The organism is Paenibacillus sp. FSL R5-192 (assembly GCF_000517845.1).
GTDB classification, from domain to species: Bacteria; Bacillota; Bacilli; order Paenibacillales; family Paenibacillaceae; genus Paenibacillus; species Paenibacillus amylolyticus.
On sequence record NZ_ASPR01000015.1, the window covers coordinates 173014 to 230684 of the forward strand.

Here is a 57671-nt window from a genome sequence, read left to right on the forward strand (position 1 = left end):
CACCTGGTGTAGTGATTGGCATTGGTGGTTCCATACTTGTCGTGTGTCAGGCTGGCGGTATGTCACTTCAATCCGGCTTAATTGTAGCCATGGGTTTCCATCTCTTGTTGATCGTCACGAGTATCATTGCCAGTACTCGGATCTCACCACGCAGATGAATAAGAAAGTGGGTGTACAGACCATTGCTCACTGAGGATCCGAATAAACTATTTACAGCTTATCGCATCATCGGAACGAAATGGACGATCCATATTTTATGTGCTCTGTCTCAAGGCCCGAAGAGATTCGGTGAAATATTCGATAACATTCCTTCCATTTCCGAAATGATCCTCTCCAGACGTTTAAAGGGTCTTCAACATGATCATTTGGTCAAAAGAACAATACGGACACGCCCTACACAAATTATTTATGAACTTACGCCAAAAGGAGCTGCTCTTGCAGCATTCATACCCTGTCTAATGGACTGGGATACCAAATTTCAAAATGATACCACCGGGAGGAATAAAGATGATCATTGAGGTCAGTGATACAGCATCGGACAAAATCGTTGAGATCTTATCAAGTGCGGATATCCAAAATGCCTTTCTTAGAGTAGGCGTTGATGAAGGGGGATGCAGTGGTTTGTCTTATACTCTTATCGTGGATGAACAGCAGGCAGAAGAAGACATTGTGTTAAATAAAAAGCAATTTAAAATATTGGTTCACGCAAACAGTATTCCATATATTGATGGTCTTGAGATTGACTATGAAGAGAGCGGAATGTTAGGTGGATTCACCATGAATAATCCAAATGCCAAAGTTTCGTGTGGATGCGGGGCCAGTTTCAGAATGGCCAATTATCGTGGCGAAGTGAAAAAATGTGACTGAACTGAAGGAAGGAGTGCAGAGCAATGATCTCATTTGTAATATCTGACCAAGCAATCGATTCATTTAAGAATGAATGGGAATTGGAAGAGGACCAATATGTAAGGATTTACGCAAAATATGTCGGAGGAGGCTCCGATGCTTTTACAATTGGCATAAATGCGAGTGCTACACCGGTCGATCCCGCATTGGTTCAATCCATTGGAGGATTTCATTTCTTTGTTGAAAAAACAGATGCCTGGATCCTGGAGGATGAACTTCTCCAAATTGACTGTAATGAACATGGCATATTTTCAAGCAAAATCTCCTATTGAACATGGGGAACCCTATTCTAGACCATAATCTTACTTTTTAAACATTTAACTTTACAAAGTATAACACTTCATGTATATTCAGGAAGTAAAAAGGTTTATTTTACCATAATACCCATCAAATTATGGAGGTGTGGAAGACAAACAACAATCAGATTGGGATTTTTGATGCTCAGTACAGGGCGCCTACAATTGGGATTATGCTGGTTCTGGCAACCGTAGCTTTTGAAGGACTGGCTATCACAACGATTGCCGCGAAAATGGCACAAAGTTTAGAGGGTATTCATTTATACGGTTGGATTTTTAGCGCATTTTTGTTATCTCAGCTTATTGGAACTTTGGTTATGGGTCAGCAGATTGACAAGCGCGGCGTTTTTACATCCATGCTGATATCTTTTAGTGTTTTTGTGTTAGGAACTGTGGTCTCCGCTATTTCTTTCGATATGCACATGCTTATTGCCGGAAGAGCCCTTCAAGGTTTTGGAGCGGGGGCCCTGATCACATGTGTTTATACCTGTGTGACGTTACATTATCCAGATACACTTCGTACTCAAATCCTGGCCGCATTCTCTATGGCATTTGTCCTACCAACCTTAATCGGACCTTATGCAGCAGGCCTTATTGCTTCCTACATCTCGTGGCGATATGTTTTCTGGATCGTTCTACCCTTGATTGGAATAGCGTTGAGTCTCACATTCCGTTCTTTCCGTAATTTGCAGCTTCAGCAAGATCTGTCAGGTCCAGCGCGAGCAACTGACTCAAAGATTATGTATGCGATTCTGCTTGCGGTTGGAACGGGGCTGTTACTCACAGGACTTGGTATGATAACCGATTGGAAAGGCATAGTACTCACTTTGGCTGGATTAGTCGTCATGATCCAACCAATGCGTAAATTGCTGCCTGTGGGCACTTTTTCGGTAAAAAAAGGATTGCCTGCTACTTTGGTATCGAGGGGTCTATATGTTGCTTGTTATTTTACAACGGAAAGTTTTGTGATCTTGGCACTAACCGAAGTGAAGGGGTTATCAGCTGACCTTGCTGGCCTCATCGTAGCAGCAGGTTCTCTGAGCTGGTCCGCCGCAGCGTGGTTACAAGCCAAGCTTGATGCACGAGATCAAGGTCGGGCCCGAAAGGGTAGGGTCATGACGGGCATTGGGATTATGATCGTTGGAACTGCGCTTGTGATCCTGGCTCTTATTTTGACGGACGGTGGGATTATACTCATCCTTCTCTCACAAATGATTACAGGGTTCGGTGTTGGATTGGCCAACCCTACAACAGCAGCCATTGCTTTACAACATGCCTTGCCCAGGAAAGAGGGAGAAATGTCCGCGAATCTGCAATTTGTGGATTCCTTCTACATGGGCGTAAGCATTGGAGTTGGTGGCGCTCTGATTGCCTTGTCCGAAACGTTACAGTGGGGCATATCGACAGGTGTTTTGATCGTGTTAACACTGCAATTATTATGGGTCTTGTTAAGTTTCTTGGCATCACTACGAATTACCAAACTCGTTCATCAAGAACATCATCCAATCAACCAAGTGAAGGATAACATCTCCATGTAACGGATGACGACCGCGTCGTTAAATACATCACGAAGAACGGGGGGACTAATTGCATTGGGAGGTGGGTAAGATGGCACGTGTATTAGTAGTCATTACTCCAGCTGAAGGACATGTGAATCCATCGTTAGGATTAGTTACTCAGTTGATAGACAATGGTGAGGAAGTCATCTATGTGTGCACGGAGGAGTATCGTTCCCGAATTGAACAAACCGGTGCCCAGATCATTACCTATCCGTTTCCACAAGATGCCTTCTCTCATGATCCGGTGTTGAAACCCCAGGAATACAAGCATTCTTATCAGTTCATTTATATGATGGTAAGCGGTATTATCCGGAGGATCATCCCCAATGTGCTACAGGTGATCGAGGATCAAAAGTTCGATTATATGATCTTTGATTCCCTGATGGGATGGGGAGGGACTATTCTTGCAGAAAAACTGGGAATTCCTGCGGTGTGCTCGATTGCGTCCTTTGCTTTTGTGGAGCCTCTGGGATCTAGCTCAGTTCTGAATGAGACGGAGACGAAGGAGCTTTATGAGGCTACGATGAAGATCACAACGGAGTTAGCTGAAGAGCTTCAAGTGAGTATTCCAGCTATGGAAGAGATTCCGGCACATACAGGTCAGTTAAAGCTCGTGTACACCAGCCGTTATTTTCAGCCGCAGGCAGAAAAGCTGGATGATCGTTTTATTTTCACGGGTCCTTCGATCATAACACGCCAAGATGCTCCGACCTTCTCGTTTGAGTTGCTTCGTGAACGGTACCCGCAAACCGTGTACATTGCTATGGGTACGATTTTAAATAAAAATTTGGATTTCTATCAGCTTTGTTTTGAAGCATTAGGGGATCTACCCGTGAATGTTGTTTTATCTTCAGGAAAATACACGGATATGGAGCCGCTGGCTGATCAAATACCACCTAATTTTATCGTCAAGCCATACATTGCCCAGTTGGACATGCTGCAGCATACCGATGTTTTTATTACACACGCTGGAATGAACAGCACAAGTGAGGCGTTATATTATAACGTTCCAATGGTGATGATTCCATTAACATCGGATCAGCCTCTTGTCGCCAATCGGGTACAGGAGCTCGGCGCGGGTATTACTTTAAATAAACATAACCTCAGTGCAACTAATTTGAGAGAGGCATTAACAGAAGTGCTACACAATTCACTTTATAGACGGCAGGCTTACCTCATTGGTGAATCTCTAAGGCAGGCTGGCGGTTACAAGCGAGCTGCCGAAATGATCATGAGTCATATGGGTTCAGGCCGGGGGAGTTACACAATTTAAATAGTTTTCCATTCAAAGTCGCTTAATAAGCGGCTTTTTTTGGTTTTAATAGTCTTAAGACTTGACCTACAGTTAACTCTATGTCTTATACTCGATTAGGCTTGCAAATTATATAAGGAATTGGATATTTTATTTATTATGGCGAAGAGCACGAATTGGAATGTTTTTGGACTGGCAATACTACTAGGTTTATTTTCTACATTAGGTCCATTTACGATTGATATGTATTTACCGGCTTTTCCGGAGATTGCACAAAATATGAATACAACGGCATCACTTGTACAATTTAGCCTTACTGCTTGTTTATTAGGACTCGGTGTAGGACAACTTGTTATGGGTCCTTTGAGTGACGCGTACGGTAGACGTAGACCATTGTTGATCTGTATGGCAGCCTATATTATTTGTTCCTTGGCATGTGCTTTTGCTCCGAATATCGGACTATTAATTTTGTTTCGTTTCACGCAAGGATTTGCAGCTTCAGCTGGAATTGTCATTTCCCGTGCGATAGCCAGAGATCTATACAGTGGACATGAACTCACTAAATTTTTCTCTTTGCTGTTGCTTGTAGGGAATTTGGGGCCTCTGGCAGCACCCATCGCGGGAAGTGGGGTTCTTTCATTCACAACCTGGATTGGCGTGTTTATCTGCCTTTCATTCTTGGGAATTTTCTTATTAATCATGACAAAGTGGAGCTTAAAAGAAACACATCCCGTCGAAAGACGTATAGTTCCTGACTTCAAACAGCAATTGGGTAATTACAGAATGCTTCTGCGTGACCGTAAGTTTGTAGGCTACATGCTGGCACAGGGAATTATGACAGCAGGGGTCTTTGCTTATGTGGCGGGAACACCATTTATTTACCAAAATATATATGGCGTCACACCCACTGTATTTGCTATATTATTTGCTTCGAACGGCATCAGCTTGATCATCGGATCTCAAATCGTGGGTCGACTAGCTAAACGTATCCCTGAGCAGACGCTGCTATTATCGGGACTATGGCTTGCTATAATAGCAAGTGTGGCTGCTTTGGTCGTAACCCTGGCTCATGGTCCACTTTTCGCATTGGTGATTCCATTGTTCTTCTTCGTATGCTCGATCGGCATTACGTCTACAGCGGCATTCCCACTTGCCATGGAGAGTCAAGCTAAGATGGCCGGAAGTGCAGCAGCACTGCTCGGCGTTGTTCCTTTTCTTCTGGGTGCACTGGTTGCTCCTCTGGTCGGCATCGCGGGTGAGGACACTGCCGTCCCGTTAGGACTCACGTTATTAATGACCAGTATCATTGCGATTGTTACTTATTTCCTACTCGTTAAAAACGTCCCGCAGCATACACCTAATCATGCCCAGTCTAATGCTGACTTCTAGTATAGAAGGAACAGCTCGCCAAGCATTGGCGTGAGACATGAATGAATATGATTCCATTACAAGTCGCTAACACAGCGGCTTTTTTTGGTTTTCCGTACTGAATCCTCAGCCTGAATTCAGGTAAGGCATTGTTAGATAATGGAGAGACTAGGTAGGAGGGGGATGCTCACTGCTTCATTTGATATAAGCTTAATCTATCTTGTACAGCATTCAGGACTTCTTCCGGAATCTCCTTCACCTTGATATCTTCTCCTAGAAAAAGCAACCAATTGGTGATTTCGGTTAACTCTTCTGAGTTATGAACATTCATAAATGCCTTTAGGAGAGCCGTAGTCTGGTATGGATTTGTATAGGCAATGGAAAACTTTAAAGGATGGTATTTTTTGAATTGCGCAATCGCCTTTGGACCAAGTTCCAGGACAAGGTTGATAACTTCTTCCTGTGTATTTCGTTTGAATTGTTCTACAATCTTTTTTGTACTCAGTCTTTTTTTCGCCGGGTATGCTTCGACATGGATGAGGTTGTCAACGGATACGATTCGTCTTTTTTCTTCCTCCAAGTCAAAACCTTCAATGATCCAATGGCCTTTTTGATGATGAAGGTGCAAGAGAACGATGGGATAGGACTTTGTTTTCTTCTCTTCTTGCACAGTAACTAACAAATAACGTTCTATAAGAAGAATTTGGATGAGTTTCTCCAAAGTAGGGTGAGGCAGGTCTGATAGATCAAGCAAGTCTGGATTATGGGGATTGGTTCCTTCAAAAAGCAATATTTGATTCAAATGTACAAGGTCATCTTGCTGATTTTCTGAGATAAGGCCCAATAATTTTTCAGCCAAAGATTGACGACTCTTCAGATAAGGAAGCTGTTGATTTCTTGTCGCCATAAAAGCAATGAATAACGCTTTGATTTCATTATCGGTAAACCGTACCGTGGGCAGGAGGGAGTTGTTCATGACAAAATAACCCCCGTCCCGCCCAACTTCAGCGACAAGTGGCATTCCCATGGCTTCAATTTCTCTGATATCTCGAATGGCTGTTGAACGAGAAATATTAAATTCTCGCATGATTTCAGAGATAGTAAAGTGGGCACGGTTATTGATATAACGCGTGATGGTATTAATGCGTTCAACTTTTTTCATTGGGCCCCCTAAACAGTATCATATTCTGACATGATTTAAGGTTATTATAAACCTATCAAGTGAAAACACAAATCAATTGAAAATTTAAAGAGGACGGTGTAAACCATGAGTAATTATCATTTCGAAGAAAAAGAGAGCTTTATCGTATTAGGTATTGGAACGGATCTTAAGAGCGACTATACAGACTATGTTGGCATCAGCAAGGAGAAGGCGGATTTTTGGTCCACGGTGAAAGAGGATGGAAGCCTGGACAAACTAAAGTCTCTGGCAACAAACGACTACATTTTTGCCGTAAACGAAGCAGTGAATAACCAGATGATGCATTATGCTGGTGTCATGACAGAACAATCTCTGCCAGAAGCAACGAGAGTAATCCAATTTCCTAAGGGAGAATACCTGGTTGTGAAGGGCGAAGCTGAAACGGCTGATGCGCTCAATAATATGCTTACTGGCATTGCCTTTGGTCAAGCCCTCCCCGTAGAAAAAGATTATGCCTATGTTGGCGGTCCGAATACTACAGTTGAAATGGGAGAGAAAAACGGTTTGGTATATGGTGAAATGTGGATTCCTGTTGTAAGGAACTAACGAGCAGGGGAGTTTGGATAGTCGGTCGTATATCGTTTAAAGTCACGAACATAGTACTATTAAAAGCCGCTAATGTAGCGGTTTTTTTGTTGTTCATTAGGAGCATAATCATACATGAAAACAGCAGATCACTAATAAAATAAATGAAAGGAAGAATTATGGAAGGGAGCAGTCTGAGTGAATACTCGTCTCGCTGAAACAACTATTTGTGGGGAGTTCCATATAAATTCAGCAACCATAACAGAGGTTTTAACCCTGTGGTCAGCATCTTCAACCTTAAACGTACATGGTACAGTAAGTATTTATAATCATAAACAAAGTAATTCATCTGTATTTTTGAACATAATACATAATGAAGGAACGTGTTCGCTTCCTGTTCTACCGGGTAACACCTGTGCTTTTAGCTGTGCCGGAATGCATCATATTGAAGTGGAGATTGAAAAGAGCTTAAACAATATTGCAAGCGGTACATTTGGAATAGATATATACTATCAGGTTCTAAATGGAGAAGAGGATGAGGAATAGATGGAAACAAAGTTGGATTAGCCCGAACCACTACTATCTCCCCACATATATTTATAGAAAGAGTATTTTTAAGGAGGTTCATTAATGGCTCAAATTGGTAATTGTAATAATACGGTTTCTCCAGCGGTGGTAAACGATGCCGTATGTACTACGATAAGTTTGTCAGATACGGGAGGGACACCAACAATTATATACGAAAATTCCTCAACGTTTCTGATAAACGGAACTATTCTAATTGAGAATAACGGAGTGGGGGCTTCACCCACCGCTGCTTTGCTTATTGACGGTGTTCAAATTCCTGGTTTTGTCGTAGCCCCAGGTAGCAGTAGATCTTATACTGCACCAACAATTAATTCTATAAGTCTCATTGGAGCCGGTGCGGGAACAACAAGTATCAAAATTGCGTTCTCTTTGAATTACAGATTCTAAGTATAGGATATTCAATGTGAAAGAATCCCTTCTTTTATAGGAAGTGGATTCTTTTTTAGTTCAATGTCTAGTGATTATCATTTAATAGATTTAGTATTCCTCAAGTATGTTATCATATTCTTTGTGATGACGGCTTCATTCGAGAATAGCTAAGTAATAAGCACTTTTTATTATTTACATAAAGTCAATGGAAGGCAGGAGATATAACAGTATGGTCACGCTGATACTTTCACTCGTTATGATTATAAACATATTACTCTCAGCGGTATTTTTGTTTTTTGAAAGGAGAGACATTGGTTATACTTGGGCCTGGCTCATGATATTTTACTTCATTCCTATTTTAGGTTTTATCGTTTATCTCTTTCTGGGACGTAACCTCAAAAAGAAAAATTTCTACGGACTCTCAGCTGAAGAGAGAAACTCCCTAAAGTTAATTGTCGAGAACCAGTTAGTGACATTGAAGGAGCAACGTAAGGAAAACAACCCCCTGCTCATGAAATATGCTGACCTGATTCAATTGAATCTCACATCATCCAATGCAATCCTAACCAATGACAATGAGATATTCATCTTCGATGATGGACAAGAGAAATTTGATTCTTTATTTGCTGATATCAAGGATGCCAAGAAAGAGATTAACATCCAATATTACATTATTCAACCGGATTCCTTAGGGAAGAAATTACGAGATGAATTAACCATAAAAGCTAAAGAAGGCGTAAAAGTGCGAGTTCTCTATGACGAAATTGGTTCAAAGAAACTTTCATTGAAGTTTTTCAGAGAACTGATCTCTGCCGGTGGAGAAGTAGAGGTCTTTTTCCCGTCACTGATTAGGCCATTAAATTTCCGTATGAATAATCGAAATCATCGAAAACTTTGTATTATTGATGGGGAGATTGCTTATATTGGCGGATTTAATCTGGGGAATGAGTATCTAGGCATGGATAAAAAGTTTGGATACTGGCGTGATACACATTTTAAAATGCACGGAGATGCCGTTAATCATATTCAAGGAAGGTTTATTTTGGATTGGAAACACGCCAGCAAATCCCATCAAGTAAGTTACGAACAATTCTCCTTCAACACAGCAAAGCTTGATGGTTCAAGTCCAGTTCAGATTGTGTCTAGTGGTCCTAACTCACAGGTGGAACACCTGAAGAATATGTACATCAAGCTTATAGTAAATGCCAAAAAGAGTCTGTATATTCAAACGCCTTACTTTATTCCTGACAGCACTTTTATGGATGCATGTAAAATCGCACTCCTATCCGGGGTGGATCTGCGCATTATGATTCCCAATAAGCCCGATCACCCGTTTGTATATTGGGCGACTTGGGCGTATGCTGGTGAATTATTGGACTATGGAGCCAAGATTCTGTTATATGATAATGGATTCTTACACGCAAAGACCATTGTAGTAGACGAAGAAGTCGCTTCAGTAGGGACGATGAATATTGATTCCCGGAGCTTTAGGTTGAATTTTGAGGTGAATGCAATTGTATATGACGAGCGAGTTGCGAAACAACTTCAAGAATTGTTTCATCAAGATAGCCAGTTAAGTACAGAACTTACTTCTGATCGTTATAGAAATAGGTCCCTTATTATAAAATTTAAAGAAGGAATATCACGTCTTCTTTCACCTATTTTATAGCTCAGCTTCGCTGCCGATGTTATACTCAACCAGGCACGATAAAACTTTTCACTGAAGTGCTTCTTAACGACTAGAGTATTAGCAAATCCTTCTTTTTAAGTCAACAGTCAAAAGCTCTCTCCCAAATGGAAGAGAGCTTTCCCAATTGCACGACAGCATGTTATTAATTTAAAACGCCACTGCCGACTATTGTAACCTTTACTTCCGGGTGAAAACGAACTTGGGCATATTCTTTATTCCAGTTTAGGCTTTTCCATAAGTCCGGGTAATGGGCAATTAAATGTCTGCCAATACCGAAGGAATCACAACCACTTTGCTGAAGTGTCTTGATAATTTGTTCTGCGTCCTGAGTCATGTCATCGGATAACTGGCTGTTCAGACGTTCAATCGTGTCCTTTTCCTGAAGATGATTCATTGCATACTCAACGATCGTTACTGGAAGTTCGATACGGAGGTTCACATCAATTTGGCTATCACTTGCCACCTTTACCGCAAGTTTGCGCTTAATTTGTGCGATATTCGCTTCATAAGTGACATAGTTCCGTGGGTTGTTGGAAGGCCCTGGGTGAACTTTTTTGACAAAGCGCGCCGCTTTATTCCATTTACCACTCATAATAATGTATAGGGGAGCCTGTTCGGTATTGAGACTGCCACTGAACCTTTGCCCATGAAACAGGGCGATTCCCCGAGCATCAATCTCCTCTCCATCCTTATATAGATAAGGCAGTGTAAAATCCTGTCCCGGATCCAGCATGGGAGGGAGAAGGGTCTCTAACGTCATTTCCGGAAAAATACATAATTCCTCCAGACTCTTAATTTTTTTGGTAATAAAATCACCAATTAATATGCTGCCAACTTTTTTTTGGTGTAACAGATCTCCGGCATCGCCATCCACAATCGCAATTTTCACATGTGAGGTTGGGTAATCGGGTTCCCGATATAAGACGTCCAGGTAGGGATAGATATCATTTTGTGCGAGTTTGTTGCCGTATAAGATCATCCCATATTTGAAAAACCGGATATCACCAGTCACTTTAGCACGAATTCTATCTGTACTTTGACGGACGGATCTCCCGGTGCCTGAGTGGACTTCATTACCGCTGCTCCCTTGTTGACTCTCAGAATCATCGACAATTTCAAGCGTCTGTTTAATTTCACCCTCTGAGGTGATGTCAAACGCCGAAGCATTAGCCAGTCTTGCATCTTTTAAACTATCCTGATCCCAACATCCCGTCATCACCATGAGCAGGGTCAGCAGGATGAGGATTTTCCCCCGTTTACTCATATCATCTTCTCTTTTCGTTTCATTATATAAGATAGAACCAACAGGAGCAGAGGCAGGATCATGAGAAAAAAGTATGCCGATCTGTTGGCTATCGTACTAATTAACTCAAGTTTTTCCTTCTGTTGTGGCAGATACGCAATTATGCAAGAAGCAAGAACGACATAAGGCACCGCTTTTTTATGGTGTTTTTGTTTGAAGAGATAACTTATACCATAAGATGCTGTATAGTAATAGCCACATATGGCCCCGAAAATTGAAATTAACCAGATAGGGAGGAACAGGAAATCGGCCCGATCCATTGTCCCGAGTGGGATAGAGCGGAGCAGATAAATAACCGGTTCAGGCATTAAGTCAAGTTGCTGGGGGCTGAACGCCGTTGAACAAATGAACACGGTGAATGCATACAACACCACAACTACAGCACTTGCTAAAGCAACAGACTTGAGTTTGCCACCGCTGCTACCTTCAACCATAGGAAACACAACGAGAAAAAACTCGAATCCAAACATAGCCATTAATGTTTCGGTTGATCCACTAATGATATTGGGCCATCCTGCTTCGGTTAAAGGCAAAAGATATAACAGATTGACTTCCTTGAGTCCATAACTGATCAATACCATCATGGGCAAGACCAAAAAGGAGATGAGTACCAGTACTCGGGCAATGATTCGTAATTTTTGCCGAACCAAATAGATACTGCTGAACAAGAAGAGGGCTAATATAGCCCATCGAGGCGTATCCTGCAGCATCCAGCGGTTAATCACACTGTAGGCGTTCACCAGAACAGAAGTACCCATTAACAGGAAATATCCAACGTAGGCAATGATCAGCAACTTGCCAATCCATTTCCCCGTGATCAGCGTTACAATGTCATAAATGGATGAACTCGGGAATCTTCGCATCAAAAGCCAGCACAACAATATGACAAGTTGGATCAGGAACCCTCCAAGGAATACAGAGATCCACCCACCGCCTTTAGAGAGAAGGTGTATACGGTAAGGGAGGGACAAGATATCTACACCAATTTCAAATTTCAAAATGAGCAAGAATAATTGTCCCCGAGTAATTGTTGTTTCCTTATTCACGTTTTTTCCAACTCCTAGAGAACTTCTGCTGATTCAGCCGCTGCGGGCGGGCATCATGAGGACGCCCGCGAAGCGCCCAGATGGGAAATCGAATCCATACATCCTTCATGTCGGCTAATCTGAAAGGGGCCACTGGAGCAAAATAAGGCGATCCGAAGTTTTCCATCTTACAGAGGTGAATGGTTAGAATCACCAGACCAAATGCGATGCCGATATATCCAAAAAGCGCCGCTCCAATCATCATTGGAAAGCGGAGAATACGGACTGCCGAACTCATCTCATGCGAAGGCACCAAAAACGACGAGATAGCGGTTAGTGAAACCACAATAATCATTGTATAGGATACAAGCCCCGCACGAACGATAGCATCTCCGATAACCAAACCGCCAACGATGCCGATGGTCTGGCCCACTCGGCTGGGAAGTCGGACCCCGGCTTCTCTTAATACTTCAAAGATCAGTTCAAGCAACATTGCCTCTACAAGTGCAGGAAAGGGGATGTTCTGCAATGATTTCTTGATTGTGTGCGCCAGTTCGATCGGTAAAATAGCGGAGTGAAAAGAGATGGTTGCAATATAAACAGCAGGTAATGTAAAAGCAATGACAAAACTCATCATGCGAATTAAACGTAAAAAGGAACTGACAATCCAGCGACCATGATAATCATCCGGACTTTGATAAAAAGCAAAAAACGTAACTGGAGCGATAAGAGCTGAAGGACTTCCTTCCGCAAGTATGGCGACACGTCCTTCCATCAAGTTGGCAATAACCCGGTCAGGCCTTTCTGTATTGAGCTGCTGGGGAAACAGAGAGAAGGGGTTATCCTCCATAAACTCTTCAATAAAACCTGGAGCGAGCACCATATCTGAAGATATGGACGTGATTCGCTCTTTTACTTCGTTCACTAACTCCGGATTGGCCAAGTCCTGGAGATATACAACTGCAATTTTGGTATGTGTCTTCTCGCCGACGTTAAAATATCGAACGATTAAGGATGGACTAATAATTTGTCTACGGATCAGATTCAAATTAACCGAAAGCTGCTCTACGAATCCATTGTGCGGCCCTCGAATAACGCCTTCATTCTCCGGTTCGGTTGTGCTTCGGACATACATTTTCTCGGTAGAAAGAATGTAAAACTCCGGGTACCCATCGATTATGTAAAGACATTTCCCTTGAATAAGTGAATCTATTCCACGTTGCAGATCCGTATCTTTTCGACTTTCGAAAGTGGTGAACGATGGGTAGATTTCCGAATGAGCTTGGCCATTCAGTGCTGTTAAGACATGTGTTTGAATGATCTCCTGATCTACAAGTGAATCGATATAGAGAAGCACACTCTGTACACCATTAAGTAGAAGCTGTTGTTGTTTCAAATCGTCAGTACAGTAGAGGGACTGTTCCACATAAGAAATATTCATTTTTAATACAGAGAAAGCCTGATTGGTTGGGGTCATTGATCCACCTCTTTATAAAATGCGACATGAATTATCTTGTGCAAAATCAAGACTATTATGCAACAGGCGCTTCTTATTCAAAGAACTTATAACCAAACATTGAAAAAATAGTTGCACATAAATCCATAATTTACAATTCAATTAGAAACTTTTTCCTAAATCTAGCGTCTAATACTATGACTTTTTGAGGGGTTATACATTACTAGAGAGTAGAAGGAGCCAAAGACAACACATGAATATGAAGAAGAAATTATCCATTTTTACCGCTTTAGCCGTTTTTCAAGCATTTGCAGTCGGTTCTGTGAGTGCGCAATCAGCACCGCAAGGTGACACCGCGTCAGTAAACACAGCCAATGTAGAATCAGTTGAGGTGTTACAGCAAGAGCAGCCGATTGCAGAGCGTGAAGTGAAGACGGAGAGCAATAACAAATCTATCAATACTCCGCCCACTGAAGCCAAGGACACTCAAACCTCAACCGGCACTGAGGCAACACCTAAAACAGATAGCGAGAAACCTGCATTGGATGGGGGAGAGACCCCTGCAAACGAAACGGGTACAAAAACTGTAGTTCAAGAGGAAACCCCTGAGAAGGTTGAAACGCCAGCTACGCCTGCTCAGATAGAGCAACCATCCGTTGATGGGACGTCTCCTGCAGTAGCAGGTGGAAATCTGACGTTGTACATGAATAGCAACAAAATGGAGCAGGATGGAAAAACGTATCTTGCTGGACAGCCAATGGCTGTAAAAAACGGTGTATCCTATGTTGCAATCCGTGCGCTGGTTGACCGTGTGGGATATGGCGTCAAATATGATAACAAAACCAAGGAAACCATCATTATTAGTGGTGAAGATGAACTCCGATTCAAAACTAACAGCAAGGACTATACGGTAAATGGAGAGACCAGAACGATGAAAGGCCCTGCTTATCAGCAAAAAAGTACATTCATGGTGCCGTTAACTTCCATTACTCAAGCTCTGAACATCACCTATAAAGTGAATCAGTCGGCTAAAACGGTTGTGTTGAATCTTAATACAAAACCTGTTGCAAGCTTTACCATTTCCCAAAAGGAAATTTTTGCGGGTGATCAAGTAGACTACGTGACTTCTTCCAGTTCACCTAATGGAATGGATATCGTTGACGAACGCTGGACTGGTCGCCAGGATTCATTTGATCAAGCAGGTACATATACGATTTCATATCAAGTACAGGATTCCAATGGTCAATGGAGCGATCCCTATTCAACTACGATTGAAGTTTTGGCTCCTAATCTTCCTCCTGTAGCCATGTTCGCCACGGATAAAGAAGAGTATAAAATGGGCGAAAAAATAACATACACAGACCAAAGTACAGATGATGAAAATAATATTGTTAAAGCGGCGTGGGAGAACAATTCACTTGCGTTCTTTGAACCGGGTCCAAAAACCGTGACTCTTACGGTAACTGACAATCACGGTGCTACGAACACGTACTCCAAAGTCATCACCATAACCAATGAGACCTTATATTCATTTACCGATTTTAATTTACTCTTCACGCCGGTAGGACAGAAATTCACCTTTAACGGCGGCGAAGTGACTACGATGGAGAAAGTGCCTTATACTTACATGGATGAGCCAAGTTTGCTGATCCGCAGTAACAGTCCGGAAACTGTGAATACGGAAGGCATTGTATATAAAGAATCATCTTCGGGGCAGACCCGTTTCATGATTCACCACGTGAACAATACAGGCAAAAGAGTAAAAATGTATGTGATTGCAACCAATAACAATCCGAATCCGGCAGTATTTGAACAACAGAATATGGGCTTTGCCGGACCTACACCGTATGCTACCGTAGCTGGGAAATTGTCTATTGATAAATGGTTCAAGTCGATTCAGACTGGAGCGGATCAAAAGAAAGAGTACCTTCAACCTGGGGAAAGCAAACTGATTTTGACCGAACTTAATAAAACGCCGATGAAAGAAGGACAAGTCATCTCTCTCTATTCGGACGCTTATAGCGATTATTCCTTAGACTATAACGTTATCCTGGTGGAAGAAAATAAAGATCCGTTCGAGGCTCTGCCATTGCTACCTGTGCTTGATCGTGACGGAGTGCACAACCGTGGTACGTACCCGAATGCGACTCGCGTTATAAAGTACGATGAGCACGTGGGAATCAAACCTGCCCGTCTGCCACTTGGTGACAATTCAAGCGATCCCAATCTGGTAGGAACAGATCCGATGGCATACACAGACGCATCCAATGCGGGTAATTTTGGCGTATTGTACAAAATCACGCTGACCAATGTTGCACCGCGTACGCTTATCTCCTTTAACCCTCGTGGAGGGAAGTACTCCGGAGTAGCTCTAGTGAACAATCAGTTGGTATCGATTGCCGAAGGTAACGTTGCGGTTGCCAATTCAAGTGAACAAAGCGTGCTTTACCGCACCGGTTCAACTGGAGAGAGCGTGACCATTCTATTCTCTGCCGCACCAGGAAGCAACCTGCCGGTCAATCTGCTCTTTACACCACTCCCATCGGAGAAGTAATGTAGGTTTCTCTTATAACGAATGGTTTGGTGGCACTTTAATCATCGACAAAAAAGACTCCATATGGAGTCTTTTCTTTTCACAACTTATTTCTACTAAGGAGGAATCAAATTCCGATGAATGTAGTCGTCAAGTTGATACGTGAATTCAAAGAGCGAGATAACCGGCGTTTGTTGAAGGATTATCGAGACAAAGTGGAGCTTATCAGGAAACGGAACTTGGAAGTTTGGGATGATCAGCACCTGCAAGCGGAATCTCTTCGGCTGCAAGAAGAAGCAAGATCAGGCAAGCCTTTGGATGATCTGCTTGTTGATGCTTATGCTCTAGTCTGCGAGGTTGCGAAGAGAACACTCGGATTACAGCCTTATGATGTCCAGATTATGGCTGCTATCGCTTTGCACGAGAGATTTTTGATCGAGCAGCATACCGGTGAAGGAAAAACACTCTCTGCCGTTATGCCTGTTTATCTCAACGCTTTGACAGGCAAAGGCGTTCATGTGCTTACTTTTAACGACTACTTGGCAAATCGAGATGCGGCGTGGATGGGCCCGATCTATCGCTTCCTCGGGTTAACGGTAAGCTCGGTTCAATCGGGCATGAGCCTATTCGAGAAACGGGAAGCTTACGCCAAGGACATAACCTATGTTACAGCTAAAGAAGCAGGGTTCGATTATTTGCGCGACACAATAGCATTCAATGAAGCTGATACCGTGCATCGTCCTTTCCATTACGTCATCGTTGACGAAGCAGATTCGCTGCTTCTTGATGAAGCGCGGGTGCCACTAGTCATTAGTGGCGATTCGAGTGCTTCCAAAAGTGATGGCGTTCTTTTCGCAGAAGTGGCCCGGCAGCTGCAGCCAGGAGAGCATTACGATTTTGACGAGTTCCAGCGGAACGTTTACTTGAATGAAGCGGGTGCTGCAAAAGCAGAGTTGCTGCTGGGATGTGGCAATTTGTACGATAGCCATAACAGTCATTGGTTAACGTCATTGAATTGTGCGCTGCATGTGGAATCGTTATTAAAAAAAGACGTTGATTACATCGTCAGGGACGGTGTAATCGAGCTAATCGAAGAACACACCGGACGTGTGGCCGAGGACAGGTATTTGCCGGACGGGCTGCAAGCTGCGCTGGTGGCAAAAGAAGGGTTGCAGTGGAAGGCAGGTGGGAGAATTCTCGGCATGATCACTATTCAACATTTTATTAGCCTGTATTCGGGAATTTGCGGAATGACGGCTACGGCGCATGCTTCAGCAATGGAATTTGAGGATATCTATGCGCTGCAAGTCGTGCAAATACCGCCAAACCAGCCAAACATACGGATCGACCACAAACACCGAATTTACACCCATAAAGAAGCCAAATATAAGGCGCTTGTACAAGAAATCTCTTCCGTCCATAGGGTAGGACGCCCCATTCTTATTGGTACGTCAAGCGTCGAGGAATCTGATATGCTGGCGGAGGCGCTTGCCGCTGCTAGCGTACCTTGTCAGGTTCTGAATGCCAAAAACGATGCAAAAGAAGCCGAAATCATCGCTAAAGCGGGAGAAATAGGCGCGGTAACGGTATCTACGAATATGGCAGGGCGCGGCGTCGACATTCGTCTCGGTGGCGGTAATCCCGCACAAGCAGAAGTGGTTGCCAAACTGGGCGGATTATACGTGATAGGTACATATGTGAACGAAAGCATGCGGATTGACGACCAGTTGCGCGGACGTTGCGGCCGCCAAGGTGACCCTGGGTCTTCCGTATTTTATATTAGCCTGGAGGACGAGTTGATGCTTCGCTTTGGCATTCATAGACTGTTTCGCGCCCCAAATCAGGACGAGGTTCTTGATGATCCGGCGCTCCGTAGCAAAATCGAGCATATTCAGCGCGTTATTATAGGTCAAAACTTCGATATTCAGCGGGAATTGAACTGTTATTCGGATATGGTGGAGGATCAGAGGCGAATTCTATATGAAGAACGGTTCGGAATTTTGAAAGCTGAGAGACTGATGAGTCCATCGGAGCGGCGTGTACGGCTTTTTTATATCGACGAGTTCTGGGCTGACCATCTGGCATACGTTTCTTACATTCGTGAAAGCATTCATCTCGAGAGCATTACCAGTCGTAACCCAATCGACGAGTTTCATACGCAAATCACCCAAGCATTCGAGCAAATTCCGGCTAAAATAGATCATGAGTCGGCAAATATGCTTAGAAAACTTGGAGGTTCGAATGATCCCGAGAAATGGGAACAGTTCGGTCTGAAGAGTCCTATTTCGACTCGAACCTATATGATCAACGATCAATACAGCCAAGATAAGCGCAGCTCATGGACCGGAACGACGGTATTTGCTTTTTGGGGCAGTAAGATTTTGAAGCTATTACTGAAGCCAGTATATAGGATGTCAAAATAGTGATGGGAGCGTGACGATCGATGAACAATAGAGAACGGTTTTCGAGCCGGGTCGATTCGTATTTGAAATACCGCCCGAGTTATCCAAAAGAGGCTATTGACTATTTGTACGACGTCGTTGGTTTACATGTGAACAGTAATATAGCAGACATCGGTTCAGGTACTGGCATCATTTCAAAACTACTTCTGGAACGCGGAAGCCATGTAATCGCGGTGGAGCCAAATCAGGCAATGCGGGAAGCCGCCGAGCAAATGTTAGAAAGTAATCCGAAATTTCAGAGTACATCAGGTTCTGCAGAATCTACAGGATTACCTGATCAGTCGGTTGATTTTATTGTCTGCGCTCAGGCATTTCACTGGTTTGATCGCTCCGCAGCCCAAATCGAGTTTCGCAGAATTCTACAGCCGGGTGGGAAAGTAATACTCATCTGGAATTCACGTCTTACTAACGGTACTCCATTTCGTGAAGAGTACAATCAACTGCTCCATACATATGGAACCGACTACGGAAAAGTTAATCATAAAAATATTTCTCAGGCGATATTGCTCTCTTTTTTCAAGGAAGGTTCAATGAATGAAATGCGATTCAAAATGAGTCAGGAGTTCGATTTCGAGGGATTGAAAGGCCGGTTGTTATCATCTTCTTACAGCCCTGTACCCGGGCATGCAAATTACGATCCAATGATGACAGAACTACGGAATTTATTTGATAAAAATAATCAAGAGGGTATTGTTGAATTCGATTATGAAACTGAGATTTTTTGGGGAGAAGTATAAATACGCCATTTGAAAGTCGCTATTATAGCGGCTTTTTTTTATTTTAGTAGAACAAGTTCTTGTCTCACCTGCCGGGATTAGCTGTTGGAACGAGCCAGGCACACTTCCTTAAAATCTTATAAGAAATTCTTGATATTTCAGAAATTTATCCGATAGGTGGGTGCTATTATACAAATACAAACAAAGACGAGGTGATGAAATGCAAGCAAAGTTGGCAGCGGACGCCATTCCCATCTCCAAAAAGCGAAAGACATGGATAAGGACGATACAAAAGCACAAAGTGATGTATGCTCTCTTATTACCAGCCTTAATTTACTTTGCGGTATTCAAATACATTCCTATGGCGGGAATTATGATTGCTTTTAAAAACTACAACCTGGCTTTGGGACTATGGGACAGCCCATGGGTGGGATTCAAAAATTTTACCGATTTTATGAACGGCGTTTATTTCTGGGACATCATGAAAAATACGATTGTTATATCTCTGTATAAGCTATTGTTCGGTTTCTCCGCGCCCATTGTACTTGCTTTACTCCTCAATGAAGTGTACAGCCAATGGTTTAAGAAAATCGTACAGACGATCACTTATTTGCCTCATTTTCTATCATGGGTCATTGTGTATGGAATTATGGTAGCCTTACTAGCCCCAGGCGACGGTCTCTTTAACATGATTTTGAAAGATTTTGGTGTTGAACCCATCTCGTTTCTAACGGAACCTGCCTGGGGCAGAATGCTGATCATCTTATCTGAAGTATGGAAGGATATTGGATGGGGGGCGATTTTGTACCTTGCCGCCTTGGCAGGAATCGATCCAAGCTTATATGAAGCGGCTCGAATGGATGGCGCATCCAAATGGAGACAGCTCTGGCATATCACGTTACCCGGTATTCGAGGAGTCATTATTCTGATGCTGATTCTTAAATTAAGCCATATTCTGGATGCGGGTTTTGACCAAATATTCATGTTTGCCAACACCTTTAACCAGGAGAAGATCGATATTATCGACACATGGGTATACCGGGAAGGGTTGGAGCGTCTTAAGATTGGCTTGGCTACTGCTGTAGGATTGTTTAAAGCTGTCATCGGATTTGCTTTAGTGTTGGCAGCGAATAAGCTCGCCAAAAAATTCGATGGGCAAATCTGGTGAGGTGGTCTTTAGAATGATCCATATGACAATCGGGGAAAAAGTCTGGCAAACCGTCGTTTATGTAGTTCTTATTATATTATCCCTACTGTGCGTGCTGCCCTTTCTATATGTGGTTGCTGTCTCCGTAACACCAGAATCGGAAGTATTAAGAAGAGGGATTGTGATTATACCAGAATCCTTTACCTTTCTGGCCTATAAAGAAGTATTCATTTCTCATGGGATCTGGCAGGCGTATAAAATTACGTTGTTCCGAACGATTGTAGGGACTGCGTTAAACGTGTTTTTTACGGTAATCGCGGCCTACCCGTTATCCAAAAAATATTTGCCCGGAAGAAGTCCATTTTTACTCTTCATTGTGTTTACCATGATGTTCAGTGGGGGATTAATTCCGACTTATTTACTAATCCGCTCTTTGGGATTGTTAAACAGTCCTTGGGTATTGATCATTCCAAATCTCATTAGTGCATTTAATCTGGTGATCATCAAAGGTTTTTTTGAACAATTACCTGGTGAAATTGAGGAATCAGCGAGGGTAGACGGTGCCAGTGAACTTCAGACGTTATGGCGGATCATTTTACCCCTGTCCTTACCCGTCCTGTCCACCATTTCCTTATTTTACGCAGTCGGGCATTGGAACAGTTATTTTGATGCTATTGTATATATCAATGATTCCAACTACATGCCACTTCAAGTGATTTTGCGCAACATTCTGCTTAACGTTGCAACTCAAAGCGCTGATTCGCTCGCCAATTCCGGGGCTGTCAGTACGTTCGCTGTGCAGATGGCTACAGTTGTTGTAACTACAGTCCCGATATTGATCGTTTATCCATTTTTGCAAAAGCATTTTACCAAAGGTGTACTCCTGGGATCCGTTAAAGGATAAAAGGTGTTCCAACCTAACTTATTACGGGGAAACCGTGATAATATACAAGCAAAGGAGAGGTCAATATGCAGCGTAAAAAGATTTCATTTGCTATTCTATCGGCAATCTTAGGACTTGGAACGCTTTTGTCAGGATGTGGGGGGAATGAAGAAGTTACATCGACAACTTCGAGTAATTCGCAAGGCCAGTCTGGCCAGTTTGCAACCAAAATGAAAATCTCAATGTTTAACCAAGGCACTTTTAATGCTGCTGCTCCGGTACCTCCACGTGATGAAGATATTCAACGCCAAATGTTGGAAGAAGAGATGAACATCGACTTGGAGATGATGATTCCTCAGGCTGGGCAAGCAACAACCAAACTGAATACACTCATTGCAGGCGGGGATATTCCAGACTTGATCTTCTTGAAAAGTCGTGCTGATCTTGCGCAATATTACGACCAAGGAGTTCTTGCGGATTTAACACCGTATATGGACCAATTCCCTGAACTACAGAAACGGTTTGGCACCGACTCATGGGAGGCAATGTCCTATCAAGGAAAAACCATTGGAGTTCCAGGCTATGATAATGTAAACGGTATCAGTCGAAGCTTCTTTATCCGTAACGATTGGCTGAAAAAGCTGAATATGGAGGTACCAACGACACCTGATGAGTTGTTCGAAGTTATGAAAGCCTTTACAGAGAAAGACCCGGACGGGAATGGCAAAAACGATACGTACGGATTCATCGGCGGTATGAATAAAGAAGGTAATCTGCAAACCTATGGCTTTGATAGCTTGATGTGGATGTTTGGCGTCAATCCTCCTTCAGCCGTTGAGATAAAAGATAATGAACCGGTATTTCTGTTTATCGATCCCAAAATGAAAGAGGCGCTTGCTTACATTAATAAAATGATGGCAGCCAAGGTGGTTGACCCGGACTGGGTGACGATGAATTCGCCTGATCTGTTGGACCAAAAGATGTTTAAGGGTAGAGTTGGCTTCATGATCAGAGATGCTCGCAGACTGGAGCCGGATTATCAGCAGAAAATGAAAGAAATTAGTGGCGAGGTGCCGGAATGGATCGTTATTCCTCCGATGAAAGGTCCTTACGGTGATCAAATTGTAGAGAGAAAATCATTCCAAGGCAATTCATGGGCCATATCCGCAAAAGCGGACGAGGATAAAATCATTCGGATCTTGTCCATGCTGAATTATCTCTTTACGGATGAAGAAGCTTATCCAAACTTTGCATACGGAATCAAAGGCATCCATTGGGATGTCGTAGACGGCAAGATCAAAAATAAAACCTCCGAGTTATCAAAGGAAATGAAAGAAAAGTACCTGTGGGTTGATCATTATAGAATGCCGCGCCGTGGTGATGATGCGGAGTACTTCAGCTTCCAGAATCCGAAGACAGCGGAAGCTTTCAAGGACAATCAGCAATATGTGGGGCCAACGCTGCCCGGAAATTTATTGACCCCTGACCCTAGCGATACCTTGGATGCTGACCGCACACGTTTCATTAATGAAAGCTTGGTTAAATTTATGACGGGCAAAGAGCCTCTTTCCAACTGGGACAATTTCCTCCAGACGCTGGATACCAAGTTTGACATGCAGAAATATAAGGAAACAGCAATCCAGCAATTTAAAGAAGCCGGCCTTATCAAGTAAAAATAAACGAAGAGAGAGTGGCTATTCGTAGCCCCTCTCTTTATTAGCATATGCTATTCTTAGTTTAAAACGGGACTAAAAGGAAGATGATGGATGCGAAGAAGAATCAGCTTGCCTTTAAAATTATTTTTTATCGTGTTTGCCTTTGTATTAGGCTGCATCATCTTGATAAGCCAATTGTCTTATCGCTATGTCCAAAAGGAAATAAGAACCAATGACATTTTTTACACCAATCAAATATTAGACAAGGTTGACCAGTATTTTACCGTTAATTTTTCCTCCTTCCAGACGATTCTCTTCTCAGTTGAAACATCAGTGAAAGCCAACATTAACAATACCGAAGTGATTAAAAAGCAATTAAGAGAGCTGTATGAACTCAACAGTATTTATGTCAGTAATATTTATTTGATCAAAAGTGATTTATCCATTCTGGGTGGAAGTACACCTACTCGAATATTCGATGAACCTTTATCTGAAAGAGCACCTTTATTTGATGCGGCTGACAAAAATAGAAGGACTACCTTTGTTAGTGAACCTTACAAATCGAAGTATTCTGGCTGGACCGTTACGATGGTTCGATATCTGAACGGTGCTCCGTTTCCTATGGCCATTGCGGTTGATTTGGATCTAAATGCCATTGAAGAAACCTTGTTCAAGATTAATAAACAGGAACAAATGAATCTGGCTCTGATCACTGCGTCAGGTAAGATCATTGCCGGATTTTCTGAAAATAAAGGACCTCTGAATATTCAAGATCATTCTTTTTCGATCGGAGAGACGTCAGCGGAAGAAATTCTGGATACGACAGAAACAAACCTTCAACTGTTTACCAACGATGGTATTCCGGTCTCCCTTTTGAAAAAACCAACGGAGAAATTCAACTGGACCATCATCTCGATCAACGATGAATCACGCTTAAAAGCAGCGTTGTCCAGATTGGAAACCTATTACCTCGAGTTGCTCGCTGCAGGTCTTCTTTTAAGTTTGTTCATTTCTTTTTTGGTTGCCAAATATATAAGAAAACCACTTTATACGCTCAAAACAAAAATGAAGCAGGTAGAGCAAGGCATCCTCACAACAACAATAACCATTAATCGAAACGATGAGTTTGGAGATCTTTCACGAGCATTCGATCGTATGTTACAGCAAATTGTGGAACTGATTCGCCGGGCCGAGCTTCATAATGAACTTGAGCGGAAGCTGGAAATCCAAGTGTTACAGTCTCAAATAAACCCACATTTTCTGTATAACACACTTGGTTCAATCAGCAATGTGATACGTCTCGGACAAATAGAGAAAGTAGATGTGGTGATCGGGTCGCTCATTTCATTATTGGAGTACGGGATAGACGACGCTTCAGAGAAGGTTTCCCTACGCCAGGAATTACGCAATGTAGCAGACTATATTGAGATCCAGAACATTCGGTATAACCGAAACTTCCACTTGATTGAAAATATCGAAGCAGGACTGATGGATTTCCCAGTTTTCCGAATGCTGCTACAGCCCCTTGTGGAGAATAGTATCTTCCATGGTTATAACGGAGGGGGAATTGAGGGGCCAATTACGATTCATGCGTACAGGGAGGACAGCATCGTCATCATCGAAGTTATTGATCAAGGAGAGGGAATTCCAGCTGATAAAATAAAACATATTTTAATCTCAGAACCGAGTGAAGAGGAAGTAAAAAGGAAAAGAATCGGACTGAATAATATTCATGGGCGAATAAGACTCCACTACGGAGATCAATTCGGGCTGGATATCATTAGCATACCTAAGGAAATAACCCGTATACGCGCTGTATTCCCGGCAGAATTGCCAAAAGGAGATGCATAATGGGGAGAGACTATACCTGCTTCATTGTTGACGATGAAGACCTGATCATTCAACGATTGGAATTGTTTTTTAATGAACTCTCTCATAGGGATCGACGATTTGTTCTGGTGGGCAAAGCGAATAATGGGCTGAATGGGATCGAGGAGATCATAAAACTTAAACCGGATATCGTCATATCCGATATTGTAATGCCGCGAATGGACGGAATCTCCATGATTGAGCAGCTCAAGGCGGAGCTCCCCCATACCCAGTACATACTTCTGACCGCCTATTCATCCTTCGAATACGCTCAGCGGGCGATTCAAGCCAACGTATTGGAGTACATTGTAAAGGTTCCGCTGAGGGAAGCGGATTTGAATCGAGCGTTGGATAAGGCAGCCGGAATTTTAAATGAGTTTGAGAAAAAAGAGGCGGAGTTTCACTCGTTAAACGTATCCGTGCTTGAAAATAAATACAGAGTCCGCAAGCAATTTTTTAACGAATTGATCCGAGGTGAAATTCCTTCTCATCGGGCATCGGATTTTGCCAATCGCATGCAGTTTCATTTCTTTCAAGCCAACTATTGCTGTTTCATCGTAGAGATGAATACGTATGAAAGTTTCCGAAATGAATACGCGGCCGCAGATCAAAACATCTTGAAGTATGCGATTACAAATATCATCGAAGAAACGGTGATGAATGGTAGCAGTGGCGTAGCTGCGGATCTGTCCGATAATCGTTTTATTGGCTTTTTATCTTGGGAAAATAACCGCAGTGATATGGAAACGGAATATGCTTGTTTATCTTTGGGAGGGCAGATCATCTCTCATTTGCATCAATATTTGAATAAAAGGGTATCTGTCGCTTTTGGTGGTCCGCACCGAGGCTGGGAATCGATCAAACAGGCGTACACGCAAGCTGAAAATGTGAGTGAGGATTTCTATTATCATACCGAAAAAGTCGTAAAAACACCGATGCATCGGTTCCAATACCATAATGACAAAAAAGCAGATTTTCAACAGAAGCTGGCTGATTTTCTTATACGGCTGAAGAGGAAGATTTCCAAGGAAGAGCTGGACAATGCACTTGCCGATCTGTCGCAATTTGCTACGGACCATAAAATCCACAAGTCCATCATGGCGCCAATGATTAGAGATTTGTACAGAGACATTACCGTGAAATTTAAATCGGGGAATACGGTGGCCACGGAAGTTCCAGACTTCCCCATGGATTTTATGGCTTTTCAGGAGCAGCTCGCTTATATTGGCGACTTCACATTCGAATACGTGCATGCGGGCCAACTCTTGCATCGTGCAGAGATCATGAGTGCTATGCATTATATAGAGACAAACTTGAAACAACGTTTAACGCTGGAGGCAATTGCGGAGGAAGTGAATCTAGCGCCATCGTATTTTAGCAGCTTATTCAAAAAAACAATGAACGAAGGCGTGATCAGCTACATTAACCGTAAAAAAATCCATCTCGCCCTCGAGTTGTTAAACGTTCGAGATTATTCTTTATTGGAATTGTGCGAGGAAGTAGGCATCGTCAATGAAGGGTACTTTTGCAAACTTTTTAAAGAATATACGGGGGATACACCTAAGCAATATCGGATAAAAATGACACGGTAGGAATTCAAATAAGGATACAAAAAAATGTATGATTTTTTCGCGAAATCCTGTAAAAAAAAAGGGGTCAAAACCATTACCATGATAGGAGCATCTAATCATGGAGGTTATCAAAATGGAGCTTATGAAATCAGATGTAACCGTCATAGGTGGAGGAATTGCCGGGATATGCGCTGCCATTGCTGCCGCACGCCAAGGGTTGCTGGTTTCACTTATCAATGATCGGCCAGTTCTGGGTGGAAATGCGAGCAGCGAGGTCAGAGTTCACATTAACGGGTCGGCATATCTCGGAAACAGTCCATCCTATTATGCTCGCGAAGGCGGGTTGCTGGAAGAACTCAAACTGAAGATCTTTCATTATAATCCGTTATACAACAAAAAGCTTATGCTTTCACTTTCGGATACGGTCTTGCTTGACATGGTTTATGATGAACCCAACATTTCTCTATTTCTGAATACATGTGTGCATGAAACGGGCATGGAGAACGGCAGAATTCAATGGGTGGAGGGCCTTCAATTGGCTTCCGAAAGAAAATTTCGTTTTGAAAGCCCAACCTATATCGATTGCTCCGGTGATGGAATTGTTGGATACCAAGCAGGTGCTCACTTCCGATGGGGAAGAGAGGCGAAGTATGAATACCAGGAGGAGCTCGCTCCAGAAGTGGCAGATCATTACACGATGGGTGATACGATTCTGTTTCAAGCTCGTGACGTAAACTATTCCGTTCCTTACAAAAGGCCAGGCTTTGCGTATGATATTACGAAGCTGGAGTTTTTTGATAGTATCAGAAAAGGATTAAACCATCGATCTTTTCCAAGGAAAATCAACGGGCTTGGCGGATTGTGGTGGCTGGAATACGGCGGACATATGGATATTATCAAGAATAATGAAGACATTGCATTGGAACTGCGAAAATTGGTATACGGGATATGGGATTATATCAAAAATAGCGGTGAGTTTGATGATGTAGACAACCTTATCCTGGATTATGTATGCCCGATTCCGGGAAAGCGGGAGTCGAGACGTTTTATAGGGGAACACATGCTGTCTCAGAACGATCTTACAGAAAAGACTCATTTCGAAGATGCGGTATCCGTCGGAGGTTGGTACATGGATCTGCATGCAAATAAAGGCATCTACGATGAAGGGCCGGCCACCGCGTGGAACTTTGTGCCGGGATTGTATAATATCCCTTTTCGCAGCTTATTTTCATGCAATATTCCTAATCTCATGTTCGCTGGCCGCAATATAAGCGCTACTCATGTGGCTTTTGGATCTACAAGGGTCATGGCAACCTGTGGTTGTATGGGGCAGGCGGTAGGAACGGCTGCTGCGTTATGCGTAAAATATGATACAGACCCTGGGGACATCGTCAAAGCACATATGGATGAGCTTCAGACGCAGCTGCTTCGCGACGGGCAAACGATTGTAGGGCTTCAAGAGCCGTTAGATCCTTATTTCACAGACGGATTAACGATTCGTGCCTCGTCTCAGCGAAGCTATGAACAACTTTATCCAACCGAAGAGATCTCCTTGGAGAAAGCGTTATGTTTGGTCTTGCCGATTATGACATCCGTGGCTGAAAGCGTGAAGATCAAAATTAAAAATAGAGCCGAGCATTTGGAAACGTTGCAAGTGAAGCTGTTTGGCGGGGAGCGGAAGGAAAACTATATTCCCGCCAACGAACTGAAGGGCTACAACTTGGTGATTTCAGCGGGTCACGATGACTGGATTACACTGAACCTCAGTTGCAAGAAGCCAGAAGACGACAAAATCTACATCGTATTGGAAGGTACGTCGGACCTTGCTGTATATGGCAATGAAGAAAATATGACTGGAGCGGTTAGCTTCCTTTATAGACCGGAAGAGCCGTCCAGGCTGAAGAAACTTAATAAGAGCATTTGCTTCAAAGACCTGATACCATCCCAGGATATGTATAATCCTGCGAATGTCGTCAACGGCTTCTCCAGACCTTATGGTCTGCCGAACAGCTGGATTTCAGAACGTACAGAAGGACAGGAATGGTTGGAATTTGGTTTTGCAAGCCCCAAGAATCTGGATGAAATCAATCTTGTTTTTAATTCACAGCTGAATTTGGAGCATTTCGACGATCCGATCGAGCCATTGATTCAAGACTATGATGTGACCTTAACCTTAGAAGACGGAACCCAGAGTGAAATTAATATCCGCGGGAATTATCTTTCGTTAAATAAACATCTGGTGCATGCACAAGGTGTAACCCAAATCCGGTTTGATTTCTGTGCAACGTATGGTTCGCCTTATTATGAAGTGTTTGCTGTGAAATTTTTTGCTCCTAAAAACACTAAGTGAGGGCGGGTGAAGTCGTGATGAAGGAATTTTTCCCACGAAGAGGGCTACCTAATGTCATTCAGAAGTTGGAAAATGGGGAAACAGTAACAATCGTTTATTTTGGCGGCAGTAATACACGTTCTGAAGGATACAGGGTCATGACGGCGGATTGGCTGCGGGGGCAATATCCCAATGCGGATATCCGCTCTGTGAATGCAGGCATTGATGGGACAGGATCGGACCTTGGCTGCGCCCGTTTGGAGACAGATGTACTGCGTCATCAGCCTGATCTCGTATTTGTTGAATTCGTTGGCAACGATGGCGGAGTTCCCGAATCCAAGGCGCGGATCGAAGGCATTGTCCGACAGATTCGCAAGCGGAGCCGGTTTACCGATATCCTGTTTGTATATACGGTTAAGGAGCGGGATTTGACCTCATTTCAATCCGGCGAATACCAGAAGGGCGCTCTTATGCAAGAGGAAGTCGCCGACTATTACGGCATTCCTTCCATCCATCTGGGCGTAGCGGTCAGTCAATTGGTTTCGGATGGAAAGCTTATTTTTACTTCAAGAGCAGATGTGTCCATCCCCGGAGCCGTTATTTTCACGCATGATTCGATCCATCCAACGATTCCCGAAGGACACCAGATCTACACAGACACCATCATTCGGTCGTTTGAGAAAATCAGAGAACTTCGAGATCACGTGGGAAAAGTCGAACATCACTTGCCGCAGGACCCCTTGGTCCCGTCCAATCCTTGGGAGTATGCAACCATGCTGCCACTGGATCGTCTTACTCATTTTTCCGCAGGGTGGTCTTACATGACCCCTGATGATTTTCCTTTAGTGCGTGAGTATGATTGGTTGTTCCCTGGTCTATGGCGAGCAGTTGATCCCGGAGAGGCGATCACAGTGGAGTTTGAGGGAACCCACATCGGCTTATTTGATATCGGGGGGCCGGATTCTGGCCGATTGAAGGTGTCGGTGGATGGAGGGGAACCCTTCCTTATTGATCGATTCACACCCTATAACGATCATAATCGAAATCAATATGTTTTCTTGCCGGAGCTACCAAATGGGAAACATACCGTTCGCTTCGAGATCGATCACGAGAAAACTGACAAAGCGGCCGTGTTTGAGGCAAGTGGCAATGAACGAAGTATGGAACATATTCGGCAGCATCCTGCTTGGTATGATCAAACGGTCATTCAGCTTGGAAAGTTGTTATTGGTACAGCCGCCATTATAATTGATGGGTTCACTTGGAACACTTGGAAGACCTATATTCTATCTGACTGCAACTGAGCAATCAATTAGGATGTAGGTTTCTTTTTTTACTTAAAATCGTATAAGAAATTCTTAAAATGAAAGAAATTTCACCGTAATCTAACATGCTAAGATAAAAACGACAGAGCGGGATTAGGCAGAAGGGGAAGGTTAAGTGCTTTTTTACGATCATTAGAGCAGAAGGCAATGCATTTATGGAAGCGTTATCATTTTAAGGAGAGGCTGTGAATTGTATGGTCAAAAGGAAGCTGTTTTTCTTCATCGTTTTCATGTTGACGGTCGTAGTTCCTTCCAGCCTGATCGGAATAAGGACCGCTTATGCGGAGACCTTACCTTATCAGACGATTATCATCGATGACGGGAGTATCAAGATCAATGATGTTGTGACACCTGATGCGGGTAACGAGAACAATGGATATGCGGCTCCGAATTGGACTACAAGCACAGGGGTGAAGGGGTATGATCTTTCCAGCACCAAATATACGAGTACAGCAGGCAGAACGATAACATGGAATCCACGCTTGGAAGCAGGAACGGCGAAAATATCGTTCTATAAGCTGGATTGGGCGGATAAGGCTGATAGCAATGTAAAAATCGAAATTGTTCATAATGGAACAACGGATGTAGTCTTTATGGATCTAAGACCCTCATCTGGCGCTCCAGCAGGGTGGGTTGATTTGGGAGAGTACTATTTTTCTGGAGTTGGTGAAGAATTCGTTCAATTGACCCGTTCTACCGGCACCACAAACACGATCCTTACACGCGCGGATGCGGTCAAGTTCGAAGGGAATATAACGCAGAAAGAGCCACATAAGACAATCATCATTGATGATGGGAGCCTCACAATTGATCATGTCGTTACGGTTGATTCCGGCAACGCTAATAACGGATTCTCCGCTCCATATTGGAGCACAAGCGCTGGAGTGAAGGGATACAATAATTCCAGTTCCAAATTTACAGACGCTGTAGGTAGAAGCATCACCTGGAATCCACGCTTGGAAGCAGGGACTGCGAGGATATCGTTCTATAAGCTGGATTGGGCGGATAAAGCAGACAGTAATGTGAAAATTGAGATTGTTCATAACGGGATAACAGATGTCAAGTTTATGGATCTAAGACCTTCTTCAGGTCCATCGGTTGGTTGGGTGGATCTGGGGGAGTATGAGTTTAGTGGTGATGATAGCGAATTTGTCAGGCTGACTCGAACACAGCCTTCTACGGGTACAATTATTACGCGGGCTGATGCAGTCAAGTTCGAGGGGAATATCCTTCAACAAGAGCCACCGCTCCCCCCACTAAGGAGCCGTACCTTAGCAAATCTTAGTTACACAGAGAAAGGCAGCATCGAAAATGCGAACTACAAAGCAACCTTCCATGAGGCAGTATGGGATGGAGGCAAATCCATCGTTCGTGACATGTTCTACAAAAACACGGAGACAGGGAACTGGGTTCCAATCAATAATGAATCGGAAAGACTTGAGGAACAATGGGTTTTATTGGATGGGAATGCGGGCAGCCGAACCAATTACTACGATACGATGAACAAACGCTGGATTACATTTGACGGGATCACTTTTCCCGACAACCACACGGCGGTATTAACGGATTCCTCGCATGGCAGTGATTACGATTTTGAAGTGAACTGGTCCATGGCAGGGGATAAACCAGATGTTTCCTTTTCTTTTACACCTCGCCGGGACGGCAACTATGTGATTGGATATCAGTCCTTCACAACAGAGGCAGTCTCGGGCATCAATGAAGTGTTAAATGGATTCAGGTCACATGCCAAAATGGTAGGTACGGTGGAATCAACAAGTTTAAGAGAGCTGAGCGCTCCGATGAGCCTGGTTGAGAAAAAAGATGGTGCGGGAAATCCATTAACGTATGGCGTATTTGTACCTTCGGCAGAGCTTCCGGTTGAATTTGAACCGACGGGAGGTGTGACGAAACAACGGCTTGGCATGAGCCTGGTCAACAACGAAGGCAGTGTGCAACCAATCCTGTATGCCCCTCAATTAGGGACTTATTCGCAAATGACCGCAGAAAACACCTATCAATTTCATATGGGGCTAATCGCTCAAAAAAGCAATCTATATGAGTCCTACGTGGATATTCTTCGCAATGAGTACGATTATTCGGCATACCGGGAAAATGTGTCAGATCAGTCGCTTACTGACGCGATGTTTAATATGATTGATCTCCTTAAAATTGAGCCGCAAGGGGACGACTCTGTGAATTATGTCCCATCACCCAGCGGGTGGTGGAGCCGTGCCAAGGGTTTTATAGATATCGAAAACGAGGATAGCGTCCGAACAAGCTCAAATGCAGTTCTTTTGGGAGCTTATTATTTAACTGGGGATGACCAGCTATACGATACGAGAGCACTGCCGTCCGTCCAGTATGGCCTATCGCGAAATGGTATTGGTTGGTCGCCAACTCAGAAGAAAGTATACGGTGTGCCTTCCTTATGGAAAATGGCTACTCTGCCATTTGATGTTTCAAGCGTAGCGGCTGTTAATCAGATGATGGGCACTACAGCTGGTATTGGGGCGCTGGCACAGGAAGAATACCTCGTACGTGACCCGGATCAGAAAGACCGCGGGCCTGTCATTCAGCCCCTGATGATGTATCGGATGACGGGAGATGCACAGTATTTGCAAGCTGCGAAGGATGCAGCCGACAGTTATATCGCGCAACATATTGATACGCCTGCATCAGTCGATGTGAGTAAAAATGAGTTCATTTATTATTATAGCAAGCTGTGGATGGAGATCTTGGAGCTATATGAGGAAACTCAGGATCCCAAATACTTGGATGCCGCCTATAAAGAAGCCAAACGCTATGCGACCATGTTTGTTGCTCGTCCAGTTCCTGAAGGTAACGTTACAATTCCTCAGCCGGAGACATATAATTACGCCGAGTCGTTCCATTGGCCGGAAAGTGGTAAATTTCAATATCCTAGACTCAAGCTTCCCGAAGATATTGCCGGAGGTGTTCAAGCGGAGCGTTGGCTTATTTCACCGAGCGGATTGACGTTTGAAGCAGGAAGTACAACCGGCTATTATCGGATGAATGCTCAGGAAGCTCCGTTCATGCTGAGATTGTCGCTCTATACAGGGGATGAACTGCTGCAGGATATTGCTCATAATGCGGTTATTGGACGATATTCCAGTTATCCAGGTTATTATTATAAGGGTTTCGCCGTTAGTCAACTTGAACCAGACTTTCCTCTGGAAGGCCCCAGCGGGGCTACATCCATCTATTATCACCATATCCCGGGGCAACTCGGGCAAACGATGGATTATTTGATCAGCGAACAATCATTAAAATCAAACGGGAGCATTACGTTTCCTTCCGTATTTGAAACGAATTTTTTATGGTTCAAATATCACCTCTATGGGAATAAACCAGGTCAATTTTATGGTAACTCCGACGTTTGGCTCTGGATGCCTAAGGGGATTATTAAGACCAACCATCCTCAATTAAACTGGATAACGGGTGAGAGCGGGGATAAATTTTACATCGGATTAAGCAATGCATCGTCTGAAGAAGTTCAGACTCCAATTGAATTAAACGAACAGATCATTGGATTCAATCCGGCACAAGATTACGCCGTAACAATCATCCGTGACAATGGGACACCAGAGCAAACAGTTATGAGTGGTGGAATCATTCAAGCTACGGTTTCAGGCAAGGGCATCACCGCGATCATTGTAGAAGGACTTAACATTAATGTGCCGCTGCATCAGGTTAGAACGGCTGATACATCGGGTGCAAGCTATTTCTTTGATACCCACAGTCCAATTGATGCGGTTAAAGGCATGCTGATCGTTAAGCCCGACGAAACGGTTTATGATGCTTATGTGCAGGCCAAAACGACAAAACCAGCGACAATCCATTATTCCTTGGATGGCGGGGCCACGTACACGGCCATCCCAGATACGATCTATCCGATGGAATGGTCGATACGAGTGAATGATTTATCCCAAACTTTCACGTATTACGTGGAATCGGAGGGGAAACAGACCCGTAAGCGGACACTCTATCTGCCGGATCAGGTATCGGAAACTCCAGTTCAACCCGATGGGCAGGATAGCTCAACCATCATCGTGGATAATACGGAGGCGGAGACAGAAGGCGTCTGGATAAGGGATACGACGGCTAACGATTATTATTATGATAACTATGTGTATGCCAAATCTACGACCGGCACAGCGACAAGCAAAATGAGATGGCGGCCTGAGCTTCCAGAAAGTGTCACTTACAGTGTGTATTATAAGATTCCGCAAATCACGGCTGCGAGTGAAAATTGGGCAACAAATGTCTCATTTACCGTTTATCATAGCGGAGGCTCCGATACGGTGACAGTTGATGAGACAACAGCGAATGGTACTTGGGTGCACCTGGGGGATTATCCTTTTGCTGCAGGCGATAGCGGGTACGTGGAACTAACCAATAAGGCCAATAAGTCCAGAGTCGTTGCCGATGCAATCATGTGGGTGGACCCAAACAGGGTACCGCAATTGGTGTCTGCTGTGATCCTGTCCGATCGGAACGAACTGCAGATGACTCAAACCGCACAACTGAGCGTAACCGGTTATTTGGATAACGGTTTGGTCGGTGATCTTACACAGGCCGATGTGCAGTATTTCGTTGATCGTACGGATCTGGCCGAAGTGAATAGCAGTGGGGTGTTGACCCTTCTTAATCTTGATGGAGACACGGATCACATTGAGGTATGGGCTACGGTTACGATTGACGGAGTGACCTTAACCACACCGCCTTTGAACATCACGATCAGGGACCTAACGGTTATCGTCGATAGTACAAATACAACGGGGTTATACACGACAGAAGGGTCGTGGAGCCAAAGCAATTTAGCCGGATACAAAATTGGGGTTAAATCCCGCTATTCAACAGTTCAAGGTTCATCAGCAACGTGGAAAGGCCAGTTCCCAGAGGGGAAATATACGATCTCGATCTATAAACTCGTCCATACGACCGCAAACGATAACAATGTCAAAGTGGAAGTGAAGCATAAAACGGGTACCGAGGTCACCTATATCGATGCAACGGCCGGCTCATCGGGTTGGGTTAATCTGGGGACGTTCGACTTTACGGGTGACGGTAGCGAGTATGTCCGGTTAACCAGAGTTTCGCCTACCACGGTAGACCCGCCAACGCTTCCTGCGGATATGATCTATACGAGGGTTGACGCTGTTATGTTCGAACGGCATTCTGATGATGATTCGGAAATGCTAGCCAATGATGAGGTGCAAGATGAACCGACACTTTCTGAATAAGGGCAGTGAATTATGAATTGAAGTGGAACAACGGTAAGTGATGTTATACAAATTATTGTAAAATAACGCTAAGAGCCGAGTGGATCAAAACGATCCATTTGGCTCTTTGTGTCTAAGTGCAAGAAAGTGTGGTTACAAGGGAAGGCAGTCGGCCACCTTCCTCTTACCACCCATTATTCATTTAAGTTTGCCAAATCCAACTTTTTTGGATGCTCGTAAAAAAATTGCCGCTTTCAGATTATGTTTCGTCACACTCAAAACGTTTCTCTAGACCCACACAAATCTTCAATGGTACCATCATACACGTGCTTGAATTGAAGATTGCAGGAGGATATCAGGTGGATCAACTTAAATACGATAATCTAAAGCTGGGGGAGCGCGGAGCTATCATCAGCATTATCGCCTACATATGTTTGACCGTATTAAAACTGATCGTTGGCAATATGGCCGGATCAGAAGCGCTCAAGGCGGATGGATTAAACAATGCCACCGATATTGTGGCCTCAATAGCTGTACTGATCGGTTTGAAGCTTGCCCAACGCCCAGCCGACACAGATCATACATATGGTCACTGGAGAGCAGAGACCGTTGCGTCACTAGTTGCTTCTTTCATTATGATGGCAGTAGGTTTACAAGTACTGTTTGAAGCCATTAGTTCTGTGTTCCGGGGTACACATGAATCTCCGGATATCATCGCTGGGTACACAGGCATTTTCTGCGCAGTTATCATGTATCTGGTCTATCGCTATAACAAGAGACTTGCTACTCGTATTAAAAGTCAGGCAGTCATGGCTGCGGCTCGTGATAACATTTCCGATGCCTGGGTGAGCACCGGTACGGTCATTGGGATCGTGGGTTCCCAGTTCGGCCTCCCATGGCTGGACCCTGTAACGGCTGTCATCGTAGGTTTCCTGATCTGCAAGACCGCTTGGGACATTTTCAAGGAAGCCACACATCATCTGACGGACGGTTTTGATGTTGAACTGATTCAGGAGTACAAAAAAACGATTGCCGGAATTGACAGCGTAGAGACAGTTAAAGACGTGAGAGCGCGGAACTATGGCAATAACGTTGTAGTAGACGTTGTCATAACAGTTGATGCTGAGCTGGATCTTCAACAAGCACACGATATCTGTACAGACGTAGAGAACGAGTTGATGGAGGAGCATGACGTTTACACCGTTCACGTTCATGTGGAACCTGATATGTTAAAAGACTGCATTTAAGCCCAGGATTATAAAAGAGCGACTCGGCAAAGCAAAAAAACCAGTGAGCTTTAATTATTCACTGGTTTTTGCTGATTTCAATTTTCATTTTTAAAAGAATACGCGCGTTGTTTATCCCATACATGACTATCTCGGCAAATTGTAGGTAATCAGATTGTTATATTTATCCGCATGTTTCTGTTCGTCCAGGATGATCCCCCACACCGTGTCTTTATATATGCCATAAGGGAGACCAAACCATATTTTTCTATACTTTTCCACGGCCGCCAATTCACCCTGAAACGCCTTTTGCAGTCCGGCAAGATAAGAGGTGACCGTTTCAACCGGCTCACTGCTTATGCCCGTAATCTCCTGACCTGTCAGATCCTTGTACATTTGGCGGAACATTTGATTATGTCCTCGTTCATCATTGCGGATGCTCGTGATGATGGCAGCCTGATTGGCATCGGGCGACAACTGAATCAGTGAATCATAGAACACCTCATCGTTTCGTTCTCCTTGCACAGCCGTTTTGATTAATTCAAGTGCTTCGGCTGATGATGTTGCCCATACCGGAGTAAAAGTGTACCTGTAACCATAAGGATATGCCACATACATTACGAATCCCTCCAAGACAAATATGAGTTAAGATATGCACGTATGCCCATCAGCGTTAACCCATATCATCTGTCCTGCCTTATTAGTGGAAAGCTTCAGTAAAACTTCACTTGGTATACCTCAATATTTTACTGTAACCATAAGCAAGAACAAATGGCAGGAGGTATGACACAAAGGTCCAAATTATGTTCCATCCATTAAAATAAATGACATGCCCCATCATTTTGGCAACCCATTCGATTAATGTCAGCGACAATGATGCAACAAGAATCGCCAACCATGGCTTGGCGCCTTTTTCTGAAATCATATACATCATCAGGCAACCAGCGATCGGATAGACTCCAAGATCCATTGGAAGAGCAGCCAAGGATTGATTATGAGTATTTGGCATAATATTCCAGAAGTAATTAAATCCGATATTGTTGATGGATGCTGAAATAGCCACACCAAGTGGATAATATAGAATAAGGATTGTAAAGTTCCGACGCAGAATCCATACACCCAATATAATGGGAATGACCATACCCAACAGAATGTTTCCTAACATGCCATTTTCCTCCAAAGCTTTGTTACTTCTGTAGTTTCACTATAAGCCGCATCAGCATTTATCGGATTTCTCTCACTTCAATACAAGTGGTGTTGTATAAGTTAACCAACTCCATGGGATATAATGCATATTAGCAAATTCGAAATAGGCTTGTGTGAGTCCAAACGTTAAAAAGGCCGCTTATCCAACAAGGGTAAGCGACCTTTTTTAGCGCATTTAGTAAACTTACATTAATGCAGTTTAAATTCGTTTAAAAACGGAGCAGCTTATCCACATGATTCATATGTTCCAGATTACGAATAAACTCGTATCGTTCTTGTTTTGTTCCATTAAATGGTGTTTCTAAAAGAAATTGATTGAATTTCTGTTCAAGCATATTCCAGCCAAACGGAGTTTCCATATCGCCTAGAGGTACAGGCATCCACCGTTCATATATATTGCCATCATGTGTTGTTATAACAACATGGGCAGCGCAAAAATGAGTTGGATGATCAGCCAGATATTGCTGCACTTCATCATCCAGGGTTACTGTAATTTTTTGCACCAGTTCCTGAACCTCCGGATCGGTAAAGCTATTGAATATTAATTCCTCTGAGTCCATACGACCGTATTTAAGAGCCACGGCTGAAGTGAATTGTGTGCTGGCCTGTGCTCCGATTGCGGTCTTAGGCTTAGGATTCGTCAGACGATATACAAATGAAGAGGTCCTCACATCAACAGACTTGATCTTGGATGGTGTTAAACTATAGTCTTCGCGAAGTTCCAACATAGCATCCAGAGTGGCGTGTAATCCACGCTGGCAGGCATGACGTTTGAAATAAATGTAAGTCACTTTAAAATCAGTTCCCAGTCCTTCCAGCACATGACTTGTGTCACAATGCCCGCTTGTTCCTTTGAAGGCCTGGAAGAATCCATATTTTCCTTCCAAAGCTGCATCAGGACCCGTGAAACCACAGGATGCCAGTCTCACGGCCCTTAATCCGGTCAATGCCGCCCAGCCACTGCATAAAATTTTCCCTGAAGTTCCATCATTCTGATATTCAATCAAACCTCCTGTGAACAGAGAAGCAATCCCCATCGCATCCTTGGTCTGCTTGGCATCTGCATTTGTTAATTTACTTACCAAGGCCGCTGCTGCGACAGCGCCGCATACCCCGGTAGCATCAAATCCTCTTTCCCGGTACATAAATGGATTGATCGCTTCGCCTAACCTAGCATATACGTCATAAGCCGCAACAATGGCGGTGATCATCTGTTTCCCATCGTTTCGGTGGAGCTGAGCCATACTTAGCAGGAGCGGAACAAGCACAGATCCAGGGTGGCCCATGGCGTGGCGATAGCCGTCATCCAGGTCTGCACAACGTGCCATCATGGTATGAATGAAGACAGCATGATCTGTACTAGTGCGAACATCCTGTTCACCTATCAATGAGACCAAGTCTTCATTTTTAATAATAGAGTCAGCCAATCTTGCATATTCCAAAATACGTTCACTTGTTTCGGAGTATCGACCAAATACCATATTACCGTAAGAGTCCAATATTACCTGTTTACCTACTTCGATAGCCCTCTCGGAGAGATCCTCATATTGAAGACGGGTTATGTAGTTGGCAAGTTCTACAATCATATGATTCACAACAGTTCACCTCGTTATTTTGACTTCAATCCGCAAATACACGGGAAGTTTACATAACAGAAATATAAAGTTGTCATGATGTTGAACTCAAGCACAAGTTAACTGCACTAACTCAACTTTTGTATGCACATAAGTAATTGAACGCCAATATGATTCAATTGCTTTGATGCAATGAAGGGGTGCAATAACGTTTGACTATTTTTTTAAAATCCTCTACGTAAGAGGGGAAAATTTTAGATTTGTGATAGATCAATGCAAGCGGGTGAAGATAAGAAAAATCAGCGATTGGAAATACATGAAGGTGAGAATTCGTATGATTAGACTCATTTAATGCATGAATCCCTGAAAGATACATCGTTAATGAAAAACTGGCCGCGTAATCCTCAGCACACAAAAGGTGATGGATATCCGGTTGCGTCAATTCGTTAATACAATGCAGGGATATGTTACGTTCAGAGAGATGTTTATCGAGCAAAATACGGGAATTGAAGTTTTTCTTATTCAGAACAAAGGGGACATGTTGAAACAGACTCAAATCCGCGCCCTGATTAAATGTTTCGATGCACTCGGGATATTGATCAGGGAAATACTGCTTGAGCAAATTGTCCGAGATCACCATGTACATCTGCTCAAGCAGAATCGTTTCATACTTTACATTTTGCGTTACGATATTGTCCACACCCGAGAGAAACAGATCCAGTGAATTGTTTAACACCATCTCCTGCATTTGCGGTGAGGTTGTACGATGAATTTTAAGCTCCACTTTGGGATGCAGGGCATAAAATTCTTTTAATAATTTCGGCACGATAATGGGATAGCGCCCTTCGGTAACGCCAAAATGAATCGTGCCTGACTTATCCTCTTTAAGATCAGTAAGTTGATTCTCCATGTTTTGATCCAGCAGCTCAATTTGACGAAGCGTATCTTGCATAATTTTCCCCGCTGCTGTCAGCGCAATTTTAGGTTTTCTTTCGAAGAACGCAACACCATGTTTTTCTTCCAAGCTTTTTAGGTATTTGCTGAGTGATTGATGGGAAATATATAGTCGTTTCGCTGCATTGGAAATGTTTAACTCTTCGGACAGAACCAAAAAATATTTATAGTTATTAAGCATGCATACCTCCTGAGGTAATCTTTTGTGTGACTCTGATGTAAACACTATAGATGCAACACGGTTAAAGATCATCATACTGCAACTATTAGTTGCATACAAGCAATCTAAATGTGCTTTGGGGTTGCGAATATCTATGATAAATTATGAATGTATTCACGATGTCCATAGCGGTGTAAGCGTGAGCAATATGCAAATGTCTGCTCCAAAATATAATTAACAGGAGGTTATGTGCGTGAGTAAAGTTGCAGTTCTATTAGCAGAAGGATTTGAAGAAAGTGAGACCCTGACGATTGTTGATATTTTGAGAAGAGCACATATCGAATGTCACATGATTAGTACAGCGGGTGAAATGGTTCGTGGTAGTCATGACATCGTGGTCAAGGCTGATGCGCTTATCAGTGAAGATGTTAAAACCTACGATATGATTGTACTCCCTGGAGGAATGCCTGGGGCCGCTAATCTTCGTGATGATGACCGTGTAATTCAACTTATTCAGGAAATGAACCAGTCCGGCAAATATGTAGCAGCCATGTGTGCAGCACCTCTTGCACTAGGCAAAGCAGGTGTGTTGGAGAACAAAAATTTTACCGCTTATGTAGGTTATGATCAGAAAATTGAAACGAGCGGTACTTTTAAAGAAGATATTGTTGTTAAAGATGGAAATCTGATTACAAGCCGCGGCCCTGCGACGTCTTATGCTTTCGCTTTTGCATTAGTGGATGCCTTAGGCGGAGACAGTATGGTTGTCAAAAATCGTATGGTTTATTTCAATGCATTTGATGCTGAATAGGAGGGAACTGAAATGACGAATAAAGTAGCAGTATTGATGGCGGAAGGTTACGAAGAGGGCGAAACGCTGACGATTGTTGATATTTTGAGAAGAGCCGGCCTGAATTGTGACACGTTTTATTTTGGCGATAAGCTGGTTAAGGGCATGCACGGCATCTTTGTAGAAGCAGACAAACCTTTTGGCGAAGAAGTAAAGCAGTATGACATGATCGTTCTGCCGGGAGGCCGCCCAGGTGGACAAAACCTGAAGGAAAATCCGGATGTAATTGACATGGTGCAGTACTTCAATCAGAACAATAAGTACATTGGCGCAATGTGTTCCGGTACGGTGGTACTGTCCGATGCAAAGGTCATTGAGGGCAAACAGGTAACAGGTTATGTAGGGTACGCTGAGAAATTGATTGGCGGCATCTTCAAGGATGAAGTCGTCGTAGCTGACCAGAATCTCGTTACAAGCCAAGGGCCTGCAACACCTTATCCATTTGCATACAAAATTGCAGAAATCTTCGGCAAAGATACATCAGGCCTACGTGAAAAGATGTTATACAACTTTGCCGGAGGCAAGTAAAGACAGCTAAGAGGGCGGGGGAATCATATGAAAACAGAGGAATTGGCTAAGGAGATTATCGCTAACATTGGACAGGATAATATTACGTATGCCACGCATTGTGCAACCAGATTGAGATTCAACGTAAAAGATGAGTCTCAGGTTAACTTGAAAGCGCTTGATCGACTGGAAGGTGTCTTGCGAGCCCAGTTTAACAGCGGTCAGTTACAGATCATCATTGGCGCAAAAGTGAAAAGCGTTTTTGACGCAGTAAGTGAAAAGCTTGACTTGGAAAATCAGGACATTGAAGTGAAAGCAGTACAACAAAAAAAGAATGTGATTTCCCGAGTCGTGGAAACGGTGGCAGGTATATTCGGGCCAGTCATTCCAGTGTTGATTGGGTGCGGTATGGTGAAGTCTGTGCTTGCAATCCTGACGACAATGAATCTTCTTGAGACAACAAGTGGTGCGTACCAAACCTTTAGTCTGATTAGCGATCTTATTTTCTATTTTTTCCCCTTCTTCCTTGCAGTGAGCGCGGCCAAGAAGTTCAAAACCAACGAATATCTGGCTGTGGCCCTTGCCGGGGCTTACATGTATCCCACCATTATGGAAGGTGCAGCAAAAGTGGCAGAGACGGGTGTTACCAGTTTAAGCTTTTTCGGCCTTCCATTATTGCTCGTGAACTATAAATCAACGATCATTCCGATTATTATTTCGGTTTGGGTGATGAGCTACGTCTACCGATTTGTTAATAAGCGAATACCCGATATGTTTAAAATTTTGTTTGTGCCGATGATTGTGTTGTTCATTATGGTTCCACTTGGGTTAATTGTTTTCGGACCTTTAGGAACCTACTTCGGCAGTGGAGTTGCTCAAATTGTAACGTATTTGTATACGGTGAATGGCGTCATTGGTGCATTTTTATTTGGAACATTCAGACCCCTTCTAATTATATTTGGCATGCATTACGCGATTACCCCAATTAACAGCCAGCTGATTGCTGAATATGGATACTCGGTAATTTCACCTGCAAACTTGACTGGAAATCTGGCTCAAGCCGGGGCATGTATTGGTGTATTCCTCTTATTGAAACATAAAGCGAGCAAATCCAGTGCTCTATCCAGTGGTGTAACGGCGATGTTTGGTATTACCGAACCGGCTATCTTCGGATTCAACCTTAAGTACAAGCGCCCATTTATCTGTGCGATGCTTGCAGGAGGTATCGGAGCAGCTTACATCAATTTCTGGGGTGGAGGAGCAACGGCTCTGATTCTGCCAGGTATCCTGGCCTTGCCAACCTATATCGCTGACAGTTATATACACATCATTATCGGGGTAGCAATCAGCATTACGCTTGCACTGGTTGCCGTCTTGATCTGGGGAATTGAAGAAGAGATTCCAGCTCCAGTTACTGCAAGTGTTGGCAATGGAACAGATGGTTCTGCTGCCGCTAATGTGATTACGTCGACCTCAGAATCCCATGCTTTGACTCGACCAACCGGAACACTAATCATTGGCTCTCCGATTAACGGAACAGTTAAAAATATAACGGAAATCGACGATCCCATCTTTGCTCTGGGGAGCGGTGCCGCAGTTGAATCAATCGACGGCAAAGTATACGCGCCATTTGACGGAAAGGTTGTATCGCTGTTCCCAACCAAACATGCCATTGGACTGATGTCGAATGAGGGTGTGGAGATGCTTGTTCATGTAGGCATTAACACCGTCAAGCTGAAAGGAAAGCATTTCACAGCTTATGTGCAGCAGGATCAGGTGATTAAGCAAGGAGATCTGTTGATCGAATATGATCATGAAGCTATACGCGCAGCAGGATTTGATACGGTCGTGCCCATCATTATATCAAATACTTTTGAATATCAGAGTGTTGAGCAGATTGCTGAGGATCGGGTTGTCCAAAACGAAGCATTATTACGCATTCAAGCTTAGAGGTGGTAAATATGAGTAAATTATCTAAAGACTTTCTTTGGGGAGGCGCTGCAGCGGCCAACCAGTTAGAAGGTGGATGGAATGAGCGCGGCAAAGGAGTCAGTGTTGCAGATGTCATGGCAGCAGCAACACATGGCTTGGAGCGAAGAATTACACATGGAATTGAGGAGAATGTATATTACCCTAGTCATCAGGCTAGTGATTTTTATACAAGATACAAAGAAGATATTCAGTTGTTTCATGAGATGGGATTCAAATGCTTTCGAACCAGCATCGCGTGGACTCGGATATTTCCAAACGGAGATGAGACGGAACCGAATGAGGAAGGTCTGCAATTCTATGATGACTTGTTTGACACCTGTTTGGCATACGGGATTCAGCCAGTAGTCACCATATCTCATTTCGAAATGCCATATCATCTAGTGACGGAATATGGGGGATGGCGCAATCGTAAATTGATTGATTTTTACTTAAACTTCTGCGAAGCAGTCTACACCAGATATCGGACTAAGGTTAAATACTGGATGACGTTTAACGAAATCAATATGATTGTGCGCAAGCCATGGAAACCGGGAGGCATTCAGTGGAATGATGGGGAAAACAAACTTCAGACCATGTACCAGGCTGCGCATTATATGCTGATAGCCAGTGCCAAAGCAGTCAAGCTTGGTAAAGAGATCAACCCGGACTTTGTGATCGGCGGCATGTTCCTTCATCCAACATCATACGCAGCTACATGCGACCCTGATGATGTGCTTGCCCAGGTCAAAAAACTTCAACAAGCTTACTTCTTTCTTGATGTACATGTCAGAGGCAAATATCCACGCTCATATTATGGGTTCCTGAAGCAGCATCAATTGGAAATTGAAACTGCTCCTGAGGATGAATTGATTCTGAGAGAAGGAACCGTAGATTATATCGGATTCAGTTATTACTCCAGCTCTGTCGTTATGGCTAATCCAACCGATCAGGACAAGAGTGAGGGGAATGAAATAAGCGGTTATAAAAATCCGCTCTTGCCTGCCAGTGAATGGGGATGGCAGATTGATCCGGTAGGTCTCCGGATTACATTAAACTGGCTGTATGATAAGTATCAGATCCCGCTATTTATTGTAGAGAATGGTTTAGGCGCAGTGGATACGCTCGAAGAGGATGGGTCAGTGCATGATCCGTATCGGATTGATTACCTTAGACAGCATGTGAGTGAGATGAAAAAAGCCATTCTGGAAGACGGGGTCGAAGTGATAGGTTACACTCCTTGGGGTTGCATTGACCTTGTCAGTGCCGGAACAGGAGAGATGAAAAAGAGATATGGCTTAATCTATGTCGATAAAGACAATGATGGAAAGGGTTCATTAAAGCGAGTTAAAAAAGATTCTTTCTACTGGTATAAAGAATGTATTAAAAGTCAAGGGAAGATAATATAACACTTCGTCAAGTACACGAATGATCAATTAAAAGCCCTTGTCTCCATCGGCAACAACTGGAGACAAGGGCTTAAGCTTTTTCAAAGTTTTACCCGAAATTTATTAGGTTTTTTTTTACTGGTGCTTGCTGAGAATATCAAATATGATCTTGGCATTATCTGTGTTGTCGATCAAACCGGCGAAGCGATGACTTGCCGGACCGTAGGCATAGACCGGAACATCTTCACCTGTATGTCCACCTGTTGTCCAGCCGGTAAATGAACGGTTATCAATAATCGCTTCAATAGCATTATCAATCTTTGTTACATCCGCACTTTTGGCTGCTTCGTTCACCGATTGAATCTCTTCAGGTTTCAACTCCAGTTTGAGATAACTTTTCAGTGTTTCTTCAACCGAAGCACCTTTTGCAATTTGTGCTGCCATGAAGTCAGGTGTGCGCAGTGCAGCTTTGATTGGGTCTACGAAGAAGTTGTATTCTCCGTCTTTTCCAAGCGTAAGTCCGCCCGTGGAGTGGTCGGCAGTAGCTACGACAAGTGTTTCACCGTCTTTTTTGGCAAAATCAATAGCTGCCTGAAATGCTGCTGCGAAATCATCCATTTCACTCATCGCGCCAACGATATCATTATCATGTCCTGCCCAGTCGATCTGGCTGCCTTCGACCATTAGAAAGAATCCTTTGTCGTTCGAACTGAGGCGATCAATCGCTGTATTGGTCATCTCAGCTAATGATGGAGTTGCAGCAGTACGATCAATCAACTTGTCCAGCCCTCCGTCCGCAAACAGTCCAAGAACTTGTTGATTCTTATCCGCAAGGAGAGAGGAACGATCCGTCACATAGCTGAATCCGGCCTTCTGGAACTCCTTCGTCAGATCACGACCCTCGCGTACAAAATTGGATTTCCCTCCACCCAGAAGTACATCCACCTTATGCTTGCCATTAATCAACTCATCATAATAATCGTCCGCAATTGCATCCATATTTTTTCGACTGATATCATGGGCACCAAATGCAGCTGGTGTGGCATGAGTGATCTCCGATGTAGCCACGAGTCCGGTGGCTTTCCCGTTTTCTTTGGCCTGTTCAAGTACGGTTTTGACTTCCTTCTGCTCAGGGTCAACCGCAATGGCCGCATTGTATGTTTTCACGCCCGCGGACATGGCCGTTGCTGCGGAAGCGGAATCCGTCACATTTTGTTTATCATCATCCGGATAGGTCATTTGTGCTCCAACCAGATAAGGGTCGAATACGGTTTTATCCATGCCCTTCGTCGAAGGATCATCTTTCATATAACGGTAGGCGGAAGTATAAGAGGTCCCCATGCCATCCCCAATGAGGAAGATGATGTTCTTGATTTGTTTTTTCTCCACACTTACAGCTTGAACCGCACTTGCTTGTCCTGCAGACAAGAGAGTAGAAGCCGATACAGCCAGAGTCAGCGCTACCGCTGGTAATACTCTTTTGGATAATTTCACAATGATTCCTCCTCGTAATATCTCAACAACAAAAATGAATGCATGAATCTATATTCATTTGTTCATCATTAAGAAGATTAGCATTTATATGTAAATGAAAACCAAGAACTTTGTATACCTGAGGTAAAATAAACATAATAAAGGCGATGTGATAATTCTTTGCATGAGGAGCAAGTCAAACATTCCAATTAGGGCATATGTTTCCGGCGAAAGATTCACATGATCTTTTACATACGAGATTACAAAAATATACTCATTCCGCTGTTTTTGAAGTATGATACAACATAAGTAGAACGCTTTCATTTTTATATTACTGTTAGTATACAATCAATTTCATTTTCAGGAGGCTCTTTACCATTGACCAAAACAACTCCAAATTATGATGGGTATCTCTTTGTACATTTTATTGGCGAACAACCAGACGGAGAGCAGGTTTATTTCTCCTATAGCGAGGATGGTCTTCACTGGAAGGACCTTAATGGCGGATCGCCTGTGCTGTATTCCGACCTTGGAGAAAAGGGGGTACGGGACCCGTTTCTGGTTCGTTCAGTCAAGGATAATAAATTTTATCTGATTGCTACGGATCTCCGCATCGCAAGCGGCAAAGGATGGACTCATGCCGTTAATGCCGGGAGCCGTGACGTAATTATATGGGAATCCAGCAATCTCGTGAACTGGTCATCCCCATGGAACGTTACACTAGGTGTGGAGGGCGCTGGATGTGTCTGGGCACCAGAAGCTGTGTATGATGAGATGGCAGATGAGTTTCTTGTATTCTGGGCTTCTGCGACGCAGGAACCACAGGAGCAAGAACGAAAACAAAAAATATACAGTGCTCGCACAAAAGACTTTCGTACGTTCTCTGCATCGGAAAAATACATCGAGCGGGATAATCATATTATTGATACAACGATTCTTCCTGCGGATGGCTCTTATTATCGATACTCCAAGGATGAAACAACCAAAAACATACGGGTAGAAAAAGGAGACTCTCTCGACAAAGGGGCATTTGTTACACTTCAAGCTCCGGTACTGGAGGCTATGGCAGGTGTGGAGGGACCTCAAATCTTTAAATTCAATGACCGGGAGGAATGGTGTCTGATTGTTGATCGATTTGCTGAAGGCAAGGGTTATCTTCCTCTGCTGACTACAGATCTGGGAAGTGGAGAATTCCGAATCGTCCCTGATGGTGAATTCGATATGGGAACGACTCAAAAGCGGCATGGAAGTGTCCTGCCAATCACAGCTGAGGAGTGCAGCCGGCTTCTCGCGGCTTTTGGGGATGGTCATCAGGTGCTTCCCGGACAATATGCCGATCCTGATGTCGCACAGTTTGGGGATCGCTACTATATGTATCCAACAACAGATGGCTTCGAGGGGTGGTCGGGGACACAGTTTAAGGTGTTTTCTTCTTCAGACCTGAAGCATTGGCAAGATGAAGGTGTTATCCTTGATCTGGGAACAGAGGATGTCGCCTGGGCAACCGGTAATGCCTGGGCACCGGCAATTGCCAGCCGTAACGAAAAGTTCTATTTTTATTTCTGTGGCAAAATGCTGAACGACGAGAGTGCCATTGGCGTTGCTGTTGCAGATACACCGATTGGTCCATTCCTGGCCGAGTCGCAGCCTTTAATCACAATGGAGCAGTTGAAACGTCTGGGCATTACTATGGGCCAAGCTATTGATCCCTCCATCTATGTCGAAGATGATGGAAGACCGTATCTGCTATTTGGCAATGGACATGGTGCTATTGTGGAGCTTGGTGAAGACATGATAAGTGTCGTTGAGGACACAATGAGCAATCTGGCGGGCTTGCATGATTTTCGTGAGGCGGTAACCGTGTTGAAGCAGGGTGGACTATACCACTTTACATGGTCCTGTGATGACACAGGTAGCGAAGACTATCATGTGAATTATGGTACGGCAGAGCAATTATATGGTCCAATTACCTATCGATACCCAATCCTGAGCAAAAATGTGGAGAAGGGCATGCTGGGAACAGGTCATCACTGTATCTTTAATGAAAATGAAACCGGTCAACTAGGGATTGCCTATCACCGTTTTGTAACGCCACTATCCAGATTTTCATCTGGAAAGGGGTATCACCGCGAAATATGTATGGACCCGCTTCTGTTTGGTAAGGACGGACTGATTCAGCCTGTTATACTCTAATAAAAGACGTTCAGTTAAATCGCTATTTTATGAAGACCTGATACAGCATGATTGCCTGTCAAATGTCGCTTTTAGCGGTTTTGGCAGGCATTTTTATCATCCACCTGGAACAAGCCAAAACAGTAGGGTTGAGCGGGTATGGAACTTATTAAACGCATTAACTCCAGAATACATTTGACAGGAGAATCAATAAATCGTATTATTACGATATAACGATTTAGGAGGAATACTTTTGAACACTCCCGCTTTTGACAGCAATAATATTAAACAGTTCGATGAACCAGCTAATCTGCTGAAAGCTTTGTCTCACCCCATTCGTTTATGCATTGTGCGGGGACTGATGATGAAAAAAAAATGTAATGTTTCTTATATGCAGGAATGTCTGGATCTTCCCCAATCAACAGTCTCACAACACCTCCAGAAACTTCGTAGTGCAGGTATTGTTGCTACGGAGCGGAATGGTCTTGAAGTGAACTATGTGCTTGCCGATCAACGGGTTGAACAGATTATCAAAACTTTATTTGAAAAGGATGATTGTGAATCATGAGCAAAAAAGTACTCATTGTTGGCGGTGTAGCTGGAGGTGCATCTGCAGCTGCACGTCTTCGCCGTCTGGATGAACATGCCGAGATTATTATCTTTGAGAAAGGGCCCTACATTTCATTTGCCAATTGTGGTTTGCCTTATTATATAGGTGGCTCAATCGATGATCGAGAGCGTCTGCTGGTGCAAACGCCAAAAGGGATGGCAGATCGCTTTTGTATCGATGTGCGTACAAGAAGTGAGGTTGTAGCTATCGATTCGCAGAAGCGAGTGGTTAAGATACAGTCCCAGGAGCGCGGTGCATATGAAGAAAGTTATGACGAGTTGATATTGTCACCAGGTGCTAAACCGATCATTCCCGATCTGCCGGGCAAGGACAATCCACTAATTTATACCGTACGAAGTATTCCAGATATTGATCGGATCAAAGACCAAGTAAGTTCGTCTAACAACAAGTCTTCGATTGTCATAGGCGGTGGATTTATAGGTGTGGAAATGGCTGAGAATTTAAAGGAAGCTGGTCTGGATGTAACGCTGGTTGAGGGGAACGCACAAGTACTCACACCCTATGATACCGAGTTAGCAGCCGCATTAGCACAGGAAATGGAGAATCATGGTGTAAACCTGCTGTTTTCCAAACGTGTTCAGGGATTTCATTCCTTAGAGCAGGGCATAGGGGTTGAACTTGCCGATGGTCATGTGTTGACAGCTGACATGGTTATTCTTGCGATAGGCGTAACACCAGACACCTATTTTTTGAAAGATAGCGGCGTTTCGCTGGGTGCACGTGGACATATTATCGTAAATGAAGCCTTGGAAAGTAGTGTGCCACATATCTATGCTGTTGGGGATGCGATCGAAGTAACGGAAAGCATTCATGGTACGAAGGCAACGATACCACTTGCCGGACCTGCCAACAAACAAGGTCGTATTGTTGCCGACCGTATCGCAGGGCTTCAATCTACCTACAAAGGAACACAAGGTACGTCCATTATCAAAGTCTTTGGAATGACCGCAGCGACGACAGGCAGTAATGAAAAAACACTACAGCGTCTCGGCGTGGACTATCAAACCGTTATCGTACACCCTGCTTCTCATGCATCGTATTATCCGGGTTCAAGCGCAATTACTCTTAAACTGCTGTTTACTCCGGAAGGTAAAATTTTGGGCGCACAAGCAGTCGGTTATGATGGAGTGGATAAACGAATTGATGATATTGCTGTAGCCATTCATTTTGGAGGACATGTCCGGGATTTAACAGAGCTTGAACTGAGTTACGCGCCTCCTTATTCGTCTGCCAAAGATCCCGTGAATATGGCTGGATATGCAGCAGAGAATATGATTACCGGACGTGTTCAGACGTTCACCTATAATCAACTGGCTGATCGTCAGCCGGGGCAGTCTATACTTCTGGATGTACGCAGTGAAATTGAGCATCAAAATGGTCATATTCCGGGTTCACTCTCTATTCCAGTTGATGAGCTTCGTCAACGTTTAGATGAATTAGACCGATCCAAAGAAATCTGGCTATACTGTCAAGTCGGCTTACGTGGTTACACTGCTTCGCAAATTTTGCGTCAGCATGGTTTTAGCGTAAAAAACTTAAGTGGTGGTTATAAAACATACCGTCAAGCCCAGTTTAATCCTGCTCCATTTACTACTGAAAAACAAGATCATCATGATTCTGCGGTGGACGTTAAGGAAAAAAAGTCTATTCCCACTGACTCAACACAGCCGCAACGTATTGATCATGACTTGAACGTATGCGGATTAAGTTGTCCCGGTCCGCTAATACAAGTGAAGCAAAAAATGGATCAACTCTCGAACGGGGAAACCCTTCGCGTGAAAGCTTCCGATCCAGGCTTCTATGAAGATGTCAAAGCATGGGCCACGATGTCGGGTTCCACAATCTTGCAGTTGGAAAGAATGAAAGGCGGTACCATTGAGTCCGTCATTGTTAAAAATACAGCACAACCTGTATCCGATTCCCCCATCAGCGATCCTGCCAGCACGATGGTTGTTTTCAGTGGTGATCTGGACAAAGCGATCGCTTCACTCATTATTGCAAATGGGGCAGCAGCCAGTGGACGGAAAGTAACCCTATTTTTCACGTTTTGGGGATTGAGTATTATTCGCAAGCAGCAGCCGCAGAAGTTATCCAAAACCATGATCGGCCGTATGTTTGATATGATGTTACCTCGCGGGAGCCAGAAGCTTGGCATGTCCAAAATGAATATGCTCGGAGCAGGTCCGAAGATGATCCGTGGTTTGATGAAAAAACATCATGTGCCTTCGTTGGAAGAATTGATTGAGAGCGCAATTGCTCAAGGAGTAGAGATCGTTGCCTGCCAAATGTCTATGGATTTAATGGGAATTCAGCGCGAAGAATTAATAGACCAAGTCAAAATTGGTGGTGTCGGTTACTATCTTGGACAAGCATCACAAGCCAATCATAATCTGTTTATTTAAAAAAATTATCACAAACTCCAAAAAGCGTTGATTCGAATTCGAACCAACGCTTTTTGGACTTAATCATCAAGTAAACATTGACTTCATTTTTTTGATATTATAATATAAGCATACACTTATATGTGATTGAAGGAGGAAGTGCTATGGATTCTATGCAAGAGGTAGCGGATAAGCTTAAATTGCTGGGTGATAAAACACGCCTTACTATCCTTACACTCCTCAAAGAACGTGAATGGTGCGTGTGTGAATTTGTAGAGATTTTAGACATGTCACAACCTGGAATTAGTCAACATTTGCGCAAACTGAAGGATCAAGGCTTGGTTAAAGAAAGTAAACGTGGTCAGTGGGTATACTACTCTTTAAATGTAGAGAATACACCCTATATTACATCTGTCCTGGAATTGATGCCGGATACAGCAACTATTCTTAAATCGTTAAATAAAGAAAACTTTACTTCCGTATGTAATTAATTTTTGTTCAATATATAAGCATATCATTATATACAAATATAAAATTAAGATGAACTGAAAGGGGGGGATGGTTTTGTTTTCTACGCTGTTAGCCTGCATCATCTTTTTGATTACACTTGTACTCGTTATTTGGCAGCCTAAAAACCTGTCCATTGGTTGGTCTGCTTGCGGCGGAGCAATCCTTGCTTTACTTGTTGGTGTGGTCAATTTGGAAGATGTATGGGATGTGACACAAATCGTATGGAACGCCACGCTTGCTTTTGTTGCAATCATTCTGATCTCATTAATTCTGGATCGTATCGGCTTTTTTGAATGGGCTGCCTTACATATGGCCAAAGCCGCTCATGGCAATGGTGTAAGAATGTTTGTCTACGTCTCCATCCTGGGAGCGGTGGTTTCTGCTTTCTTTGCCAACGATGGAGGCGCACTGATTCTGACGCCGATTGTTCTAGCCATGGTACGTGCACTGAATTTTGATGAGAAAAAAGTATTTCCATTTATTATTGCCAGTGGATTTATTGCGGATACAACTTCCTTGCCGCTGGTTGTAAGTAACCTGGTCAACATTGTGTCTGCCGATTTCTTTGGTATTACGTTTATGGAGTACGCAGGAAGGATGTTTGTTCCAAATCTGTTCTCGCTGGCGGCGAGTATCGGTGTGCTGTATCTCTTTTTCCGCAAGAGTATTCCCAAACGTTTTGATGCCAGTGAATTGAAGCCTCCGGTATCTGCCATTAAGGATATGAAAATGTTTCGGCTGTCATGGGTGGTGTTGGGGGTTCTTCTCATTGGATACTTCACCAGTGAATTCGTCGGTATTCCTGTATCTCTTGTAGCAGGTGTTGTTGCGATATTCTTCCTGATCATGGCTTCCCGGAGTTCTGCTGTACCAACTACATTGGTTGTCAAAGAAGCGCCGTGGGCCATCGTATTTTTCTCCATCGGCATGTATGTCGTGGTTTATGGTCTACGTAACGTAGGTTTGACCGATCTGTTGGCCGTAGTCATTCAGGCTGTGGCTGATCAAGGATTGTTCGCTGCAACAATGGGTATGGGCTTTATCGCGGCAATCATCTCATCCCTGATGAACAATATGCCTACCGTGTTGATTGATGCGCTTGCCATTGATGCAACCACAGCTACAGGGACTGTTCGGGAGGCGCTTATCTATGCCAATATTATTGGCTCGGACTTAGGTCCCAAGATTACCCCGATTGGTTCACTCGCGACCCTGCTTTGGCTTCATGTGCTTAGCACCAAAGGTGTCAAAATCTCATGGGGTACTTACTTCAAGACAGGTATCATAATCACCATTCCGACTCTGCTTATTACGCTAGTGGGTCTGTATCTGTGGTTAAGCATTCTATAAAAGCAATCTATAATTCAAGTAACGAGGAGACGATGAACATGAGTAAAAAAACACTGTACTTCCTGTGCACAGGCAATTCCTGCCGGAGTCAAATGGCCGAAGGTTGGGCCAAGAAATATCTAAGTGAGGATTGGAACATCCATAGCGCAGGAATTGAGGCCCACGGTCTGAATCCAAAAGCGGTTGAAGCCATGAACGAAGTTGATCTGGATATTTCGACTCAAACTTCGGACATCATTGATTCAGAGTTGTTGAACAACGCTGATTTCGTAGTCACGTTGTGTGGGGATGCCGCAGATAAATGTCCCATGACGCCTCCACATGTGAAGCGAGAACACTGGGGATTTGATGATCCTGCCAAAGCGCAAGGTACTGATGAAGAGAAATGGGCCGTATTCCAAAGGGTTCGTGACCAGATCGGGGAGCGTATTAAAACATTTGCTGAAACCGGAAAATAATACAAACCTGCCTGAGCAGGATAACTGAATGCGTACCGAGAGAATGCCACGATGAGTGGCATTTTTTTGTTCAAAAAAAATGAACGTTTCATTCAGAAACGGTTCTTTGACTTACATTTAACAGCAACATAGAGTGATGACAAGGACGGTGGTTGATTTAGCTAGGCAAATGAGAAGCATATATACCCTTGACTTTCCCCTGTACGGGAAACTATATACTCGCATTATGTTAAAAGATTGGAGATGATATGTTGTTCAAAATCAGTGCGTTTTCCAGGCTAAGCAGGGTCTCATTAAAAACACTGCGTTATTATGACCAGATTGGCATACTTAAGCCGAGAAAGGTAGATCACGATACGGGTTACCGTTACTATTCCGCAGATCAGCTTCTCGAGCTTAACCGAATCTTCATTTATAAAGAATTGGGGTTCACGTTGCCACAAATCACACAGCTGTTACATGAGCATATTACATTGGAGAATATTCAAGGCATGTTTAAGCTAAAAAGAAGCGAAATTCAGCAGATTATCGATACGGAACAAGCCAAACTCGTCCGGATTGAGGAACGCATGCAGCTTATAGAGGAAGAGGGGCACGTCGAAACTGGACAAGAAATTCGAATCAAAGAGGAGGGTGCTCGGCAGTTTCTTTTTCAGACAGGGTGCGGGAGGGAAGAGGATATCCCGAGTTTATTTCGTCAGTTTGACCAGTCATTAACAAAAGAAATGCGCCAACTGATCGACGGACCTCAGGTTGTTTTGTGGAAAGAAATCGCAGGACAAGAGGAAGAGTTCGAGTTTGAAATAGGTTACTTCTTAACCTGTGAGCTGCTTTCACCTCCTGACCCATTTCAACTGCGGACTCTTCCTGCCGAGCCCATGATGGCTACCATAGCTTATCGTTCCAATGCCACCTTTGCCTGTAAAGCCTGTGTTCATCTAGCTACATGGATTGAGAATAATAACTATCAGATCAAGGAGAACGGAGCTGGTAGGGAATTATATTTACCCTTATCTCAAGAACAAGATGTACAGTTTATAGAAATACAAATTCCAATACTAAATAGATAACTAGAGAAGACGGAGTGGATTAAAGTGAAAAATAAATGGATTATATATATCTTGGCATTAGCTGTTTTTCTGATCGGAACCCTTGAATACATTATTACAGGAGTCATAGAAATGATCGCCTCAGACCTGAGCGTATCTACTTCCGAAGTGGGTTTACTGGTGACTGTATTCGCTCTGGCAGCGGCCATTATCGCTCCGATTCTCATTGCAATTACAATAAATATGGATCGCAAGAAGTTACTGTTGTCCGCCCTCAGTGTGTTTATTGCCAGCAACGGACTTATGCTTGTTGACCTTTCTTACGAAACTTTACTATGGGTGCGAATTATTCAAGGGGCTAGCGGAGGAGTGGCTACCGTAGTAGCGATGGCCGTATCGACACGACTGGTTGAAAAAGAAAAAAGGGGCAATGCCATCGGCATCATTTTGATGGGGCTAAGCAGTTCGCTAGTGCTCGGTGTCCCATTGGGCACATTTTTTAGTGAAATGTTTGGATGGAGAGTTCTATTTATATTCATTGGATTGTTAAGTGTTCTTCCATTACTTATTATCTACAAAAAGGTTCCGGCAATCAAAGAGGAAGAAAAGATCACCCTCAGAATGCAGCTCTCCATTTTAAAAAATCCACTCATTCTGACTGCCTTGCTTATTACATTATTGTATATCGGCGGCTATTCGACACTGTTCACGTATATTACGCCTTTCTTGCAAGCCACATCCACTCTTACTATGACCGAGATAAGCGGTGTTCTGTTTCTCGCGGGAATTTGCAGCTTTGTCGGATCAAAAGTGGGCGGACAATTGGCAGATGCAAAGGGATCAAAGTTTACAATCTGTCTAGGCCTTCTGTTACAAGGCGTAACTCTTCTTTTGTTTGCTCTAGCTGGAGTTAATCTTATCATGTTAATCTTGGTTTTAATGATTTTTATGTTAGCAACGTGGAGCATATCTCCGGCCCAGCAACTATATCTGGTTACACTGGCACCTCGTAATCCCGACATTGCCCTTAGCGTAAATACGTCATTTATCCAATTTGGTTTTGCATTGGGATCTGGATTAGGTGGGATTGTGATCAGTCGTACATCTGTCCTGTACTTAAATTGGTTGGGGTTTGGAGCTGTAGGAATTGCTTTACTTCTTGCCATACTGCTATTTAAGAAATCGAGAAGCAGAACTGGAACTCCAGATCCAGTGTAATTTCAATGATGGGTAATTCTTGCTTCTCAGTTCTTGGCTTTTTTGAGTTGTAATTGACGGTTATCAGTAAAATAAAAAAAGGATCTCTTCAGCATTCACTGCTCAAGAGATCTTTTTGGTGTATAACAAAGTTAATATTTTTGGAGTTAGATGTAAAATATAGATCATATATTATTCAATGGATAAATTTTTAATAACGATTAACAACCGGCAAGATTCTTTTCTGGACTGATCAGTTCAGATATGTTATATTTCTGAAACGGGAGGTGTTACTTATCGCCAGGACTAAAGAATTTGACAAAAATCAAGCGTTGCACCAAGCGATGCTGTTGTTTTGGAAAAAAGGATACGAGGCTGCTAGCATACCGGATTTACTAGAAGTGATGGGCATTAGCCGATCCAGCCTTTATGATACGTTTTCCGACAAGCAAACCTTGTACAGAGATGCCCTGGAGCATTATAAAAAAGGGAGTTCCAATAAGCAGACTATTCTTGAACAAGCATCAAACGTAAGAGATGGAATTCTTCAATTTTTTGAGTATCATATTGCTTCGGCATACGATACTAGCCTACCGGGCGGATGTTTTGTAACGAATACAGCTACAACATTGGAGTCACCAGATGAACAGATAAATGTCTTGATACAGACTAGTTTTTCGGATTTGGAACAAGCATTTTGTGAGCTTTTGGAGAAGGGCCAACAATCGGGAGAGATAGATAAAACAACAGATATCAAAACATTGTCTTATTTATTGCTGAATTTACATCAAAGCATAAATATTATGGCCAAAACAGGTCAAAATCCAGAACGTGCAAAAGAAATGATTAGCTTTGTAATTGCAGGGATATAATTTTTTTTAGCAATATTGGAATGATTGTTCCGTTATTATATTCCTCATATTTTGAAGGTGCCATTTGAAAAGTATCTGCAAGACCATAATTTTTTTAATCATTCTGGAACATTCATTCCGTTATCGAAACATTCCATCAACAATAAGGAGATGCAACCAATGAAGGTATCGTTTATTGGACTTGGAAATATGGGGCTTCCAATGGCACAAAACCTGTTGAAAGCGGGTTATGAATTAGTCATCTTTAATCGGACCCCTGAAAAAGTTGAACCGTTAATAAAACAGGGAGCACGTTATGTCCAAACACCACTAGAGGCAGCGAAAGAAAGCAATCTTGTAATTACCATGTTATCTGATGATGCTGCTTTGAGAGAGATTGTCGAGGGACCAAATGGAGTTCTGAACGGATTATCTGAAAATGGAATTCACGTATCTGCCAGTACGATCAGCGTAGATCTGGCTCGAAAATTATCCG

The 57671-nt window shown here is 43.4% G+C and carries 46 protein-coding genes (2 of these 46 only partly in view); 37 read left to right on the forward strand and 9 right to left on the reverse strand.

Going from position 1 to position 57671, the window contains the following annotated elements; translation table 11 throughout:
• The 7 genes from C161_RS15660 to C161_RS15690 all read left to right on the forward strand — a co-directional run.
• Nucleotides 1-158, forward strand: partial view of an MFS transporter gene (locus C161_RS15660; RefSeq protein ID WP_036671330.1) — the final stretch only. 1201 nt of this gene lie to the left of the window's left edge; the window shows 158 of its 1359 coding nt (coding positions 1202-1359); the start codon falls outside the window, past its left edge; its stop codon occupies nucleotides 156-158.
• A 12-nt stretch (nucleotides 159-170) separates the two neighbouring features.
• On the forward strand, nucleotides 171-518 hold the full coding sequence (locus C161_RS33490) for a winged helix-turn-helix transcriptional regulator (protein WP_370511441.1): 348 nt from the start codon (nucleotides 171-173) through the stop codon (nucleotides 516-518).
• Nucleotides 508-867 carry a HesB/IscA family protein gene (locus C161_RS15670; RefSeq protein WP_017688344.1) on the forward strand — a complete coding sequence of 120 codons (360 nt, stop codon included), beginning with the start codon at nucleotides 508-510 and terminating at the stop codon, nucleotides 865-867. The genes C161_RS33490 and C161_RS15670 overlap by 11 nt, the downstream gene beginning before the upstream one ends.
• A gap of 23 nt (nucleotides 868-890) precedes the next feature.
• Nucleotides 891-1178, forward strand: coding sequence for a HesB/YadR/YfhF family protein (locus C161_RS15675; protein WP_051449765.1), 288 nt, complete (start codon nucleotides 891-893; stop codon nucleotides 1176-1178).
• A gap of 122 nt (nucleotides 1179-1300) precedes the next feature.
• A complete protein-coding gene (locus C161_RS15680; protein WP_036671331.1) occupies nucleotides 1301-2740 on the forward strand; it encodes an MFS transporter in 1440 nt (479 codons plus the stop codon).
• 70 nt (nucleotides 2741-2810) lie between these two features.
• Entirely contained in the window at nucleotides 2811-4034 is a 1224-nt protein-coding gene (locus C161_RS15685) for a macrolide family glycosyltransferase (RefSeq protein WP_036671332.1), read from the forward strand.
• Nucleotides 4035-4172: 138 nt separating this feature from the next.
• Complete coding sequence (locus tag C161_RS15690) at nucleotides 4173-5402, forward strand: multidrug effflux MFS transporter (protein ID WP_036615585.1); 1230 nt, start codon at nucleotides 4173-4175, stop codon at nucleotides 5400-5402.
• Nucleotides 5403-5568: 166 nt separating this feature from the next.
• Here C161_RS15690 and C161_RS15695 read toward each other — a convergent pair whose 3' ends face one another.
• Nucleotides 5569-6543 carry a helix-turn-helix transcriptional regulator gene (locus tag C161_RS15695; RefSeq protein ID WP_036671334.1) on the reverse strand — a complete coding sequence of 325 codons (975 nt, stop codon included), beginning with the start codon at nucleotides 6541-6543 and terminating at the stop codon, nucleotides 5569-5571.
• A gap of 105 nt (nucleotides 6544-6648) precedes the next feature.
• Here C161_RS15695 and C161_RS15700 point away from each other — a divergent pair, with 105 nt between their 5' ends.
• From C161_RS15700 to cls, 4 genes are all read left to right on the forward strand, one after another.
• Entirely contained in the window at nucleotides 6649-7128 is a 480-nt protein-coding gene (locus C161_RS15700; protein ID WP_036671335.1) for a GyrI-like domain-containing protein, read from the forward strand.
• A gap of 177 nt (nucleotides 7129-7305) precedes the next feature.
• Entirely contained in the window at nucleotides 7306-7653 is a 348-nt protein-coding gene (locus C161_RS32370) for an S-Ena type endospore appendage (RefSeq protein WP_156946123.1), read from the forward strand.
• An 84-nt stretch (nucleotides 7654-7737) separates the two neighbouring features.
• On the forward strand, nucleotides 7738-8082 hold the full coding sequence (locus C161_RS15705) for a DUF3992 domain-containing protein (protein ID WP_036671336.1): 345 nt from the start codon (nucleotides 7738-7740) through the stop codon (nucleotides 8080-8082).
• 211 nt (nucleotides 8083-8293) lie between these two features.
• Nucleotides 8294-9733, forward strand: coding sequence for a cardiolipin synthase (gene cls / locus C161_RS15710; RefSeq protein WP_036671337.1), 1440 nt, complete (start codon nucleotides 8294-8296; stop codon nucleotides 9731-9733).
• A gap of 163 nt (nucleotides 9734-9896) precedes the next feature.
• Here cls and C161_RS15715 read toward each other — a convergent pair whose 3' ends face one another.
• From C161_RS15715 to C161_RS15725, 3 genes are read right to left on the reverse strand one after another with little or no spacing between them, the layout of a single operon-like run.
• Complete coding sequence (locus tag C161_RS15715) at nucleotides 9897-11018, reverse strand: Ger(x)C family spore germination protein (protein ID WP_036671338.1); 1122 nt, start codon at nucleotides 11016-11018, stop codon at nucleotides 9897-9899.
• On the reverse strand, nucleotides 11015-12103 hold the full coding sequence (locus tag C161_RS15720; RefSeq protein WP_036615569.1) for a GerAB/ArcD/ProY family transporter: 1089 nt from the start codon (nucleotides 12101-12103) through the stop codon (nucleotides 11015-11017). Before C161_RS15720 ends, C161_RS15715 begins: the two co-directional genes overlap by 4 nt.
• Nucleotides 12096-13559 carry a spore germination protein gene (locus C161_RS15725; RefSeq protein WP_036671341.1) on the reverse strand — a complete coding sequence of 488 codons (1464 nt, stop codon included), beginning with the start codon at nucleotides 13557-13559 and terminating at the stop codon, nucleotides 12096-12098. The genes C161_RS15720 and C161_RS15725 overlap by 8 nt, the downstream gene beginning before the upstream one ends.
• Before the next feature lie 232 nt (nucleotides 13560-13791).
• Between C161_RS15725 and C161_RS15730 the strand changes: the two genes are divergently transcribed.
• The 12 genes from C161_RS15730 (at nucleotide 13792) to C161_RS15785 (ending at nucleotide 36517) form a co-directional block, all read left to right on the forward strand.
• Nucleotides 13792-16092, forward strand: coding sequence for a copper amine oxidase N-terminal domain-containing protein (locus C161_RS15730; RefSeq protein WP_036671343.1), 2301 nt, complete (start codon nucleotides 13792-13794; stop codon nucleotides 16090-16092).
• 116 nt (nucleotides 16093-16208) lie between these two features.
• Complete coding sequence (locus C161_RS15735; RefSeq protein ID WP_036671344.1) at nucleotides 16209-18494, forward strand: preprotein translocase subunit SecA; 2286 nt, start codon at nucleotides 16209-16211, stop codon at nucleotides 18492-18494.
• 20 nt (nucleotides 18495-18514) lie between these two features.
• Nucleotides 18515-19270: a class I SAM-dependent methyltransferase gene (locus C161_RS15740; protein WP_036671345.1), complete on the forward strand. Its 756-nt coding sequence runs from the start codon at nucleotides 18515-18517 to the stop codon at nucleotides 19268-19270.
• A 199-nt stretch (nucleotides 19271-19469) separates the two neighbouring features.
• Nucleotides 19470-20417, forward strand: a complete 948-nt coding sequence (locus C161_RS15745) for an ABC transporter permease (RefSeq protein ID WP_036671347.1) — start codon at nucleotides 19470-19472, stop codon at nucleotides 20415-20417.
• Nucleotides 20418-20430: 13 nt separating this feature from the next.
• Nucleotides 20431-21300, forward strand: coding sequence for a carbohydrate ABC transporter permease (locus tag C161_RS15750; protein ID WP_036615551.1), 870 nt, complete (start codon nucleotides 20431-20433; stop codon nucleotides 21298-21300).
• Nucleotides 21301-21365: 65 nt separating this feature from the next.
• Entirely contained in the window at nucleotides 21366-22952 is a 1587-nt protein-coding gene (locus C161_RS15755) for an extracellular solute-binding protein (RefSeq protein WP_036671349.1), read from the forward strand.
• Between the two features lie 315 nt (nucleotides 22953-23267).
• Nucleotides 23268-24785 (forward strand): sensor histidine kinase, encoded by a 1518-nt coding sequence (locus tag C161_RS15760; RefSeq protein ID WP_235193828.1) that lies wholly within the window; start codon nucleotides 23268-23270, stop codon nucleotides 24783-24785.
• Nucleotides 24785-26395, forward strand: coding sequence for a response regulator (locus C161_RS15765; protein WP_036671356.1), 1611 nt, complete (start codon nucleotides 24785-24787; stop codon nucleotides 26393-26395). Before C161_RS15760 ends, C161_RS15765 begins: the two co-directional genes overlap by 1 nt.
• A 97-nt stretch (nucleotides 26396-26492) precedes the next feature.
• Nucleotides 26493-28724 (forward strand): FAD-dependent oxidoreductase, encoded by a 2232-nt coding sequence (locus C161_RS15770; protein ID WP_036671357.1) that lies wholly within the window; start codon nucleotides 26493-26495, stop codon nucleotides 28722-28724.
• A gap of 17 nt (nucleotides 28725-28741) precedes the next feature.
• On the forward strand, nucleotides 28742-29950 hold the full coding sequence (locus C161_RS15775) for an SGNH/GDSL hydrolase family protein (RefSeq protein WP_036671359.1): 1209 nt from the start codon (nucleotides 28742-28744) through the stop codon (nucleotides 29948-29950).
• Nucleotides 29951-30221: 271 nt separating this feature from the next.
• Entirely contained in the window at nucleotides 30222-35291 is a 5070-nt protein-coding gene (locus tag C161_RS15780) for a golvesin C-terminal-like domain-containing protein (RefSeq protein ID WP_036671361.1), read from the forward strand.
• 338 nt (nucleotides 35292-35629) lie between these two features.
• Complete coding sequence (locus C161_RS15785; RefSeq protein ID WP_036671364.1) at nucleotides 35630-36517, forward strand: cation diffusion facilitator family transporter; 888 nt, start codon at nucleotides 35630-35632, stop codon at nucleotides 36515-36517.
• 126 nt (nucleotides 36518-36643) lie between these two features.
• Here the strand turns inward: C161_RS15785 and C161_RS15790 are convergent, their stop codons facing one another.
• The 4 genes from C161_RS15790 to C161_RS15805 form a co-directional block, all read right to left on the reverse strand.
• On the reverse strand, nucleotides 36644-37114 hold the full coding sequence (locus tag C161_RS15790; RefSeq protein ID WP_036671366.1) for a ferritin-like domain-containing protein: 471 nt from the start codon (nucleotides 37112-37114) through the stop codon (nucleotides 36644-36646).
• Nucleotides 37115-37220: 106 nt separating this feature from the next.
• The gene (locus C161_RS15795; protein WP_036671368.1) at nucleotides 37221-37661 is read right to left on the reverse strand and encodes a CBO0543 family protein; all 441 of its coding nucleotides are present in this window, start codon (nucleotides 37659-37661) and stop codon (nucleotides 37221-37223) included.
• A 250-nt stretch (nucleotides 37662-37911) separates the two neighbouring features.
• Nucleotides 37912-39288 carry an MmgE/PrpD family protein gene (locus C161_RS15800; RefSeq protein ID WP_235193837.1) on the reverse strand — a complete coding sequence of 459 codons (1377 nt, stop codon included), beginning with the start codon at nucleotides 39286-39288 and terminating at the stop codon, nucleotides 37912-37914.
• Between the two features lie 163 nt (nucleotides 39289-39451).
• Nucleotides 39452-40411 (reverse strand): LysR family transcriptional regulator, encoded by a 960-nt coding sequence (locus C161_RS15805; protein WP_036671371.1) that lies wholly within the window; start codon nucleotides 40409-40411, stop codon nucleotides 39452-39454.
• A 232-nt stretch (nucleotides 40412-40643) separates the two neighbouring features.
• Between C161_RS15805 and C161_RS15810 the strand changes: the two genes are divergently transcribed.
• Genes C161_RS15810 through C161_RS15825 form a run of 4 tightly spaced genes read left to right on the forward strand, consistent with a single transcriptional unit; the run spans nucleotide 40644 to nucleotide 45124 of the window.
• Nucleotides 40644-41201, forward strand: a complete 558-nt coding sequence (locus C161_RS15810) for a DJ-1 family glyoxalase III (RefSeq protein WP_036671376.1) — start codon at nucleotides 40644-40646, stop codon at nucleotides 41199-41201.
• Nucleotides 41202-41213: 12 nt separating this feature from the next.
• Nucleotides 41214-41768: a DJ-1 family glyoxalase III gene (locus tag C161_RS15815; protein ID WP_036671378.1), complete on the forward strand. Its 555-nt coding sequence runs from the start codon at nucleotides 41214-41216 to the stop codon at nucleotides 41766-41768.
• Between the two features lie 27 nt (nucleotides 41769-41795).
• Nucleotides 41796-43697, forward strand: coding sequence for a glucose PTS transporter subunit IIA (locus tag C161_RS15820; protein WP_036671379.1), 1902 nt, complete (start codon nucleotides 41796-41798; stop codon nucleotides 43695-43697).
• Nucleotides 43698-43708: 11 nt separating this feature from the next.
• Nucleotides 43709-45124, forward strand: a complete 1416-nt coding sequence (locus C161_RS15825; protein WP_036615518.1) for a 6-phospho-beta-glucosidase — start codon at nucleotides 43709-43711, stop codon at nucleotides 45122-45124.
• Between the two features lie 114 nt (nucleotides 45125-45238).
• On the opposite strand, the gene C161_RS15830 is transcribed toward C161_RS15825, so the two are convergent.
• A complete protein-coding gene (locus C161_RS15830) occupies nucleotides 45239-46600 on the reverse strand; it encodes an alkaline phosphatase (RefSeq protein ID WP_036615516.1) in 1362 nt (453 codons plus the stop codon).
• A 354-nt stretch (nucleotides 46601-46954) separates the two neighbouring features.
• Between C161_RS15830 and C161_RS15835 the strand changes: the two genes are divergently transcribed.
• The 10 genes from C161_RS15835 to C161_RS15880 all read left to right on the forward strand — a co-directional run.
• Complete coding sequence (locus tag C161_RS15835) at nucleotides 46955-48769, forward strand: family 43 glycosylhydrolase (protein ID WP_036671381.1); 1815 nt, start codon at nucleotides 46955-46957, stop codon at nucleotides 48767-48769.
• A gap of 232 nt (nucleotides 48770-49001) precedes the next feature.
• A complete protein-coding gene (locus C161_RS15840) occupies nucleotides 49002-49316 on the forward strand; it encodes an ArsR/SmtB family transcription factor (protein WP_036615511.1) in 315 nt (104 codons plus the stop codon).
• A complete protein-coding gene (locus C161_RS15845) occupies nucleotides 49313-51781 on the forward strand; it encodes an FAD-dependent oxidoreductase (protein ID WP_036671383.1) in 2469 nt (822 codons plus the stop codon). The genes C161_RS15840 and C161_RS15845 overlap by 4 nt, the downstream gene beginning before the upstream one ends.
• A gap of 143 nt (nucleotides 51782-51924) precedes the next feature.
• On the forward strand, nucleotides 51925-52251 hold the full coding sequence (locus C161_RS15850; RefSeq protein ID WP_036671386.1) for an ArsR/SmtB family transcription factor: 327 nt from the start codon (nucleotides 51925-51927) through the stop codon (nucleotides 52249-52251).
• Between the two features lie 67 nt (nucleotides 52252-52318).
• The gene (locus C161_RS15855) at nucleotides 52319-53620 is read left to right on the forward strand and encodes an arsenic transporter (protein ID WP_200869422.1); all 1302 of its coding nucleotides are present in this window, start codon (nucleotides 52319-52321) and stop codon (nucleotides 53618-53620) included.
• A gap of 38 nt (nucleotides 53621-53658) precedes the next feature.
• Nucleotides 53659-54078, forward strand: a complete 420-nt coding sequence (gene arsC / locus C161_RS15860) for an arsenate reductase (thioredoxin) (protein WP_036671391.1) — start codon at nucleotides 53659-53661, stop codon at nucleotides 54076-54078.
• 251 nt (nucleotides 54079-54329) lie between these two features.
• Nucleotides 54330-55148: a MerR family transcriptional regulator gene (locus C161_RS15865; RefSeq protein ID WP_036671393.1), complete on the forward strand. Its 819-nt coding sequence runs from the start codon at nucleotides 54330-54332 to the stop codon at nucleotides 55146-55148.
• Nucleotides 55149-55172: 24 nt separating this feature from the next.
• Complete coding sequence (locus C161_RS15870; protein WP_036671395.1) at nucleotides 55173-56345, forward strand: MFS transporter; 1173 nt, start codon at nucleotides 55173-55175, stop codon at nucleotides 56343-56345.
• Between the two features lie 266 nt (nucleotides 56346-56611).
• A complete protein-coding gene (locus C161_RS15875; RefSeq protein WP_235193829.1) occupies nucleotides 56612-57196 on the forward strand; it encodes a TetR/AcrR family transcriptional regulator in 585 nt (194 codons plus the stop codon).
• Between the two features lie 159 nt (nucleotides 57197-57355).
• Nucleotides 57356-57671, forward strand: partial view of an NAD(P)-dependent oxidoreductase gene (locus C161_RS15880; RefSeq protein WP_036671398.1) — the 5' portion only. The gene runs 554 nt beyond the window's last position; the window shows 316 of its 870 coding nt (coding positions 1-316); the start codon lies at nucleotides 57356-57358; the stop codon falls past the right edge of the window.

Coding starts and splice junctions, on each gene's coding strand:
- C161_RS15670 (WP_017688344.1), top strand. CDS start 508: ATGATCATTGAGGTCAGTGATACAGCATCGGACAAAATCGTTGAGATC.
- C161_RS15675 (WP_051449765.1), top strand. CDS start 891: ATGATCTCATTTGTAATATCTGACCAAGCAATCGATTCATTTAAGAAT.
- C161_RS15680 (WP_036671331.1), top strand. CDS start 1,301: ATGGAGGTGTGGAAGACAAACAACAATCAGATTGGGATTTTTGATGCT.
- C161_RS15685 (WP_036671332.1), top strand. CDS start 2,811: ATGGCACGTGTATTAGTAGTCATTACTCCAGCTGAAGGACATGTGAAT.
- C161_RS15690 (WP_036615585.1), top strand. CDS start 4,173: ATGGCGAAGAGCACGAATTGGAATGTTTTTGGACTGGCAATACTACTA.
- C161_RS15695 (WP_036671334.1), bottom strand. CDS start 6,543: ATGAAAAAAGTTGAACGCATTAATACCATCACGCGTTATATCAATAAC.
- C161_RS15700 (WP_036671335.1), top strand. CDS start 6,649: ATGAGTAATTATCATTTCGAAGAAAAAGAGAGCTTTATCGTATTAGGT.
- C161_RS15705 (WP_036671336.1), top strand. CDS start 7,738: ATGGCTCAAATTGGTAATTGTAATAATACGGTTTCTCCAGCGGTGGTA.
- cls (WP_036671337.1), top strand. CDS start 8,294: ATGGTCACGCTGATACTTTCACTCGTTATGATTATAAACATATTACTC.
- C161_RS15715 (WP_036671338.1), bottom strand. CDS start 11,018: ATGAGTAAACGGGGGAAAATCCTCATCCTGCTGACCCTGCTCATGGTG.
- C161_RS15725 (WP_036671341.1), bottom strand. CDS start 13,559: ATGACCCCAACCAATCAGGCTTTCTCTGTATTAAAAATGAATATTTCT.
- C161_RS15730 (WP_036671343.1), top strand. CDS start 13,792: ATGAATATGAAGAAGAAATTATCCATTTTTACCGCTTTAGCCGTTTTT.
- C161_RS15735 (WP_036671344.1), top strand. CDS start 16,209: ATGAATGTAGTCGTCAAGTTGATACGTGAATTCAAAGAGCGAGATAAC.
- C161_RS15740 (WP_036671345.1), top strand. CDS start 18,515: ATGAACAATAGAGAACGGTTTTCGAGCCGGGTCGATTCGTATTTGAAA.
- C161_RS15745 (WP_036671347.1), top strand. CDS start 19,470: ATGCAAGCAAAGTTGGCAGCGGACGCCATTCCCATCTCCAAAAAGCGA.
- C161_RS15750 (WP_036615551.1), top strand. CDS start 20,431: ATGATCCATATGACAATCGGGGAAAAAGTCTGGCAAACCGTCGTTTAT.
- C161_RS15755 (WP_036671349.1), top strand. CDS start 21,366: ATGCAGCGTAAAAAGATTTCATTTGCTATTCTATCGGCAATCTTAGGA.
- C161_RS15765 (WP_036671356.1), top strand. CDS start 24,785: ATGGGGAGAGACTATACCTGCTTCATTGTTGACGATGAAGACCTGATC.
- C161_RS15770 (WP_036671357.1), top strand. CDS start 26,493: ATGGAGGTTATCAAAATGGAGCTTATGAAATCAGATGTAACCGTCATA.
- C161_RS15775 (WP_036671359.1), top strand. CDS start 28,742: ATGAAGGAATTTTTCCCACGAAGAGGGCTACCTAATGTCATTCAGAAG.
- C161_RS15780 (WP_036671361.1), top strand. CDS start 30,222: ATGGTCAAAAGGAAGCTGTTTTTCTTCATCGTTTTCATGTTGACGGTC.
- C161_RS15790 (WP_036671366.1), bottom strand. CDS start 37,114: ATGTATGTGGCATATCCTTATGGTTACAGGTACACTTTTACTCCGGTA.
- C161_RS15795 (WP_036671368.1), bottom strand. CDS start 37,661: ATGTTAGGAAACATTCTGTTGGGTATGGTCATTCCCATTATATTGGGT.
- C161_RS15800 (WP_235193837.1), bottom strand. CDS start 39,288: ATGATTGTAGAACTTGCCAACTACATAACCCGTCTTCAATATGAGGAT.
- C161_RS15805 (WP_036671371.1), bottom strand. CDS start 40,411: ATGCTTAATAACTATAAATATTTTTTGGTTCTGTCCGAAGAGTTAAAC.
- C161_RS15815 (WP_036671378.1), top strand. CDS start 41,214: ATGACGAATAAAGTAGCAGTATTGATGGCGGAAGGTTACGAAGAGGGC.
- C161_RS15820 (WP_036671379.1), top strand. CDS start 41,796: ATGAAAACAGAGGAATTGGCTAAGGAGATTATCGCTAACATTGGACAG.
- C161_RS15825 (WP_036615518.1), top strand. CDS start 43,709: ATGAGTAAATTATCTAAAGACTTTCTTTGGGGAGGCGCTGCAGCGGCC.
- C161_RS15845 (WP_036671383.1), top strand. CDS start 49,313: ATGAGCAAAAAAGTACTCATTGTTGGCGGTGTAGCTGGAGGTGCATCT.
- C161_RS15850 (WP_036671386.1), top strand. CDS start 51,925: ATGGATTCTATGCAAGAGGTAGCGGATAAGCTTAAATTGCTGGGTGAT.
- C161_RS15855 (WP_200869422.1), top strand. CDS start 52,319: ATGGTTTTGTTTTCTACGCTGTTAGCCTGCATCATCTTTTTGATTACA.
- arsC (WP_036671391.1), top strand. CDS start 53,659: ATGAGTAAAAAAACACTGTACTTCCTGTGCACAGGCAATTCCTGCCGG.